Consider the following 47,601-nt stretch of genomic DNA (forward strand, 5'->3'; position numbering starts at 1 on the left):
GGCCGGGCGTGCCGGCGGGCCGGCGCGGGCGATGTCCGCACAGACGCCGCCGGGACGGCCCCTGATCGGCGCGGTGCCCGTCGCGCGCCAGTTGCCGATGCAGCGCATCGTGCGCGCCGATGCGCTCGACCTGCGCGACTGGCTGTATAGGCCACGCGTCGGGCAGGCACCGCCGGGCACGCTGTTGCCGCTGCGGCTGCGGCCGGTGTCGAGTCAGGGCCGCAGCAGCGCCTGCACGGGCTTCGCGCTGGCATCGGTCATCGAGTACCTGCTGGACCGCGCGGCACGACCGGTGGAGGCCATCTCGGGGCACATGCTCTACGACATGGCGCGGCGCTACGACGAATGGGCCGAGAACGACCAACAGGACCAGGGATCCTCGCTGCGGGGCGCGCTGCGAGGCTGGTTCCACCATGGCGCCAGCACGCATGCGTTGTGGGGGGATCCGTCGATGCCGGGCGCCAGCCTGGATGAGGGCGACTGGTGGCTGGATGCGGTCAAGCGGCCCCTCGGCGCGTACTTCCGGGTGCAGACCGACATGATTCCCGATATCCACAGCGCGCTGGCCGAGACCGGGGTGCTCTACGCGAGCGCCCTCACGCACGCCGGGTGGGATGCCCTGCACCACGCCGAGCCGACGCCGGCGCCGACCTCACCCGAGACCTACCCGGTGATCGAGACGCGGGAGGGCCTGCCGGATGCGGGCCACGCCTTCGCCATCGTCGGCTATACGGAGCGGGGCCTCGTCGTGCACAACTCGTGGGGGGACCGGTGGGGCGCCGGTGGCTTCGAGATCCTGCCGTACGCGGACTGGCGCCAGAACGCGATGGACTGCTGGGTCGCGCAACTCGGTGTGGTGACCGACGAGCACACGGCGGTGGCCGACGCCGCCACCCTGCGCATCGACGCCGCGACGCAGCGCGTGCAGCTCTCGAGCAATCCACAACTGGCGGCGCACGAGATCTCGCCGTTCGTCGTCACCGTCGATGGGGAAGGCCAGTTGTGCACGCGCGGGCGCTTCCGCACCAACGCCGACGACCTGGCCCTGCTGGTGGACGAACACCTGCCGCGCGCCTGCGAGCGCTGGGGCTGCGCCGACGGCATCGACGTGGCCATCGTCGTCCACGACGGGCTGGCGGGCGAGCAGGGGGCCCTCGACCGCGCCCTGCACTGGATTCCCCTGCTCTACTCGCATCAGGTGTTCCCGGTCTTCCTGCTGTGGGAGACCGACGCCGCCGGCGGCGTCCGCAAGCTGCTCGAGGCCAAGGTGGGCACCGAGGACGAACCCGCGACGCCGCTGCCGTGGCGGGCCGTCACGCCGACGGCGCTGCTGGCGTGGCACGACGAGCGCATCGAGGGGCATGTGCGTCGGCCGGGGCGCGCGCTGTGGCGCGAGGTGAAGGCGCATGCCACCGAGGTCGCGACCGCAGAGGGGGCAGGGCTGCTGCAGTTGCTGTCGCTGCTGAAGGCGCGCGGCCGACGCGCGTCGTTTCCCGCCATCCGTCTGCACCTGGTCAGTCACTCGGCGGGCGGACTGGTCGTGACGCACGCCATTCCCCGCGTCGTGCGTCTCGGCCTCGCGCTCACGAGCGTGAACCTGCTGGCGCCGGCGGTGGCCGTCGAGGAGTTCACCGAGGCCGCCGGTCTGGCGCTCGAGGCCAGCGAGGCGAGACTACTGGTGGCCTACCTGTCCGATGCCGCGGAGCGGAGCGACGCGACCTGCGCGCCATACGGGCATTCGCTGCTGTACATGATTTCGCGCGTGCTGGAGGAGGAACCCGACACGCCGATGCTCGGCCTCGAGCCGTACCTGGTGCCGGCGGTGGTGCAGCGCGACTGGGGCGCCAGGGTGACGCGACTGATGGCCCCCGGCGGGCGCACGCCCCAGGACCTGCGGTTCACCACCGCCACCACGCACGGCGGGTTGCCGGAAGATCCGGCCGTGCTGCAGGCGGTGCTGCAGCACATTCGGCAGGGCTGACGAGCCGGGCTAGTTGGCCAGCCGCGTGAAGGTGATTCCCGCCCCGCCCGGGACGCCCATCGGCGAGACGGCAAAGCGGTTGTCGCCGCGGCCAACCGTGACGGCGCGGCCCGAGATGATGCCGATGCCGGCCCCGAAGATCACGTCGCTGGCGAAGTGGCGTCGTTCCTGGAGGCGAGACGCCGCGACGTAGGCGGCAACCGCGTACGCCGGGGCGCCGACCTTCCAGCCGAAGTGTCGGTGGAGGACCGAGGCGTTGGCAAACGTCCCCGACGAGTGCCCCGACGGAAAGGACCACGTATCGCCGTCCGGCCGGGTGCGATTGATCGACAGCTTCAGGCCCTGCGTGAAGATCGTGTTCACCAACTGGGCGCGCACGAGATCCGCGCCGACCTGCGCCACCCGCTCCGACTTGACGACGCGGCCGATGCCGTAGGCCGCCCAGGCACCACCGAACTGGACGGCGAAACCGCCGACGACCTTGCCCGGGCCCAGGAGGCGATCGAGCGTTGGCGATGACGAGAAGGTGTCGGTCAGACGAAAGTCGTACGGGTGGATCAGGGAGGCCGACGCGCCGGCGGTGACCATGATGACGGCGTTGGTCGTGTCGGCCGTGTTGCGCAGGTCGCCGCGCAGGTCCGTGAACAGTGACGCGACCGACGGCATCGCGCCCCGGCCGCGGGTCGTCAGCGGCACGATCGCCTCAGTCGGGGCGTCAGCCGCCGTCGGCGCAGGAGGATCGGCGATTGCGGCGGCGGCCGTCGGTGCCGCGAGGTCGGCGGACACGCGGGTGTCCTGCGCGCAGACCGGTGCGGCGCTGACGCAGAGCAGCGTGGTGACGAGAAGAGCGGAACAGTGACGCATGCGGCTGATCCCCGAGACCGGGCCTCGGGGCCGGGTCACACATGGACAGAGTCTCGCATCCGTGGATGAAGGCCACATGAGGACGCGCACTCGCCTCCCCTTGTATCGACAGTTCCCGGAGCGCCGTTACTCTACCTCAGCCTCGGAGGGTGTGCCACCCTGTGGCGTCCTTGTCGCAACGGAGAATCCGGATGATTGACCGACGCGCATTCCTGATGATGGCCGTGGCCGCGGGAGCCAGAGCGGGCGCGCGACAGCCTGAGGGACCCCGACGCGGGACGTCCATGTACCTCGCGTACACGTCGTTCGCGGTCAGGCTCGCGCAGGGCCGCGATCTCGTGCGGACCAGCGCGGCGGGGTTCGGCCCAGGCGTCTTCCGTGACCTGTGTACCCGGTTCGGTGCGGCGGGCGCGCAGATCGACCTGTCGCAGATTCCGGCCGACCCCGAGGCCCTGACCGCCATCCGCGACGCCTTCGCGCGCGCCGGCGTCGCTATCGAACTCTCCCTGCCCGCCCGTGTCCTCGAGTCGCCGGCCGCCTATGCGCAGGCGGTGTCGGTGGCGCGTGCGCTCGGCGCCCGCTGCGCACGCGTCGCGTTGCTGTCGGGCCGACGCTACGAGACATTTGCCACCGCCGAGGCCTGGAGCGCGTTCTCGGCCCGCTGGCAGGAGACGCTGGTGCGCATGCGCCCCGAGTTCGAGCGCCACCAGTTGGCCATCGGCATCGAGAATCACAAGGACTGGTGTGCCTCCGAACTCGTGACCGTGCTGCGCGCCGTCGACAGTCGCTACGTCGGCGCCTGCGTCGACTTCGGCAACAACCTCGCGCTCCTCGAGCCTCCCGACGAGACGATCGCGCTGCTGGCGCCCTTCGCCATCACCACGCACCTGAAGGACATGGCCGTGCGGCGCACCGCCGAGGGTTTCGACCTGTCCGAGGTGCCGCTCGGCCAGGGCATCCTGCCGCTCGGGCGCTACATCGAGCGCATCCGTGCCGCACGGCCCGAGGCGCGCCTCTGCCTCGAGATGATCACGCGCGATCCGCTGTCGGTCCCCTGTCGTACCGACCGCTACTGGACGACCTTCGGCCCGTCGCCGACCCGCGCCGAGCGCTTGGAACGGTTCGAGGCCGCGGTACGCTCGCAGGCGCGTGCAGACCTGCCGCGCGTGTCCGGGTTGTCGCCCGAGGCGCAGCGCGCGGCCGAAGACGACAACGTGCGCGCGTGTGTGACCCATGCCCGCGACGTGCTGCACCTGGAGAGCAACTGACCATGGCCGACGGACGTCCTCACGCGATTGACCTGTTTCGTCTGCAGGGGCGCACCGCGCTCGTCACGGGTGGCACGCGCGGCCTCGGCCTGATCATGGCCGAGGCCCTCGCGGAAGCCGGCGCCGCGGTGTGCGTGTCGAGCCGGTCGGCAGACGCGGCGCAGCGCGCGGCGGCCGACCTCGCCGCCACCACGGGCGCACGCGTGGTCGGTGTGACCGGCGACGTGTCGACCAGCGCCGGGGTCGATCAACTCCTGGCGCAGACCGCGGCCGACTTCGGCCCGGTGGACATCCTCGTGAACAACGCCGGCGTCAACATCCGGGGCCATGCCGACGCCCTGTCGGAACAGGACTGGGACACCGTCATCGACACGAACCTCAAGGGCCCGTTCCTCGTGGCGCGCGCGCTCGGGCCGCAGATGTGCGCGCGTGGGTGGGGACGCGTGATCATGCTGTCGTCGATGCTGGCGTCGATCGCCCTGCCCGGTCGCGCCCCCTACGCGTCCTCGAAGGCCGGGGTCACGGCGCTGACCCGCGTGCTCGCCCTCGAGTGGGCGGCCGCGGGCGTGACCGTCAATGCCATCTGCCCAGGGCCGTTCGGCACCGAGATGAACCGGCCGCTCATGACCGACCCGGAGAAGTACCAGGCCTTCCTGCAGAAGCTGCCCGTCGGCCGCTGGGGCGACCTGCACGAGATCAAGGGCGTGGTCGTGTTCCTCGCCTCGGAGGCCTCCTCGTTCATGACCGGCGCCTCACTCGTTCTCGATGGCGGCTGGACCGCCCAGTGAGCCGTCGCCGACCCATCCCTCGAGTTCACCGCCGACGCGAACGAGTCTGAACGTGCCGAACGTGCCGAGCACGTCGGCCTGGCGGGGTTCGTCGAGTGTCTCGATCACCGGTGCGGTCGCCGACGGACGCTCGCGCAGGAGCGCACCCGCCTGCAGTCGCTCACGTCGCCAGGGCGTGTCGCCGGGCGTGACCGCGCGCTGATTCACGTAGCCAGCCGATCCATCCGGCAGATGCAGCCGATAGGCCGTGGCGGTCTGGCCGACGACCTGCGCGATCGTCCCCTGCGGCAGCACCGTCTCCGACGCCGGCGTGCGTGTGAGGCCTGGCCGCAGGGGCACCCGCGCCTGGGCCGTCCGCACCGTGGTCCCGAGCCGCGACGTGTTGGTGGGCGCCGGATCGGGCGGGGCGTCGTCGGGCGCCAGGAACGGCAGGGGATCGATCGCGCTGCCCTCGTAGATCCCGAAGTGCAGGTGCGGCGCCGTCGTTCGCGCATTGCCGGTGTTGCCGACGTAGCCGAGCACGGTGCCGGCGGCGATGGTCCGCACGCCCTCGGTCTCCCAGCGATCGAGGTGCGCGTAGTAGTACGAGCGGCGCGCATCGCGGACCCACACCACGTTGCCGCCGAGCCCGTTGGTCCCGGTGCGCGCGATGCCGGCGCTGACGGCGACGACGGGGGTGCCACGGGGCGCGAAGATGTCGAGGCCTTCGTGCTCGCGGCGTCCGGCATCGCGCTGCGCGCCGAACTGGCTCTGCACGGCTCTGGCGGTGAGTCCCTGCACCGGGAAGGCGAGACTCGCCAGCGTGCGTTCCGTGATCGTGTAGCGACCGCCGCGCAGCAGTTCGGGCTGCACGCGCACGACGTAGGAGCCGTCGCGCGGCACGTCGTAGACGAGCGTGGTCGCGTCCGCGGCCAGCGACGCCACGCGCTCGGGCGGCGCCTCGCCTCGCAGTGCGAAGAGATCGACGAACAGCTGTGTCGGTGCACTGGCCTCCATGGTGACCTCGATGGACAGCCGACGGCCCCGTGGCAGGTCCAGCCGGTACGCGGTGGCGCTCGGGATGGCGGGAGGGAAGTAGCCGGTCTCCTGGAAGGGAGAGGCGGCCGACACCGGGCGTTGCACGGCGAGGGCGCCTGCCGCGAGCCAGTCGCGGCCGAGCGCCGTCTCACTGAGGCCCGATGCCGTCAGCGTGGCGAGGTAGCCGTCGTGCGGCGACGCCGGCGTGGTGAAGCGCGAGAGCGGACCACTCGTGGCGCACCCGGCGATCAGGGCAGCGGCAGCCAGCAGGGCCGCGACGGAGAGGCGAGCGACGGACACGCGAGGCACTCCTCAGTGTGGCCGGTCCCTCGGCGCAGGCCAAGCTGGGCCGAACGACGCTCGAGTCAGTGACGACGGGGGATCAGCGTGGCGAGGTAGCCGCGGAACACCACGTCCCGTGTGGTGGAGCCGAAGACCGGCGTCAGCGTCTCGGTGACCCAGGCGCGCACGTCCTCGAGCGGCGTGCCACGCCGGACGGCATCGCGCACGCTCGTCTCGGTGAGCATGTAGGCGATGTGGAAGTCGAGGGCATGGGGGAGGGGCAGCTCGAACGGCTCGCCGCGCTCGACCGTGAAGCCGGTGGCGACGTCCCGCAGGATCGCAGGCGAGAGTGGGCGGGCCTGACTGGCCGGGAACGGGTAACGGGCGAGGAACGCCTCGAACCACCTGTCGAGCGCGTCGGAGTCCGCGAAGGACCGCCCTGGCGAGAAGTCGTAGACCGCCAGCACGCCGCCCGGCGCCAGCACACGAGCGGCCTCGCGGAGCGTCGCGTCCAGGTCGCTGGCGTAGTTGAGTGATCCGGCGGCCGTGAGCAGGTCGACCGAGGCGTCGGCAAACGGCATGGCCTCGCCGGCGGCGGCGACGAAACCAACCCCAGGCACCGTGCGCCGGGCGACGCGCACCATCGACTCGGCCGGGTCGAAGCCGACCACCTGCGATGCGAGGCTCGTCAGCGGTCGCGACGACAGGCCGGCACCGCACCCCACGTCGACGGCGAGGCCGACCGGGGAGCCCTCACGCCAGGCGCGGAGTCGATCGACGATGAGCGGATGAAGGGCGGGGCGGCTGGCCGCATAGCCTGCGGCCAGCCCCAGGTCACCGAAGGGGTTCGCCATCACGAGCGCAATTCTAGCCTCGTGAAGCGGACGTTCGGTGGTCGCGCTAGCGCTTGCGGGCGCCGGTGGTCGCCTTGCGGGCGGGACCGCGCGAGGATGCCGACCTGGCCGTCGCCTTCGCGGCGGCACCGGTCTGCTTGCGACGCGCCGGCGTCGGTGCCATCGGCTCGTCGTCCTCGTCCTGGTCGCCGCCGTGCGCCAGGTCCGCGGCTTCCTGGTTGATGCCTCCCTCGGCGAGCGTGGTCAGCTTCTCGTCCGTGGCCTTCTCCTCGTCGAGCGTCTCCTGGAGGAGCTGCGCGGCCTCGGTGTGCCCCATGGCGGTGGCCCAGGAGACCAGCGTGCCGTACGCCGCCATCTCGTAATGCTCGGCGCGCTGGGCCGAGGCGATCAGCAGGGCGTCCATCGTGGCCTCGTCCGCGTCCTCCTCGAGGGCACTCTTGCCCTCCTCGATGATGCCGGCCATGCCGTCGCAGTGCTTGCCGCGGGGCTTCTCGCCGAGGCTCTCGAACACCTGGGCCAGACGCTCGATCTGGGCCCTGGTCTCCTGAAGGTGCTGCTCGAAGGCGGCGCGCAGGTCCGTCGAGGTCGCGGCTTTCGCCAGCTTGGGCAGCGCCTTGGTGAGTTGCTTCTCGGCGTCGTACGTGTCGCGCAGTTCGTCGATGAACATGTCGTGCAGTGATCCCTGGGCCATGAGCGGTATGTCTCCTTGAATGCGCGCCAGAGGGCGCGCCGTGTGCGATACACGAGATGCGCAGCACCAGTGCAAGCGAGAGGCCAGGCCTGTGCGCGTGCCACACGCGGTTCTCCCACGGGTGGTGGTAGCGTTCCGCGTCACCGTTGTAGCAATCCGTGCCACGCATGCCGATCCACACCCTTCGATGGGGCAAGGCCGACGTCGGTGGTGAGGCTCACGAGGGCCCTCGGGCACGCCGATTCTCGACACAGGCGACTCGCGTCGAGCCGCCCACACGTCTTCGGCATGTCGCCTGCCTCGCTGGTTCCTCCGCTCGCGTCCGTCGACGTCGCGCACGCACTGTGCATGCTGGGCCTGGCGGGAGCGCTCGGGCTTGCACTGCTGGCGATCGTGGCGTCGCGCCGGGCGCAGCAGCGCGAACGCGAGGCTCGCTTGCGCGTGGGCGCGGCACACGAGGAGATCGGACAGGCCCAGGCGACCCGTCCCGAGCGCACCGAAGAACGGTGGCGCCTCGTGCTCAGCGGCGCCGCGCCGGGCATCTGGAACAGGCCCGCATCACCCAGCTCGCCTCGTCGTACGCCACGCTCAGCGAACTGACCCACGCGATCGTGCCTGCGTCCCGCGAACAGGAAGTTGCTGCGCCATCTCTGCCAGTCCGCGGTCGTCTCGGGCGGCTTCTCGATGGCCTTCGTGGCGATGATCGACGAGACCACCGGGGCCGTGGAGCCCGGCGCCTGCTACGGCGACATGCGCGGCAATCTCGAGGGCATCCACGTCTCGGCGTCCGCCGACACCCCGTGCGGACACGGTCCCACCGGCACGGCCATCGGCGAGAACCGCCCGTGCTGGTGTCAGGCGTCCATGGAGGACCCAGGGACGCAGCCGTGGCGCGGCGCGACCGCTGTCCCGAGGGCCCCCCGGGGGCTCGGCGGCGGCGCTGCCGCTCCGTCGCCACGAGCAGGCGGTCGGCGCCATGCCGGATCTGATCTTCGAGCTGGGTCTGGACGGGCGCTTCTCCAGCTACCATACGGACTGGCCCACGACCTCAACAACATCCTGACGCCGATCATCATCGGCACCTCCCTGATCAAGGATCACGTCCGCGACGCGCAGGCGCACGAGATCCTCGACACCACCGAGCAGTGCACCCGGCGCGGCGCCGACATCATCCGTCGCCTGCGCACCGTCGCGCGCGGCACACTCGGCGACCGCAAGCCCGTCGCCGTCGGCGACCTCTTTCGCGACATGGCCCGGATCATCTGCGAGACCGTCGCCCGCAACATCCCGCTCGAGCACGACGCCGCCGACAGCACCTGGGCGTCCACGGCGACAGCACGCAACTCCAGCAGGTGCCGATGAACTTCTGCGTCGTCGCGCGCTCGTCCGCTCAGGCAGCGGTGCGCGTCACGCAGCGCTGGCAGCGCGCGCGCCGGATCGTCGCCGTCGCAGAGGGCCACGCGCAGCACCTGGGGGTGATGGGCACTGGCGTGAGCCAGCACGTCGCCGGCGCCGCCGTGGGGCACCCGGCACACGACCACGTCGACCGCCCTGGCCTCCAGCGGATAGACCGCCTCGTCGACGGTACCGCGATCTGGTCGTCGCGCTGCACCGTTTCCACCAGGATGCGGCCGGCCCCCACCGCTCGGCCGCCTTCGCGCTCGGCCAGGCTGCGGGCCGCCGCGAGCATGAGGCGGACGCAGCCCGGACTCACCGCCCGCGTGCTGCCGCGGACCCGTGGCGGGTCCGGCTGGTACACCGTGTCGCAGACGCGGGTCGCTGCAGCCAGACCGTCCTCGACGTATCGAAGGTGTTATGGAGGGGGGCTGCCTCGCCGTGGGTTCCTTCGCGGGCGCGCGGGAAATCCCGCGCTGCCGGCCAGGAGACTCAGTCGGCGGTGCCGGAAACCCGGCACTTCGAGCGTGGCCCGTGCCTTGCACTCCTGTGCGTCGTGCCTGTCTCGTCGCCGCACGATGTCCCTGTCTCCCTGCTCACGCCGGGCGCGCCCCCCGCGTCCGGCGACCTCGCTGAGCAGGCCGTCACCCTCCAGTTGTTGCGCACGTACGACCGACCCGGTCCGCGCTACACGTCGTATCCGACAGCCGTCGAGTTCCACGACGGCTTCGGCCCGGACGCCTATGCCCGGCACCTGGCCGCGGCGGCCCGGCACACGGACGCGCCGCTCTCGCTCTACCTGCACCTGCCGTTCTGCGAGTCGCGCTGCGCGTTCTGCGGCTGCTCGGTGATCGTCACCAAGAAGCGGCACGTGGCCGCGCAGTACCTGACCTACCTCGCGCGCGAGATCGGCATGGTCGCGCAGGCGCTGGGCCGCCGGCGACGGGTGGTGCAGTACCACTGGGGCGGCGGCACCCCCAGCTATCTCTCGCCGGAGCAGATGCGTGACCTGCACGCCGAGGTCTTGCGCCACTTCACCATCGACCCCGACGCGGAGGTCGCGCTCGAAGTCGACCCGCGCGTGACCTCGGTCGCGCAACTCGAGACCCTGCGGGCCCTCGGCTTCAACCGTCTCTCCCTGGGCGTCCAGGACTTCGACGACGAGGTGCAGCGCGCCGTCAATCGGGTGCAGGGCGTCGAGGAGACGGGCGCCCTGGTGGCGCATGCCCGCGCCCTCGGCTTCGCGTCGGTCAACGTCGATCTGATCTACGGCCTGCCGCGGCAGACGGTCGAGTCCTTCGCGCGCACCATCGACACCGTGGTGGCGCTGCGTCCCGATCGCGTCGCCGCCTACTCGTTCGCCCATGTGCCGTGGATTCGCGCCCACCAGAAGCTGCTCAAGGTCGAGGAACTGCCGTCTGCCGATCGCAAGCTGCAGCTGTTCGCGGAGGCGCGCACCCGCTTCCTCGCCGCCGGGTATCGCGCCATCGGCATGGACCACTTCGCGCTGCCGGACGACGACCTGGCCCGTGCGGCAGACGCCGGCACGCTGCATCGCAACTTCATGGGCTACACGACCCGGCCCGCTCCCGATGTCATCGGGTTCGGCGTCTCGGCGATTGGCGATGTCGCCGGGGCCTTCGCCCAGAACACCAAGAAGCTGAGCACCTACTATCAGGCCATCGACGCGGGTCGCGCGCCGGTCGAGCGCGGCTACGCACTCGATGCCGACGATCAGCTGCGCCGTCACGTCATCTCGCAGCTGATGTGCAACCTGCGGCTGGACACGCAGGCCACGGCGGGACGCTTCGCCATCGACTTCGAGGCGTACTTCGCCCGCGAGCTGAGCGAGCTGGCCGAGGGCCCCGTCGCCGATGGCTTCCTCGAGATCGAGCCCGGCGCGTTGCGGGTGACGACGCGCGGCCGTCTGTTCGTCCGCAACATCTGCATGATTTTCGACCGGCACCTGCGCGAGAAGCGCGCGGCGACCCCGGTGTTCTCCCGGACCATCTAGCCATGCCCCTCTCTGCTCCAGCCTGCGCCCCGGTGGCGCCCGAGATCCCCGTGATCGATCGCGCCTTCGCTGCCCCTCCGGTCGGTGTGCTGCTGTTCAACATGGGCGGGCCGGGGACGCTGGCCGACGTCGAGCCCTTCCTCGTCAATCTCTTCTCCGATCGCGACATCATCGAGCTGCCGATGGGCGCCCTGCTCCAGCCGGTCGTGGCCCGCATCATCGCCAAGGCGCGTGGCAACGGCGTCCGCCGCAACTACGCCTCCATCGGCGGCGGGTCGCCGCAACTGCGCCTGACCCGGGCCCAGGCGATGGCCCTGAACGATCACCTCGATCGCCAGACGGGACGCCGGCACGTCGTCGAGGTCGCGATGCGCTACTGGCAGCCCGACACCGAGACGGCCCTGCAGCGGCTCGCCTCTGAGGGCGTCTCGCGGCTCGTCACGCTGACGCTCTACCCGCACTACTCGCGGGCGACCACCGGGTCGTCCCGCCGCGAGTTCGAGCGCGTCGTCGCGCAGCCGAAGTGGCGGGGGCGGTTCGAGGTGGACCACGTCGAGGCCTATCCCGACCACCCGCTCTATCTCGAGGCGATGGCCGACAACGTGCGCCGGGCTCTGGCGGGCTTTCCCTCGCACCGGCGCGACAAGGTGACCATCCTGTTCAGTGCGCACGGCCTGCCGAAGAAGTTCATCGACGAGGGCGACCCCTACGTCGAGCACACGCACCGCACCGTGCAGGGGATTCTCGATCGCATCGCGGTGCCCAATCCTCACACCATCGCCTTCCAGTCGCGCACCGGTCCGGTCACCTGGATCGGCCCCGGCACCGAGGACGTCCTGCGTGACCTCGGCCGGCAGGGCGTCAAGGAAGTGCTCATGGTGCCGGTGTCCTTCGTCTCGGATCACATCGAGACCCTCTACGAAGTGGATCAGCTCTTCAGAGAGGATGCGATCAGGTCCGGCATCGTCGACTATCGACGCAGCGAGGCCCTCAACACGCATCCGCTCTACATCGAGGCGCTGGCCGAACTCGTCAGCCGTCAGCTCGTGACGACATGAGCGACAGGGCTGCGGCGCGATCGTCCCGTCAGCATGTCGTCGTCATCGGCGGCGGGGTCGCCGGGCTGTCGGTGGCGCACGCGCTGCGCGCCCAGGACGCGGCGCGCGAGATCGACGTCACGGTGCTCGAGCGGAGTGCCCGCCCTGGCGGCAACATCCGCACGGAACACCTCGACGGGTACGTCTGCGAATGGGGGCCGAACGGGTTCCTCGACAACGCGCCAGACACCCTGGCGCTCGTCCGTGATCTCGGTCTGGACGCCCGTCTGCAGCCGAGTGACGACCGCGCGCGCCGTCGCTTCATCTTCAGGGCCGGCCGGTTGCACCCGCTGCCGGGCGGGCCGCTCGACTTCATCGGCAGTGGCCTGCTGTCGTGGTCTGGCAAGGTTCGTCTCGCGATGGAGCCCTTCGCGCGTGCGCGCCCCGAGGGCGACGAGACGATTCATGCGTTCGCGACGCGGCGCATCGGCCGGGAGGCCGCCGACGTCCTCGTCGACTCGATGGTGTCGGGGGTCTTCGGCGGCAATGCGCACGACCTGTCGCTGCGGGCCTGCTTTCCGAAGATGTGGCATCTCGAGACCGACCACGGCGGCCTGGTCCGCGCCCTGATCGCCAGACGTCGGCAGCACCCCCGCCGGCACGGGGAGGCGATGGGCGCGCCGCTCGGACGACTGACGTCCTTCCGCGACGGCGCCGAGGAACTGATTCGTGGGCTCGTCGCGCGCCTCGGCGACGTGGTCCGCACCGGAGTGGACGTGCAGGGCCTCACCGCCGAGCACGGCCGCTTCCGGGTGGGCATCGCCGGCGACCGGCCGATCGATGCCGATGCCGTGGTCCTCGCGAGTGGCTCGGCGACGACGGCCCGTATCGTGCGGGCGCTGGACGCGCCGCTGGCCGCGACGCTCGACGCCATCCCCACTGCCGGCATGGTGGTGGCGTGCGTCGGCTATGGCGCGCATCGCCTCCCGTCACCGCTCGACGGCTTCGGGTATCTCGTGCCGCGCAGCGAGGGCCTGCGCACGCTCGGCGTGCTCTGGGACTCGTCGGTGTACCCCGGGCGCGCGCCGCACGGCCACGTGCTGCTGCGCGCGATGCTCGGCGGCGCGACCGACCCCGAGGCGCTCGCGCTGGACGATGCGCAGGTGGTGAGTGTGGTGCGTGCGGAGCTGCAGCGTGCGATGGGGATCGACGTGACGCCGGATTTCGTGCGGATCTTCCGGCATCCCACCGGCATCCCGCAGTACACCGTCGGTCACCTCGATCGCGTGGCGCACGCCGAGGCGCGCCTCGCACAGTGGCCGGGTCTGGCTCTGGCAGGCAACGCCTATCGCGGTGTCGCCATCAACGCCTGCATCGCGGATGCCTCGCCGGTGGCGGCGCGGGTCCTGGCGCACTGCGCCTCACGCGCGTCGCGTGCGGCGGTCGCGGCAGGCGAGGGTCAGGCGAGCGGGGCGAAGGCGTCGCGATCCGCTCGACCGGTTCTGCGGTAGAGTCCCGCCATGCAGCGACGCGACTTCCTCTCCCGGGCCGTGGCCCTCGGTGCGGCGACCCTCCCCTCGGCTGCGCACGCGCAGGCCCCGGCACCGCCTCCGGTGCGCCGTGCCGAGCCCAGTCCCGCCCCTGCCGGCCTGCCCCTTGCCGTCCGCGTGGGCATGACCGACTGGAATCTCGGCAAGCGCGGCGACATCACGAAGATCGCGCTGGCCCGCGAACTGGGGCTCGATGGCATTCAGGTCAGCCTGACGTTTCCCACCGATGGCAGCCCGCATCTGCGTCAGCCCGCGACGCAAGTGGCGTTCAAGCAGCAGGCCCTCGAGCACGGCGTGCAGATCTGCTCGCTCGCCATCGGCAATCCGGGCAAGACGCGTCTGCCGTTCCACACCAATCCGGCCTCGGCGATTCTGCTGGTGGAAGCCGTGGAGGTGGCGCGCAACCTCGGGACGACCAACATCCTGCTGCCGATTCTCGGCGACAGCCACATCGACATGGCGAGCCAGGCGCAGGTCGACACCTTCGTCGCGATGATGAAGGAGGTGGCGCGGTACGCCGAGCAGGCGGGTGTGGTCATCGCGCTCGAGGACTGGATCTCGGCCGAGGACAATCTGCGGCTGCTCGACGCGATTGGGTCGCCCGCGATCGGGGTGTACTACGACGCGCGCAACATCAAGGCGAAGGTGCACGACCCCTACGGCGAGCCGGCGAAACTGGGCGCGCGCATCGATCAGATTCGTCAAGAACGGCCAGCAGTTGATGCGGGATCCCGAGCAACTCGACTGGCCGCGCCTGGCGCAGGAGTACGAGGCCATCGGCTATCGGGGGTGGTACGTCCTCGAGACCGGGTCGCCCACCGGCGACTTCGAGGCCGACACGAAGGCCAACATCGCGTACGTGCGCCAGACGTTCCGCATGCCGGCACCGCGACGCTAGGTTTGGCCCCATCTGGGGCAATTCTTCGCAATTGACAGGCGTCGAGCGCGCCTCTACCGTGAGCGCATCATCACAGCGATGACCCGTCGCCGCGGCGTGCTGCCGTCGCGACGGTACCCCTTCCGAACGCCATGTCGCTGGAGGCGCACATGTTTTCTGTTGCTCGATGGCCGAGGCCCGTCGCGGGTCTCCTGCTGTGGACCCTGCTCTGCTTCCTCCCGTCCGAGGTGGCCGCGCAAGCCATCTACGGCACGGTCACCGGGCAAGTGGCTGACGATTCCGGTGCGAGCGTGCCCGGGGCCTCGGTGGCGCTCGTCAACGAAGCCACCGGTCTCAAGCTCGAGGCCGTCAGCGACGAGAACGGCGACTACACGATTCGCAACGTCACGGCCGGTCCGTACACGCTGCGTGCGTCGCTCCAGGGCTTCAAGGAGTACGTGCAGACGGGCATTCCGGTCACGCCGGGGGCCATCGTGCGCGTCGCGGCCAAGCTCGAGGTGGGCGCCCTGACCGAGTCGGTCACCGTCACCACCGAGGCGGCGCTGCTCAAGACCGACAAGGCCGATGTCAGCGTCGACCTGCGGCCCGAGGACGTCGTCAACCTGCCGCTCAATCAGTACCGCAACTATCAGGCGCTGATGAACCTGGTGCCGGGGGCGACGCCGCCGGCGCTGCAGAACGCGCAGACCGACACCCCGGGCCGGGCGCTGACGACCAACGTCAACGGCACCGCCCGCAACACCAACACCACGCGCATCGACGGCGCCGCCAGCATCAACGTGTGGCTGCCCCATCACGCCGGCTACATCGCGCCGGTCGAGACCATCGAGAACGTCAACATCTCGACCAACAGCTTCGATGCCGCGTCGGGGATGACCGGCGGTGCGGCGATGTCGGTGGCGACCAAGTCGGGCACCAACAACCTGCGCGGGTCGGCGTTCTACTTCCGCAACCAGGACGAGTTCAACGCACGACAGGGCTACTTCGACCCGGTCAAGCTCGACGCCAGCACCAGCGTCATGGGTGGCACCGTGGGCGGCCCGATCGTGAAGAACCGCCTGTTCTACTTCGGTGGCTGGGAGCGCAACCTCCAGAACCAGAGCCGCTTCGATCAGTTCACGGTGCCGACCGAGAAGATGCGCAACGGGGACTTCAGCGAGGTGCTGGCGTTCAACCCGAACTTCCGCATCTACGACCCGACGACCGGCAACCTGGCGACGGGCGCCGGCCGCACGGCGTTCCCCGGTGCCGTCATCCCGGCCGACCGGATCAACGGGATCGCCAGGCAGATCCAGGCCCTCTACCCGGCGCCCAACAACGCGGGCACCAACAACGGCTTGCAGAACAACTACTTCGCCGCCCGCTCGCCGGAGGCGACCCGTGACAACTACGACCTGAAGGTGAACTGGAACCGCACGTCGGCGCACCAGATCTGGGCCAAGTACTCGATGATGGACGCCTCGGTGCAGGACCTGTTCTACCTGCCGTTCGAGGAGGCCGGCGGTGGCGACACGAAGGTGTACCTCGGCACGATCGGCAACACCTGGACGCTGAGCCCCACGCTCATCGTCGACGGCAATGCCGGCTTCAACATCATGAAGCACCAGTCGCAGGGCCCCGATTTCGGCGTCAACTACGGCACCGACGTCTTCGGCATCCCCGGACTGAACCAGCAGGGGCTGACCGGCAACAGTGCCACCGTGCCCGAGCGGCACAGCGGCATGCCGGTGTTCGAGACCGGGCTCGGCATCCTGGGCAACAACGCGACGTGGACGCCGGTCGTCCGTGACGAGCGCAGCTACACCGCGTCGATCAACCTGACCAAGGTCGCGGGACGGCACGAGATCCGGACCGGCTTCGACTTCGTGCGTCTCGAGCTGACGCACTGGCAGCCCGAGATCGGCAATCCGCGCGGCGCCCTGACGTTCGCCGGCGGCATCACGGGCACGCCCGGCTACGCCAGCGTCGGCGGCTGGAACTCCTACGCCACCTTCCTGCTCGGCCAGATCGGCAGCTACAGCAAGAGCGTGCAGTTCGAGGAGATGACCGGCCGCGAGAACCAGTTCGGGCTCTACATCTCGGATCGGTGGCAGGTCAACGAGAAGCTGACGGTCAATCTCGGGCTGCGCTACGAGAACTACCCGCTGTTCCATCGTGCCGACCGCGGCATCGAACTGCTCGACTTCAACACGTTCAACGTCGCCCTCGGCGGGTTGGGCGGCAATCCCGAGAGCCTGAACCTCAAGACGAGCAACACGCTGTTCGCCCCGCGCCTCGGTGTGGCCTACCGCATCAACGACGACACGGTCGTCCGGGGCGGCTTTGGCCGGACCTTCAACCCGATGCCCTGGTCGCGGCCGATTCGCGACCCGTACCCGCTCGTCATCGCCTACAGCGGCGCCGGCCTCAACGGGTTCGTCCCGAGCGGCAGTCTCGCCGCCGGCATTCCCGGCGCGCCCAACCCGGACATCGCGAGCGGCAACGTCCTGCTGCCGCGCGGCGTGGCGATGCGTTCGCCCAACCCGAACGACATCGACCGCGGCACCATCGACTCGTGGAACGTCTTCGTCGAACGGCGGCTCCCGCTCGATCTGGCCGTCAGCGCCGGCTACGTCGGCACGGCCACGCGGGGCGGGTATGCCGACATCAACCAGAACTACGCCGAGTCCGGCGGCAACGGCGCTCGCCGCTTCTTCGCCCAGGCCGGCAACGCCAACATCCTCGACTGGGGCTCGTTTGCGATTGCCAACTACCACTCGCTGCAGATGGCGCTGAACCGCCCGTTCAAGAACGGGCTGCTGCTCAAGGGCGCCTACACCTTCAGCAAGGCGCTCAATCAGGTGGACGATGACGGCCGTGCCGTCGTCTCCTGGAGCCAGCCGTCGCAGTTCGACCGCAACTACGCCTATGCCGGCTACGACCGCCCGCACATGGTGCAGCTCGGCTTCGTCTACGAACTGCCGTTCGCCCGCGAGGCCTCCGGCGTGCTCCCGATGCTGATCAAGAACTGGCAGATCAACGGCATCGGCTCATGGCTCTCGGGTACGCCATTCTCGGTCGGCGGCGACAACGGTCTGCTGCAGCAGCAGGGTGGTCTCCAGACGGCGAACGTCAGTGGGGAGATCTCCGGCGGCTTCGGGGAAGCCGGCCCCGACGATCGGTGGTACGACCCGTCAGCCTTCAGCCAGCCTGGCAACGCCTGGGGCAACAGCGGCCGCAACGCCTTCCGCGGCCCGTCGAACTGGAACCTCGATTTCTCGCTGTTCCGTGCCTTCCCGATCGGCCGCTATCGCGTCGAACTGCGCGCCGAGTCGTCCAACGTGTTCAACCACGCGCAGTGGGGGAACCCGATTACCGGCCTGACCGACCCGAACTTCATGCGCATTCGCGCCCTGGCGCGCAACCCACGCACGGTGCAGCTCGGGCTGCGGTTCCAGTTCTAGAAGGCTCAGGGCTCTGGGCTCAGGGCTCACCACTCAAGGCCCAGGGCCCAAGGCCCACGGCCCAGTCCTTCAGGTCTCGAGTCTCAGATCCGTCTCTGAGACTCGGGACCCGTCTCGCACCGCCTATGTCCACGCGTCGTCTTGCCCTCTTCGCCACCGTGTCCCTGACGCTGGCACTCGCGTCACCGTCTGCCCAGGCGCCGGCGCCGCCGCCCGACGTGCCCGGCTTCGAGGCGATGCGCAAGATCGATGTGCACTCGCACGTCTACGAGGACATCCCCGCCGTCGTGGCGATGCTGCGCCGCACCAACACCCGCATCGTCAACATCAGCAATCCCGGCACGGACGGCTTCCTCGAGTTCATGCACCGCGTCAACGTGGGGCTGATCACGGCGCACCCGGATCAGTTCTCGTTCGCCTCGACCTTCGATCTCACCACCCGTCTGCAGCCGAACTACGGCGCGCGGATGGCGGCCGCGCTCGACGAGACCTTCGCGAAGGGCGCCGTGATGGTGAAGATCTGGAAGGAGGTCGGCCTCGAGCTGACGCGGCCCGACGGCACGTTCCTGCTTCCCGACGATGCCAGCCTCGATCCGATCTATGCGCATCTGGCGGCCAGGAAGAAGCCGCTGCTCGCCCACCTCGCGGAGCCGCTGGAGGCGTGGCTGCCACTGAATCCCGATGGGCTGCACTACGGCTACTACTCGCAGAATCCTGAGTGGCATCTGTACGGCAAGGGCGGGTTCCCGAGCCATCAGCAGCTGATGGATGCGCGGGATCACATCCTGGTGAAGCACCCGACCCTGATCGTCATCGGGGCTCACCTCGGCAGCATGGAACATGATGTCGACAAGGTCGCACGACGGCTGGACCGCTACCCGAACTTTCACGTCGAGGTGTCGGCCCGCACCCGCAACCTCACCCGGCAGTCCTCGGCGAAGGTGCGGGCGTTCTTCCTGAAGTATCAGGACCGCATCATGTATGGCACCGACTCGGCGTGGCGGCCGTTCCGCACGCCGGCCACCGTGCCCACCGACGCGCAGCGCGAGGCCTTCGCGGCACGGCTCGAGGCCCAGTACCGCCTCGACTGGGCGTACTACGCCGGCACCGCGCCCCTGGAGTACAACCGCGTGCGCGTGGACGCCCTGGGGCTCCCACGCGACGTGCTGGAGAAGTTCTACTGGAAGAACGCCGAGCGACTGATCGGCGTCAAGTAGCCGCCGGGTCGGCCTCCGACATTCCAGCATTCCGGCATTCCTGTGTCCACCTACGACCCCACCGCCCAGGCGGGCGGGTTGGCGAGGCGGTAGAGCATCTCGCCGGCCTTGCGCACCAGCAGCACCCCCTCGTCCTCACGATTGGCGAACGCCTCGACGTCGATGGTCGCCGGGTCGCGATACCCGAGGTTGATCTGGTGGCAGATGTGTTCCGGGATCTGGCTGGCCACGGTCACCTGGATGCGGCACCGCTCGACGCCGCCCTCGTAGGTGCCGACGCCACGCACGTGTGTCGAGTGCGCGAGCACCCCCCACGGCAGGTGACCGAAGCGGTCCCACTGGCCACGGAAGTAGTCGCGGCAGTGGTAGCCCACCTCCAGCAACAGGGTGCCGTGCGTCACCGAGACCTCGGAGATGTGCGGCGCGTAGATGATCAGTTCGCCGCCGTCGGCCACGACGGGCTCGAGCTTGTACATGCCCTTGCCGCCGGTCCACAGGTCGTCGTACATCGGCGGTACGCACGACAGGACGGTGTGGTACGGCCGGTCCTTGTAGACGATGTGCGTCTGGCGCGAGAGTTCGCTCGCCTCGGTCCACGCGGCTTCCGGTGTGCCGCCGACGATGCCGGCCAGTGAGCCGTCGGGGCGGACCACGAGGCAGAAGCACGTCTTGGGGACAGTCACCAGCGCGCCCGCCGCATCGACCACCTTGCGGACCGGCGTCCACTTGCTGCCGATGATCATCGGGTTGGTGACGACCGCGCCCAGCCAGTGGAAGAAGTTGAGGATGTCCGGGCCACTGACGCCGGGGAACAGGTACTTGTTGCCGCCGGAGAAGCCGACCACCTCGTGCGGGAAGACCGGGCCGATGATGACGATGCGGTCGTAGTCGAGCACACGGCGGTTGATCTCCACCGGGACGTCGATCGAGAAGGCCCCGTCCGTCAGGTCATGGATGCGGTCGGCAGACAGCACTCCCACGCGGCGCAGGGCCGCCGGGTTGTCCCATTCGTGGTTGTAGAACGCCACGTCCCGGTAGGTGCTCTGCCGCTCCGCCAGCGTCATGTCGAGGCGCCGGCAGATGGCCTCCTCCGACATCGGCTGGTGAGTGCCGAGGGCAATCATCACGTCCAGCGAGGCCACGGCACCGGCCAGGTGGTCGTGCAGCAGGCGGAAGACGAGCCCCACCGGCGCCGTGCGTGTGCCGTCGGGCACGATGGCCAGGATGCGCTGCCCGCGACAGGTGTCGGCCGGGCAGGTCCGAGCGAGGACGTCGGCCACCGCGTCGTTCGAGACGGCGGTATCCGGGCGGGCGATGGCAGACAGACTTTGCGAGGCGTCGGTCACGGTAATCGCATGATAGTCGGCCGAGCTGTGTCCAGGGGTAGGGCCGGTTCCCGACGACTCAGCCGAACTCCGGGCCGATGCTGGCGCACAGGCACGTGGCGTCGCCGGACGGACGCCACGGACCGCGATACATCCGGGTGAACGGACGCTCGGCGACGAACCCCAGCGCCTCGACGCCCTGCCGCCAGTCGGGCCGGGCCTCGGCCACGTCGAGCAGGAACGTGTGCGTGGGATGGCGGACCACGCAGGCCTCGACCAGCGCGAGCGCCGCGGGCGTCGACACGGCGTGCAGGGGGCCGAGATGACTCGCCGTGTGGCCAGGCCGACCGAGTACGACGCCGTCGATGCCTCGGGGGCCCTCCGAGACCCAGGCGTACTCCGGGGCGCCTTCGAGCAGCCACGCCAGCATGGCTCGGCGGTCGAGGCCCGTCGCGTGGGCATCGAGCGTCGCGATGGCGTCGAGGTCGCTCGCCTGCGCCGTCCGTACCGACGCCCCCTGCCCGAGCCCGCACGGTGCCGCCGGAGGGCGTCGCATGCGCGTGAGCGCGATATCGGCGGTGAACCCGAGCTTCTGGTACAGCGGTTGCCCGAGCGGGGTCGCATCGAGGCCGACGGTCGCGACGTCACGCACGGAGGCGAGTCCGGCTTCGAGCAGCGCCGTCCCGATGCCGCCGCCACGGCAGGCGGGATCCACGAGGACCATCGCGACCCACGCCAGGGCGTCGGTCGTCGACTGACCGGCGTAGCGCAGCGTGGCCACCGTGCCCACGACGTCACCGGTCGGATCCACGGCGACCGTCGCTCCCCCGGGTGCGAGGCGGAGGAACTGGTCCCAGTCGCGTGCCACCTGATTCCAGTGGCTGAGACGGCACAGCCGCAGGCCGGCCTGCACGTCGTCTCGTGTCATCGCGCGGAGCGAGATCGGCAGGGGGATGCCCACGCCGACAGGCTACTGCCGAAGCCACCCGCGCAGCCAGCCACCGCGCCACGCGGGCCTCGCATAGAATGCGCGCACATGCCCGCGCAGACGCCTCCGTGGCCCTCCTCCATTGCCGACGACGCCCAGCTCGACGACCTGCTCAGCACACCCAGCTCCGAAGCCATCGAGACGATGCGGCACCTCGACGGCGATCTCGTCGTCCTCGGTGTCGCCGGCAAGATGGGCCCGACCCTTGCGCGCATGGCCAGGCGTGCGTCCGATGCTGCGGGCGTGACGCGCCGTGTCATCGGCGTGTCGCGTTTCTCGGAGCCGGCTCACGAGGAGGCCCTGCGGGCGCACGGCGTGGAGACGATCCGCTGCGATCTGCTCGACGAGGCCGCCGTGGCGCAGTTGCCGGACGCGCCGCTCGTGGTCTACATGGCCGGCCGCAAGTTCGGATCCACGGGCCTCGAGTCGCTCACCTGGGCGATGAACACCTGGTTGCCCGCCGTCGTGTGCCGCCGCTACGCCGGCAGCCGGATCGCCGCGTTCTCCACCGGCAACGTCTATGGTCTCTCGCCGGTCGGTCGCGGTGGGTCCACGGAGACGGATGCCGTGGCGCCGGTCGGCGAGTATGCGATGAGCTGCCTTGGCCGCGAACGCATGTTCGAGTACGTCAGCCGCAGCGCGGGGACGCGCGTCAGCCTGCTGCGCCTGAACTACGCCACCGAGATGCGGTACGGCCTGCTGGTCGACCTCGCGCGCAAGATCGCGGCGGGCACGCCCATCGATCTCTCGATGGGGCACGCCAACGTCATCTGGCAGGGCGACGCCAATGCGATGTCGCTCGTCGCCCTGGCGCACGCGGCCTCGCCCCCCTACGTCGTCAACATCGCCGGGCCCGACGAACTGTCGGTCCGGGAGGTGTGCGTGGCACTCGGGGCACGTCTCGGGCGCCCGGTGACCTTTACCGGCACCGAGGCCGGCGACGCGTTGCTCAGCAACGGGGCGCGTGGCTGGTCCGACCTCGGGCAGCCGCAGGTGGGCCTCGCGCAGTTGATCGACTGGACGGCCGACTGGGTCTCGCGCGGCGGCGCCAGCCTCGGCAAGCCGACCCACTTCGAATCGCGAGACGGGAGATTCTGACGTGAACGCTGCGGTACGCACTGCCCTCGACCGTGGGCTCGTGATTCCGGCTCACCCCCTGGCCCTGACGCCGGATGGACGCTTCGACGAACGTCGGCAGCGCGCCCTGACGCGGTACTACGTCGCGGCCGGTGCCGGTGGCCTGGCCGTCGGCGTGCACACGACGCAGTTCGCCATCCGGCGGCCGGAGGTGGGACTCTTCGCGCCCGTGCTGACCCTGGCACGGGAGGAACTCGATCGGGCCGATGCGGCGCGCGCGACGCCGCTGGTCCGCATCGGCGGCGTGTGTGGCGACACCGCGCAGGCCTGCGCCGAAGCCGACCTGCTCGTGTCGCTCGGCTACCACGCGGGGCTCCTCAGCCTCGCCGCCCTGGCCGACGCGACCGACGACGTGCTCGTGGCGCATTGCGAGGCGGTGGCCGCCCGCATCCCGGTGATCGGCTTCTACCTGCAGCCCTCGGTCGGCGGGCGCCGCCTGTCGTACACCTTCTGGCGTCGCTTCGCCGAGATCCCCGGCATCATCGCCATCAAGATCGCGCCCTTCAATCGCTACCAGACGCTCGACGTGGTGCGGGCGGTGATGGACGCCGGCCGCGACGACATCACGCTCTACACCGGCAACGACGACAACATCGTGGCCGACCTCGTGACGGCATTCCCCGATGGCACGGGTCGCGTGCGGCGGATTGCCGGAGGACTGCTCGGGCACTGGGCCGTGTGGACCTCAGGCGCCGTGGACCTGCTGGCGCAGTGTCAGGCGGCGTCCCGGGCCGCGTCGGTGCCGGCGAGCCTGCTGACCGCCGGCGTCGAGGTCACCGATGCCAACGCGGCCTTCTTCGATGCCGCCAACGGCTTTGCCGGCTGCATCGCCGGCCTTCACGAGGTGCTGCGCCGGCAGGGCCTGCTCGAGACCACGCGGTGCCTCGATGCGCACGAAGTCCTGAGCCCGGGCCAGGCCGACGAGATCGATCGCGTGTACCGCACGTATCCCCATCTCGCCGACGACGCCTTCGTCGCGGCCCATCTGGACGAGTGGCTCGGGGCGTGACGTCGGTCGTCCTGGCGTGGCTGGCCGCCGGGACGATCGTGATCGGCGGCGCGGCGGTGCGTGCCGGGCAGCAGGTTGCCGCGGCGGAACCCGCCGACCTGATCGTGCTGAACGGGAAGGTCGTCACCGTCGATGCGCGCGCGTCGGTCGCCGAGGCCGTCGCCATTCGTGGGGGGCGCATCATCGCGGTTGGTGACGCCGCGTCGGTCCGTGCGCGGACCGGCCCGGCGACGCGGGTCATCGACGCCCGCGGCCGCACCGTCATCCCGGGGCTGATCGACAGCCACGTCCACGCGCTGGGCGCGGCCCCGGTCGAGGCCGTGCGTCCGTTCCGCACGCTGTCGTCGGTCGGTGACCTGCAGGCGTGGCTGCGCGACGAGGCACGGCGGGCGCCGGGGACGGGCTGGATCTGGAGCCCACGCGTCTATCCGACGCGCCTCGCGGAAGGGCGCTTTCCGACCCGCGCGGAACTCGACGCCGCCGTGCCAGACCGACCGGTGGTGGCCGATGGCGCCTATGCCTTCGTGCTGAACACGGCCGCCCTGCGCACGGCCGGTATCACGGCGACATCAGCCGATCCCGCGGGTGCGCAGGTCGTGCGCGATCCCGGCGGCGAACCGACCGGGCTCGTGCGCAACGCGCGCAGCGTCCTGGCGCGGTACCTGCCCCCGGCCACGGACGCCCTCCCGCTGGATCAGATCGAGGCGCTGCACCGCGTGTACCTGCAGTCGGGCATCACCAGCGTGGTCGAGCGCGGCGGCACCGTGGAGGGCTATCGCGCGTACGAGGCGTTGAAGACGACCGGGCGTCTGCACGTCCGCGCGACCGTCACCCTGATGCTGCCCGCCGGTCTGCAGCCCGCCGACGCGGACCGCGTCATCGCGTCGCTGCCGCTGCAGCCGGGCCAGGGTGACGACCGATTGAAGGTGGGGCCGCTGAAGCTCACGGTCGACGGCGGCATCCTGCTGGGCACCTCGTTCATGCGGGAGCCGTACGGGCAGTCGTCTCGTGCGCTCTACGGCGTCCAGGACGCGCGGTACCGCGGGTTCCTCTCGACCACGCCCGACGTCATCCATGCGGGGATCAAGGCTGGCCACGCGCGCGGCTGGCAGATGACGGCGCACGTCACTGGTGATGCCGGGGTCGATGTGGTCCTCGACGCCTTCGAGGCCGCCCAGCGCGCGCACCCGCGCGCCGACCCGAGGCACACGCTCATTCACGCCTACTTTCCGACACCCGAGGTGGCGCACCGCGTCGCGACCCTCGGCGTGCTCGTGGACACCCAGCCGGCGTGGCTGTTCAAGGATGGCGACGCCCTGAGGGCCGCGCTCGGGCCCCAGCGCCTGGCGCGCTTCATCGGCGTGCGGACGTGGCGCGACGCCGGGGCACGCGTCGCCATCAACACCGATCACATGTTCGGGGCCGATCGCGACACCGCGATGAATCCGTTCAATCCGTTCCTGACGATGGCGACGGCGGTGAGTCGCCGCACGGAGTCGGGGCAGGTCGTCGGGGCAGGGGAGCGCGTGACGCGCGACGAGGCCCTGCGCATGATGACCATCGACGCGGCTGCGCTGAGTTTCGACGAGGCCGACCGCGGTTCGATCGAGGTCGGCAAGCTTGGCGATCTCGTCATCCTCTCCGACGACCTGCTGACCGTGCCCGAGGCGCGGCTTCGCACGATCACGGCCGACATGACCATCGTCGGCGGCGTCGTCGTCTTCGAAAAGTAGGCCCGCATGGGAGGGCCCGCATGGGAGGGCCCGCATGGGAGGGCCCGCATGGGAGGGCCCGCATGGGAGGGCCCGCTCGCCGAGCGGGCCGCATGCGCGGACGCCTCGGCGAAGCCTCCCTCCCAGGTGACCCGTGGTGCGCGTCAGGCGGGCTGGACGTTGGCGTTGAGCCGGAACAGGTTGTTCGGGTCGTACTGCGACTTCACGGCGACCATGCGCGGGAAGTTCTCGCGGTAGTTCGCGTTGAGCACGGCTCGCGACTCGTCGTTGACCTCGTTGATGTAGAAGCCGCTCGTGAGGGGCTCGATGGTCGCCCAGTACTTGCGCGCCCACCCCATGTGCGGGGCGCCATCGTCGCCAACCTTCCAGGACACGGCGGCCATCAGCGCATGCTGCGCGTGCCGGTGCGGGAAGGCGCAGGAGCCGACCGGCTGGCGGCCAATCGCGCCGCCGGCGTGCTGCGTTAAGACGGCGGTGGATCTGGCCGCATGGCCCTCGAAACCGTCCACGATGCCGGCAATCAGGCGCTCGTCGATGCCGGTCGTGAAGCCGCTCTTCATGTACTCGCCCATCGTCCGGACGTCGGAGTAGTCGCCCGAGCGCTGGAAGTCGACGTAGCGCTGTGCCTTGATGGTGTTGGCCGTGGGCGTGCCCAGCGTGCGCAGCGGGGCGAGGTCCCGGTCGGCGTGGTCGCCGCAGTAGCACACGTGCAGCAGTGCGACGCCGTCCTTGCCCCCCGGCGGCTGCGCCATCACGAAATCGACGTACAGGGCGTCTGGCGCCCGCTGCGACCACTCCGCGTAGAAGCGGAGGACCTCACGCGCCCGGGCGATCGGGAAGACGACTTCGCCGGCCGTGACCGTGCCGGCGAAGGGGTGCAACTGGAACTCGAAGCTGGTCACCACGCCGAAGTTGCCGCCGCCACCCCGCACCCCCCAGTACAGGTCGGCGTGTTCCTGCGCGTCAGCGTGACGCACGCGGCCATCGGCCGTCACGACATCGACGCCGACGACGTTGTCGACGGCGAGGCCGTAGGTCCGTGCCAGTCGGCCGAAGCCGCCGCCGGTCGTCAGTCCGCCGACGCCCGTGTGCGACACGGTGCCGAGTGGCGTCACCATGCCGTGCGCCGCGGCTTCGTGGTCGACGAGCCCAAGCAGCGTGCCCCCTTCGACGTAGGCCCGCCTGGCCCTGGCATCGACGCGCACGCTGCGCATGCCGGACAGGTCGATCTGCATCCCCTTGTCGCAGGTGGACATGCCCGAGAAGCTGTGGCCGCCGCACTTGACCGCGACCAGCAGGCCGTGCGCGGCGGCGAAGTGCACCGCGCGGCTCACGTCGGCCGCACCCGTCGGCTGCACGATGAGTGCCGGTCGTCGGTCGATGGCCGGATTGAGCACGCGTCGGGCGCTGTCGTAGCCGGCCGAGTCCGCGAGCAGCACCGGGCCGCGCAGGCTCGCCGCCAGGTCCTTGATGGCCGAGGCGGGCAGCGTGACGGCGCGGCCGTCGCCACGGATGGCCTCCAGATCGCCGGCGGCCTTCGCGGCCGTCTGGTACAGCGTGGCCAGCGCGGGCCGCGCCGCCAGGGGCATGAGGCCCGCGGCGGCAGCAGCCGACCGCAGGAAGTGTCGTCGATGCATGGAGTGCCTCCAGACGACCTAACGACGAGGGGGACCGGTGCGAACGCCGCGCTACTCGAGCGCGGGCAGGTGCGCGAGATGGCCCTGACTGGCGGCCCACACCACCGCCGCGCCCAGCACCAGCAGCACGAGGCCGAAGAGCGCCACGGCGATGGCCGAACTCGGCAGGGCGGTGTTGCGGCGCAGCAGGGGCGCGGGCCCGCCGGTCACCATCGTCAGCGGCGACCCGCCGAGGCCGCCGGGGTCGGGACCGAGCACGCGACGGTCGGGCAGCCAGTGTCCGGCCGCAGACACGGTGGCGCCCACGGGAAGCACGTGTTCCTCGAACCGGAGCGTTGCGGCATCAGGCGACGTGTTGGCCCGGTGCCAGTCGCGGCGCAGGCCTGCCTGCGCGTTGCCGACACGATCGCCGACCATCGTGCCGAAGAGCGAGACGACCTCGGCGCCGGCGACCTCGTCGAACGGCGTGGCGGCGAGGTAGGTCCGCGTGCGCTCGATGGTCGCGCTCGACCGGTCGCGGTTGGGCTCGTCGACGAAGTCCGGCATCCCCACGACGCGGACGGCGCGCGCGTCGGTGTCGATGGTGAAGGGCTGACAGGCATAGCCTCCCCAGTAGACCGTCGTGCGCCGGCGGTCACCCACCGCCACGCGGGCGCGTTTGTAGAGGCGGTACTGGTAGGCGACGCACTCGGTGCCGGAGAGCGGGGCACGCAGCGCGGCGCCCTCCGCACGCACGGTGCCGGTGACCAGCATCGGACCGCCCTCGGCGGGCGGTTCACCCGTGGCCGCCCGTGCCAGCAGGGCGCCGCGCGAGCTGTCGCCCTGTCCATACCCGCGCAGCAGGTGGAAGACGTTCGAGGCGCCGAGCACCAGCAGGGTGGCCGCGACCAGGCCGACCCACGGCCGCAACGCGGCCGCGACGTGCGCGCCGGTGGCCTGGTCGATGCCAATCGTGAGCCCCACGATGAGGACCAGGTGCGCCAGGCAGCCGAGTGCCTTCGTCATGCGGTCCACTCCGGCGTGCGACGATCCTGTGGGCAGAACATCAGGGCCTCAGTCCTTCTGGTGAACGACGCGGCATCACTGCGGGTCGAGGGTGCGGTGACCGTAGGGGGGCGGACCGACCGGCGCAATCGTCCACGTGCCGGCCTCGAAGCGCTCGCCCTGCATCAACTCCGAGCCGAGCCGCAGCCGCGGTGTGCCCGTGCCCCCGCTGACGCGGTACAGCCAGTTGGGCTCGACCACGAACCACTCCGGGAACTCGTTCAGGCGCACGTAGTTCTTCGCGAGATTGATCACACGGCGGTGCCGCGCGACATCGAACTGCAGGCGCACGGCCGCGACGCCGCCCACGTGCAGGCGCACACCGTCGCCTTCTCGCACCGCACCGAGCTGCAGGCCAGGGGCCTTCTCGGCCGGCATCACCCCCTGGCTCTTCATCAGCGCGTAGAGCAGGAGCGTGCGATTGAAGTTGCCCTCGCCGTACCAGTCCTCGAGGTGCCCGTCGGCCCGCTGCATGTCGAGCATCACCGCGATCTCGGACTCGATCCACGCGAGGGCTTCGGGCACCGGCTCGCGATTCACCAGATAGATGGCGCTCTCGATGGCGTCGGCATATCCGTCGAAGGAGCCGAGCGGCAGGTTGGCCGACGGCGGGCGCGGTTCCCAGACGTGGCGACGATACGTCGGCAACTGTCCCAGCACGCGGCGCACCGCGTCCCGATACGTCGCCTCGCCGGTCACCTGGTAGAAGGTGTACATCGCGCCGTAGACGTAGCCCCAGTTGTCGGACAGGCCGTCGTTGCTGGGGGCGAGCGTGCGGGCGTCCACCTGGTTGTACAGCATGCCGTCGGCATTGGCCGAGGCGAGGATGCGGTCGAGCATGGTCCTGACGGCCGCGCCGTAGCGAGCGGCGCGATCGGAGGCCAGGTCGGACTCGAGGGCGTACAACAGCGTCAGGCCGACCACCAGTTCGTTGCCGTGGTCGCGCAGTCGCAACTGGGCCTCGCCGGTATGCGTGGTGAAGTCCCACTTCGTCGAGGGCACGCCGAAGTTGCCCGGCAGCACCTCCTCGACGTAGGCATCGGCGATGCCGCGGGCCCAGGTCAGATAGCGGGGATCGCCGGTCATCGTCGACAGGCGCACGAGCACCTGGAGGAAGTCGCCGTTCAGTTCGCCGTCGGCCGCCGGGAGCCTGCCCCAGCGAGTGGCGATCGGCGCACGGTCCATCGCGTCGGCGATCATGTCGGCCATGCGGTAGAACCACGGAGTGCGGCCGAGCAACTCGGTCACCGTGATGAGGCCGTCCTTGGCGTACTCGCCAGCGCCGAACAAGCTGGCAGGCCCCAGCGTCCGTGTGGCGAGGTCGTAGTTGCCCGGCACCGATCCGGACGCCGTCGTGTAGCGGACCTCGTTGCGCAACATCTCCAGCATCTTCCCGTCGTAGAGCGGCGGGTCGGTCAGCTTCGCCGTGAGGATCAGATACGGATAGAGGTCGGCGGCGAAGTTGTGCGGCGTCGCGACGCGGGCCTCGCCGGTCACCCGGTCCGGCATCAGCGTGGTGGTCGGGTCGGCCGCGCGCAGCCACGCGTGCAAGGTGCGCTCGGCGGCGGCCATCGCGCGGGCATACGCCGCGCCATGCTGCTCCGGCGTCTGCGCGCGGCACGGCGTGGCAGCAAGCACGCTACTGGCAAGCAGGCAGCAGATCACCACACGCATCTCGTCTCTCCTCGAAGTGCGGCCCCAGTTGTAGCACGGGTTCGCGCGGCCCGTGGGTCTAGCGGATGGCGGCGATCACCCTCCGGACGACCTCGGCCTCGTTGCCCTGCTGCCACCGCAGCACGACGACGAGGTCGTGCTCGGGCGAGACCGTGATCGTGTTGCCGCCGGCGCCGCGGGCCGAGTAGGCAGTGCGGGGCAGGCCGGGGAGGTTCGAGCCCTTCGTGTTCAGCCACCACAGATAGCCGTAGTCGGGGCCGTGCGCGCTCGGCGTCAGCGCCTCCTTCACGAAGGCGCTCGGGACGATCTGCCGGTCGCCCCATCGTCCCTCACGCAGCCACAGGTAGCCGACGCGTGCCAGGTCCCAGGCGTCGATCCACATGCCGCCGCCCCAGCGCGTTCCCCCACTGACCGAGGCCATGCGCACCCCATCGACGTCCACGTAGCTGTTCACGTACGGGACCCACTTCCAGGACGACGAGGCGCCGATCGGATCCATGACGTCGGTGCGGAACACGTCGGGGACGGGGCGCCCGAACGTGCGCAGCAGCGACAGGGCGAAGCGATTGATCCGCACGTCGTTGTACTCGTAGAACGTCCCCGGCGGCTGCAGGGACCGCGGCGCTCGCGCGCCTTCGCCGAAGGCGGCGCGGCCGATGAAGTCGTGGGACTTGCCCCAGAGCTCGCCTTCCCACTCGCTCTCCTGCTGCAGGTGCATCTTCCAGGTGACCTGCGCATTGCGTGGCGAGTCGTAGCCGCCGTCCCTGACCGTCCGGCCCACCGGCGCGTCGACCATGAGTCGTCCCTCACGCACGGCCACGCCCGCGACGGTGGCGAGCAGGCTCTTGGCGACCGAGTACGTGGGGTCCACGCTCGTGGGATCGCCGAACGTCGCCACGACGTAGCCCTTGTAGATGACCAGCCCGTTGGTCGCGGCTCGACGCGTCGGCACCGAGCCGAGCAACGTGCCGAAGATGCGCTCCTGATCAGAGAAGTCCATCGCGCGTGTGGAGTCGCGTCCCTGTGCGAAGCGGATGGCCTCGGCCAGCGCCATGGGGTCCATGCCGAGTGCGGCCGGCGATTGGGGCTCCCACGCACCAGCGGGTGGGAAGTACGGCGACGGCGGGGCTTGCGCATCCAGGCGCGACGTGAGACTGACGACGGCCGCAAGGACGGCACAGACGACGAGGCGTGTGATCACCATGTGGCGACATCCTACCCGTCTTCGTGCGACCTTTTCGCCACACTGTGAAGGCTGCGCACCGCTGGCGTGTGACCAGGACGCCCCACCTCGTCACGACTTGTACGGTTCGTGTATCGATGCCGTTGTAGTGAGTGGTCCCTGCAGCGCATCGTCAGTCAGGCCGACCCGGAAGTCAGCCTGTGCCGCCCTGCTCAGACAAAAGGCATCAGGGGCGGCGACTCGCAGTGGACACCGATCAGCGGCCTGTCTGGCTGTCCCGAAAGTAGATACGTCATGCGTCGTGGTGTCTTGCTGTTCACCCTTGCTGCCGACCAGCGTGCGCTGCTCGAGCACTGGGTGCGTTCCGGCACGATGGCGCAGCGCATCGTGCGTCGCAGCCGCGTGGTGCTGGCCCTGGAGGGGCACGGCGTGCGCGAGACCGCGGCGATCGTCGGCGTGAGCCCGCGGACGGTGACGCTGTGGCGGCGCCGCTTCCTCGAGGGCGGTCCTCCGGCGCTCGCGCACGATGCGCCCGGCCGCGGCCGGAAGTCCCGACTGGCGGGCGCGGGGCGGGCGCAGTTGTGGGAGGCGCAGGCGCAGGCGATGGCGGCCGGCCATTGCAGCGTGCGGGCCCTCGCGGCGGCGCTCGGGGTGAGTCGGTCGGCCGTGCACCGCGCCCTGCACAAGGCCGACGCGGATGGTGGGACACGGGACGCGTAAGCCATGTAGAACCTTATTTCGGGACGGGGCACGCGACGGACGCCGTCGTGTCATGGCGTCCGGTTTGCACTCGAAGCACCGGACCTGTCCAACGGTCCGTTCATGTCACAGCAGGTCGTCCGATCGTCGAGGGAAGGAGTAGCGCTCCATGGGTCTTGTCCGAGCTCTTGCGAGGAAGTGCACTGCCGGGGTCGTCCTTGGCATGTCCGCCACCGTGGCCCTGGGGGTGGCGCTGCTGTCGCCGACGCTGGGCGCCGCCGGGTTCATCGGGGCCAACAAGCTCTATACGACGGATGCCGATTTCGACCGGGGCACCCTGTTCAACGTGAACTACGACGCACCGGGGTCGAACCAGCTTCAGATCAGCGCCCAGCGGACCACGCTGCCGACGATGTGGATTGCCAATGCCGGCGAGGACACGGTCTCGAAGATCGACACCGCGACGGGGCGCGAGCTCGCGCGCTATCGCACCGGGTTCGGGCCCGCCGGCCAGACCGGCCACGTCAATCACCTCGGGAACGCCTATGCCGGGGCGGCGCCATCGCGGACCGCGGTCGACACGGACGGCAACGTCTACATCGCCAATCGTCGCTTCGACGGGCGCCGGGTCGAGGTCTTCAAGATCCTGGCGTCGGGCGGCATCGACCGCAATCTGAACGGCGTCATCGACACCTCGTCCGATCTCGACAACAACGGGGTGATCAGCGTGGCCGAGACACGGCCGCTCGGCGATCTCGACGGTGACAACCAGGTGGATGTGGCGGAACTCACCGACGAGCGCATCGAGTGGGTGGTGCAGGTCGGCCCGGCCAACGGGCTCGGTCGGTCGCTCTGCCGCGACGGCGACGGCAACATCTGGGTGGGGATGTTCAACAGCCTGCAGTACTACAAGTTGGCGCCTGACGACGGTGCCCTGCTCGCGGGGCCGATCTCCTCGGGCTCGAACTCCCCCTACGGCTGCCTGGTCGACGGCAACGGGACGCTGTGGGGCGCGTCGCTCGGCTCGACGCTGCTCGAGCTGAACACCTCGACCAACGCGCTGGTCAACGTCTGGAGCCACGCGGCGTTCGGCAGTGACTACGGCATCGCCATCGGCAACAACCGGGTGTACCAGGCCCTCAGCTCGGGCTGCTCGTTCGTCACCTTCAATCCGGCCACCGACACGTTCAGCTCGATTGCCTCCGCCTGCTTCGCGGCGCTGGGCATTGCCGTCGATTCTGGCGGCAACATCGTGGCCGGGAACTGGGGATCGGGCGGCGTGACGAAGTTCTCGCCCGCGGGAGCCGTCCTGTGGTCGGCGCCGGCGCAGCCGGGTACGGGCGAGGTGCGCGGCGTGCAGGTGGATGCGGCTGGTGACGTGTGGTTGATTCATCGCACGTCGGCCAATCTGTCGAAGTATCGCGGCACCAACGGCGCGGCGCTCGGGGTGTTCCCCATCGGCAACCAGCCCTACACCTACTCCGACGCGACGGGCATCTCGGCGTTCTCGACCACCAATCCCCTCGGACGCTGGACGGTGGTGCAGGACAGCGGCACCGCCGGCAACGTGTGGGATCGCATCGCGTGGAACAGCGAAGCGCAAGGCAGCGAGCCGGCCGGCACCAGCATCCAGGTCGAGGCCAGGACGGCCGACCTCGAGGCCAATCTGGCCAGTGCCACCTTCGCGCCCGTGACCAACGGCGCCGCGCTCACCCAGGTCGGGCGCTTCATCGAGGTGCGCGCCACCCTGCGCACCGACGATGCCGCCGTCACGCCGGTGTTGTCCGACCTGCTCGTGGCCACGCGCGTCACCGTCACGGCCTGTGACGTCGACCGCGACAGCGACATCGACAGCGCCGACCTGCTGCTGATTCGCCAGGGCGCCGGGCAGACGCCGACGGCGAGTGATCCGCGCGACGCCAACAACGATGGTCGCATCAACGTGGCCGACACCCGGTACTGCACGCTGCGTTGCACCCGCGCCAGCTGCGCCCAGTAACGCCCATCACCGCTGGCCGGCGTCGCGAGGCGCCGGCCCTTTCAGAGGGTTCAGATGACCATGACACGCATGTGGAGCATTGCCGCCGGAATGGTGGTCGCTTGTGGCCTTGCCGGGAGCCCGGTGATGGCGGCACCTATCGTCTACGTTTCCCCCACCCAGCAGGATGCGACGGCCGGCGATCCCGTGTTCGTCGACATCGAAGTGGCCGGCCTCACCGAGGCCACGGGCGGATTCAGCTTCTTCGTCAGCTTCAACAGCGCGTACCTGCAGGCCGTGAACTACACCGTCGGCGCAGGCCTCGGTGCGGTGACGGACTTCAGCGGGCCGGTGGTCCCGGCGGGGCCCTTCGACCTGTACGTGTTCTCGATCGAGGATCCCGCCGACCTGCCAGCCCTGCAGGGCGCGTCGTTCACGCTCGCCCGCCTCGAATTCCTGGCCGTGGCCAACGGCCTGAGCCCGGTGACGCTCTCTGATGTCGTCCTCTCGAACGCCGACGGCTCCGCCACGCTGGACCTCGGCGGCGTGCGCAACGGCAGCGTGTGTGTCGGCGGCAACTGCGTGGTGCCCGAGCCGGGCTCGATGATGCTGCTCGCGGTCGGTGCCGTCGCGGCGGCGTACCGTGCCCGCGCCACGGCGCGTCGGCGCACGACCGACGGGAGCCGCCGCCCATGAGAGGCGGGTGGGCCCTCGCGCTCGCGGCGCTGCTCGTCGCCCTTCCGGCGACGACGTCGGTGTCGGGTACGGACGTCGAGGCGCGCTATCGCATCGAGGTCTCGGGGCGCGTCGGGTTCATCGATCGGGCGGGGCAGGTCCGCGTGCCGCCGACCTACACCGCCGCCAGTCCGTTTGCCGACGGCCTCGCGGCGGTGCGGGTCGGAGCGAAGTGGGGCTACATCGATCCGCAGGGGCGCGAGGTGCTGCCGCCGCAGTTCGATGTCGCTGGCGACTTCATGGAGGGACGGGCGGCGGTTCGCGTCGATGGTCGCTCGTCGATCATCGACCGGCAGGGCCGCGTGGTCCTGGCGTCGCCGTCCTTTGGTGAAATCTCGGTCCTCCGGGAAGGTCGGCTGCCGGTCAAGATCGGCCGTGTCTGGGGCTTCATCGATGCCGATGGCACCACCGTCGTGTCCGAGAAGTACTCGGCGGCCCTGCCGTTCTCCGAGGGACTTGCGGCGGTGGCGGAGTCGGGCCGGTGGGGCTTCATCGACCGGGCCGGGCAGATGGTGGTGCCGCCCACGTACGACCGCGCGGGCCGGTTCAGCGGCGGCCTCGCCCCGGTGATGACCGAGGCGGGCTGGGGCTACGCCGATCGGTCGGGCGCGGTGGTCATCGCCCCGGTCTATCGCGGCGCCGAGCCGTTCTCCGAGGGACGTGGTCGTGTCGCGATCTTCGACGCGGAGGGTGTGCCGCGTCACGGGTTCGTCGATCGGACCGGCGCGCTGGTGATTCCGACCAGCCTGACCTACGCCGGCGATTTCCACGACGGGCGTGCGGTCACCCGCGTCGGCGATCGCTTCGGCTACCTCGACGCGGCCGGCCGCGTCGTCATCGCGGCCCGGTTCGACTGGGCGGCCGACTTCTCGAACGGACTCGCCCTGGTCAAGTGGACCGAGGGCGGCACCGTACGACAGGGGTACATCGATGTGGATGGCGCGTTCTCCTGGAAGACGCCCTGACGCGATCCTGATCCTGCTCGCGCTGCTGGCCGGTGTCACACCGGCCAGCAGCGCGCCGATCGCCATCAAGGGCGACGTGCGGGACGGCTCTGGTGCCGCGATCGTCGGCGCCGACGTCGTGATTCTCACGGGGGCCGACATCGAGGTCGCGCGCGTGACCAGCGATGCCGCTGGCGCGTTCGAGGCGGAGTGCCCCGAGGCCACCGGCTGCGTGGTGGTGGTGCAGGCACGCGGTTTCGCCGGGCGTCGCACGCTGGTGCGGCCGTCGGACCTGGGCGCCTCCGCCGTCGTCGTGCTCGAGCCGCAGGGCGTCACGGAGCGCGTCACCGTGACGCCGATGCCGGGCGCCTCGCAGACGACGCTCGAAACGCCGCGGCACGTGACGACACTCGAGAGCGGCGAATTGGCGTCGCGCCTGTTCGTCACGCTGCCCGAGGCCATGCGGGGGCTGGTCGGCGTCAGCGTCCAGCAGACCTCCACCAGCCAGGGCTCGCCGTTCGTGCGGGGCATGACCGGGCAGCACGTCGTGACGCTGCTCGATGGCGTGCGCTTCAACACTGGCACCTTTCGTCCCGGGGCCAACCAGTACCTCGCATTCATCGACCCGAACACCGTGGATCGCATCGAGGTGATGCATGGCCCGAGCTCGGTGGAGTACGGGTCCGACGCCCTCGGCGGGACGATTCAGGTGGTGTCGCGCCGGGCGGGCGGAGGCGGCGACCACTTCGGTGTGCAGGGCGGTGGTGCGGTGACCGGTTCGTCGGCCGATCGGTTGGCGAGCGCGACGAGCTTCGTCACCGGGGGCGTCCGCGGCTGGAGTTTCCTCCTCGACGCGAGCGCATCGTCGGCGGGCGATCGACGGGCGGGCGGCGGCGACGACTCCAGGTCGGTCGCCACTCGCCTGCTCGGCCTGCCCTCGTCGGTGCTCGGGTCGCGCCTGAACCAGACCGGGTTTCGGCAGACCGGCACCACGGCCAAGGTCGCGATTCGCCCCACCACCTCGGACGCCTTCTCGGCGCAGTACATCCGTGGCGAGCAGCGTGGCGCCAGCCGCTACGACCAGCTGGACGGCGGGCTCGGCAATCTCGTCCACTTCTTCGATCCGCAGACGCTCGATTTCGCCGTGGTGCGTTACGACCGCGTCGGCCTCGGCGTGATCGACACGCTGTCGGCGCGGGTGTCGATGAATCAGCAGCGGGACGACCGTGCGTTCCAGAACGTCAACAACAACCGGGCGGGCCTGTTGTCGGCGCGAACCGACGAGCGCAACCGCACGCGCGTCTTCGGCTATCAGGTGACCACGGCGTCCATCTGGGCGCGACACGCCGTCAGCCTCGGCGCCGAAGTCTACGACGAGCGCGTCGATGCCCAGCGCCTCGAGCGCCGCTACGATCCGCTGTCGGGCGGTTTCGACGCCGGTGTGCCAGTGCGCGCCCGCTTCCCCGATGGCGCGGGGTACCGCACCGTCGGCCTGTTCGTCCAGGATGGGTTCGCGCTCCTTCCCGATCGTCTGCATGTCTCGCTCGGTGGGCGATACAGCGGCTACGCCTACAGTCAGCCGGCGTCGGGGACCACCCCGGCCGCGATGGTGCCGGCGTTCGAGACGGCCGCGGGCCAGTGGACCGGCGCGGCGAGTGTGGTGCTCCGTCTGCGCGAGGGACTCGTGGCCACGGCTGGCGTCAACCGCGGCTTCCGCGCCCCGAACGTCAACGACTTCGGCAGCATCGGCGTGTCCGGGGCCGGGTTCGAGGTGTCACCCGAGGAAGGCGTGCGGCTCGGCGGGCGATCGATCGAGTTCGGCGCGGTCGGTCTCGACGGCGCCCGGCGCGTCGAGACGCTGCGGCCCGAATCCCTGACCAGCTACGAGGTCGGCCTCAGGGCGCAGGGACGACGCGTGAGCGGCACGGTGTCGGCCTTCCATGCCGACGTCACCGACTTCATCACCCGCAGCGTGCTGGTGCTCGATCCCGCGCCGCTCGGCACGCTGATCGGCGGCCAGCCGATGACGCGGCAGGATGCGCTCGGAGCGACCTACACCTCGCTGGCCAGCACGCCGGTCTTCGTGCGGACCAACGGCGGGCATCTGCGCATGAGGGGCGTCGAGGGCACGGTGGACGTGTCGGTCACGTCCACGCTCTCGGCACACGCCAACGTGGCCGCGGTGCGCGGCACCGATGTCGCCACAGGACGGGCGCCGGGCCTCGAGAACGGCATTCCGCCCCTGCACGGGTACGCCAGCCTGCGGTGGCAGCCCCGCAAGGGACGCGCCTCCCTCGAGGCGTACACCATGTTTGCCGCGTCGCAGGGCCGCCTGTCGGGCAACGACCTGGCACAGGCTCGCATCGGCGGCATGCGCACGGCCGACGAGATCCGCAACTTCTTCAACAACGGCGCGGTGGCGCGCGGACTCGTCAGTCAGGGTGTGCTCTCGGCGACCGGCGAAACGGCGGACCAGGTGATCGTGCGTGTCCTGGGACCGTCTCGCCTGCCGTCGCCGATGTACACCGCGCATCCGGGGTTCTCGACGCTCAACCTCCGAGCCGGCTGGCGAGCGGCCTCGTGGTCCACGGTGCTGTTTGCCGAGAATCTGCTCGATCGCAACTACCGCATCATGGGCTCGGGCGTGGACGCACAGGGCTTCAACGTCGGCATCAGGCAGAGCGTCACGTTCTGAGGCGTCGAACCGCCGGCAGGCGCGCTACGGCTCCCAGATGGTCGCGCCGATGAACCGCTCGGTGTTGCCGACGTTGTAGTAGTACGCCGTCACCAGCTTGCCGTCCGGACGCTGCACCGTGCGCGGGTAGCCGAGGTCCCAGGTGCCGCCGTCGCTGCGCAGGACGACCTCGTCGTTCCAGGTCGCGCCCTCGTCGCTGCTGATGCGGGCACGGATGCCGTACGGCTCCGCCCGGTAGCCGTAGGTCACGACGAGACGCCCGTCCTTCAGCTTCACCAGGCTCGGCGGATTGCCGCGACCCGTGTCGGGCACCGCACGCGTGACGTGCCGCCACGTGCTGCCGTTGTCATCCGACCGGTAGGCCTCGATCCAGCGGCGAAATCGCACGGTGGTCAGCAGGCTGGTCGGTGAGAGTCGCACCGACGAAGGCATGATGCCGTAGTCGGTGTCGGCCGGTTCGTCGTGCACGTAGCCGAGACGCGTCCAGGTCTTGCCCCCATCGGTCGTCCGCGCGGCCACGACCCGCCCCTCCTTCTTGTTGGTCTTGCCAGCCGTCAGGAAGATCGTCATCGTCTGCGGCCCGTCGACGACGTAGTCCGTGCGGGCGGCGAGACCGGGCGTGCCGAGATCGGGCAGCGCGAAGGGACCCTGCCACTGCCGGCCGCGATCGGTCGAGTAGTAGAAGCGCGACGGCCCGACGTGGATGCTCGCCATCCGCGCCGTGAAGACGAAGTCCGGGTGCGTGAACGGGATGTTGCCCGGGCTCTCGGTGACGGGGCGGCCGGCTTCGACGGGGACGCCCGCCTGCTGGACGCCCGGCGGCGGCTTCAGTCCCTCGGGATGCTCGAGGGACCACGTGACGCCGCCGTCGAGGCTGCGCGCGAGCAGGTGCTCGGCCGGGCGGGTGTAGTCGATCGAGTGCCCGCCCTGGTTGTCCTTGAAGTAGCCGGCCTCGAATCCGAGGAGGATCTCGTTGCCCCACGCCCAGATGCCATGATTGGCGGGCCAGCCACCGTAGCGGCCGGTGACCTTGTACACGTCCACGTGCTGAGCGTTGCGGGCGGGCCGCGACGTCGGCTGTGGGGGCTGGCCGAGGGTGCCGGCCGACGGAGACGAGATGTGGGAGGGCCGGCTCGCCGAGCCGGCCGTGAGGGATGGCTGAACCGCGACACCGACGACCAGCGCGCATACGCTCAGCGGCAGCACCATCTGGGCAAGGAGTGATTGGGGCATGCGAGAGTCTCGCACCATTCGAAATACGTTTCAAAAAATTGCTGCACCGTTGACGGTCGGCATGGCTGGGCTGGTGCTGGGCGGCGCGGCCGCATGGACCGTCGCGCAGGAACGTGAACCGGAGCCGCCGATGGGGCAGGCCCTCTTCGTCGGCGAGTCGGTGCTCAAGCCGTACGACCCCACGCCGGCACTCGTCCTGCGCGAGACGCGCGTCGATCGCCCGAAGTACCCGGCCACCGACATCCATGCCCACTGGTCGGCCTCGCTGGACCCGTCCGTGCTGCTGAAGGCGATGGACGACCTCGGCGTCGAGCGGGCCGTCAATCTCAGTGGGGGATTCGGGCCGCAGCTCGAGCGCATGCTGGCGCGCTATCACGACGCCGCGCCGGGGCGGCTCGTCATCTTTGCCAACGTCGACTTCAGCCGGATCGACGAGCCGACGTTCGCGGCCGACCACGTCTCGATGCTCGAACGTGCGGTGGCTCGGGGCGCCGCCGGCCTCAAGATCTTCAAGAACCTCGGCCTGACGATCAAGGACCGCAGCGGCGCCGTCGTCGCCATCGACGACCCGCGCATCGACCCGATCTGGGCGGCCTGCGGGCGCCTGAAGATTCCGGTGCTGATCCACTCGGCCGATCCGGTCGCGTTCTTCGATCCCATCGACGAGAAGAACGAGCGCTGGCTGCAGCTCAAGCGCCATCCCGACTGGAGCTTCCACGGCGCGGCCTTCCCGAAGCGGGAGGAGGTGTTGCGGCAGCGCGACCGCGTCGTGGCCCGCCACCCGACGACGACGTTCATCGGGGCGCATCTCGGGGACAACGGCGAGGATCTCGCCGCGCTGGAGCGACGCCTGGCGCGCCTGCCCAACTTCGTCGTCGACCTGTCGGCGCGCGAAGCCGAACTCGGCCGGCAGCCCTACACGGCGCGGGCCTTCCTGATCCGCTGGCAGGACCGGGTGCTGTTCGGCACCGACCGGTATCCGGGCCGCGTCGACCAGCCACGCCATCGCCTGTACTACCGGCTGCTCGAGACGGCCGACGAGTACTTCAAGTACTACGACCATCCGTTTCCGCCGACGGGCGAATGGCGCGTCTACGGCCTGCACCTGCCGGATGGGGTCCTGCGGAAGATCTACCAGTCCAACGCCGATCGCGTCCTCGGCTGGCGCGTGCGCGATCGTGCGCAGGCGCGCCCCCGTCCGTGACGAGAAGCCAGGTGGTCTTGTCAGGGATTCTGGACGACGTTAGGATGGATTCATGAAGACGTCGGTGGATATTCCCGAGCGGGAGCTGGAAGATGCCATGCGCTTCACGAAGGCACGGACCAAGCGCGACGCCATCGTCACGGCCATCGTCGAGTTCAACGCGCGTCGGCGCGTGGCGGAACTGACCAGATTTGCGGGGACCTGTGATCAGTTGCTGACGGTGGCGCAACTGCAGGCGCATCGTCAGCAGGGCTGACCATGGTGCTGGTCGACAGCTCGGCGTGGATTCACTTCCTGCGGCCCGACGGGGACGTCGAGGTGCGGCAGCGCGTCGACGCGGCGCTGCGGGCCGGGCTCGCGTGCTGGTGCGCGCCGGTGCGTCTCGAGCTGTGGAATGGCGCCGGCGGCGACCGCGAGGTGCGCACGCTGAAGGAGTTCGAGCGCGTCCTGCCCGACCTGGCCATCACCGCGGAGGTGTGGGACCTCGCGTACCAGCTCGCTCGGTCGAGTCGGCGCACTGGTGCGTCGGTGCCGGCAACCGACCTGCTGATCATGGCGTGTGCCCATCACCATGGGGCCGATCTCATCCACGGGGACGCGCACTTGGACCACATCGTCGACACGGCCAGCGGCGAGGAGCGGCCGGTCGCACGGGGCGGCGAGCGGCGTCGCCCGCGGCGCCCGTGAGGCCGCGCCTCACAATTTTCATCGTTCTGCCTCGTCTGCGCCGCATCGCCGACCGTCAATAGTCGGCGAGGGGCCGACGCCACGCGCACCGCGTGGCCCGTGCGTCTTCCCAGAGGTCGATGTGAGACACGGCAGGCACTGGATGACGGCGGGCATCGCGACGTGCGCGATCGTCGTGGCGGCAGCAGGCACCCTGATGGCGCGCCCGGCGCAGGAGGTGCCGGCGCATCCCGACCTCGGCGGGGTGTGGCAGTTGAATCGCGACCTCTCGACGCGTGCGGGCGGTGGCTCGGGAGAGATGCGGCCTCCCGCGGCGGGGCAGAGCGGCCGTGGTGGCGGCGCCTCTGGCATGGGGGGACGCGGGCGTCCCGGGGGGATGGGCGGTGGCCGTGGCGGTGGTCGCGGAGGGGGACGTCCCGATGAGGCCGACATGGCGCAGATGCGAGACACCCTCCGCGAGCTGCTGCAGCCTGCCGTGCGCCTGACCATCGTGCAGGGTGGCGACACCTTCAGCGTCACCGACGACCAGGGGCGGGTCCGGAAGTTCGTCGCCAACGGCAAGGACGAGAAGCACCAGCTCGCGGCGGCGACGGTCGAGACCCGCACGCAGTGGAAGGACGGCGGGCTGGTGACCGAGTGGAAGACGGGACGCGGCCCGACGGTCGTGCGCACGTACCGTCTCGACGCGTCGCGCCGTCAGCTGACGGTCGAGACGACGATGAAGGGCGGTCGCGCGGGCGCGCCGGACCGCGCACCGGTGCGTCATGTCTACGACGCGGCCGTCGACCCGCCGCAGGGCTGACTGGCCGGCGGGTCCGGTCAGTCGCGTCAGATCTCGAAGATCTTGCCGGGATTCATGATCCCCAGCGGATCGAGGGCCTGCTTGATGGCGCGCATCATCGCGATGGCGCCGTCGCCGGCTTCCTCGACGAGAAAGCGCATCTTGTGCAGGCCGATGCCGTGCTCGCCCGAGCAGGTGCCGCCCAGGGCCAGCGCCCGTCGCACCAGCGTCTGGTTCAGCGCTTCGGCGACGCGCCAGTCGTCGGTGTTCTCGGGGTCGATGACGTAGCCGAAGTGGAAGTTGCCATCCCCCACGTGTCCGAGCAGGTAGTGGGGCAGTCCCGTCGCCTCGGCCTCTGCCGCCGAGCCCAGCAGGCAGTCGGCCAGCCGCGAGATGGGCACACATGTGTCCGTCGAGATGATGCGTCGACCGGGATAGGCATGGACCGCGGCGAAGTACGCATTGTGCCGCGCCGTCCACAACCGCGTCCGCTCCTCGGGCGTCGTCGTCCACGCGAACGCCTCGCCGCCCTGCTCCAGTGCCAGCGCCTCGGTGAGGCGGGCCTGGTCGGCAACGTCGGTGGCCGACCCATGGAACTCCATCAGCAGCATCGGCTGTTCGGGCAGTGTCAGCCTCGAGTGGGCGTTGACCATCCGCACGGTGTGCGTGTCGATCAACTCGCAGCGCGCGATGGGGATCCCCGCCTGGATGATCGCCATCGCCGTGCGGACCGCCGGGGCGATGCCGGCGAACGAGCACGTCGCGGCGGCCACCGACTCCGGCAGCGGATGGAGTCGGAGGGTGATCTCGGTGATCACGCCCAGCGTGCCTTCGCTGCCGATCATCAGGCGCGTCAGGTCGTAGCCGGCGCTGCTCTTCCTCGCCCGCGTGCCGGTGCGAATCACGTCGCCGCCAGCCGTCACCACCTCCAGCGCGAGGACGTTGTCGCGCATCGTCCCGTATCGCACGGCGTTGGTGCCGCTGGCGCGGGTGGCGCACATGCCGCCGAGGGAGGCATCGGCACCAGGGTCCACCGGGAAGAAGAGTCCCTTGCCCTCCAGCGCCCGGTTCACGGCAGTGCGGGTGACCCCGGGCTGCACGGTGATGGTCATGTCCTCGGCATGGGTGGCGACGATGCGGGCCATGCGACTGACGTCGAGGCTGAGGCCACCGTGGACGGCGAGGAGGTGACCTTCGAGGGAGGATCCGGCGCCATACGGGATCACGGGCACTCGGGACGCCGAGGCGAGGCGCACGGCGTCGGCCACGTCCTGTGTCGACTCCGCGAAGACGACGGCCGCCGGCGGTGGTACGTGCGTGAAGGGCGACTCGTCGCGGCCGTGCTGCTCGCGCACGGACAGCACGGTGGAGCAGCGATCGCCGAACCGCGCCCGGAGTGCGGCCAGGCACTCGTCGGGCATGTCGCGCTGGCTCACGGCGTGGCGGCGGCCGACGGCGCGGCCAGGAGGGCCTGGACGCGCGGCTCGAGAGCGTCGCGGGTCATCTGTCCAGGGTGATAGAGCCGGATCAGGCCCTCGCGATCGACGAGGACGATGGTTGGCGTCGAGCTGACGCCGTAGCGGAGGTGGTTGGCGGTGTCGAGCGGGACCCCGGCCTCGGCGAGCATCGGGTAGGCCGCACGGCGCACCTGATCGATGTAGGGCGTTTCGACGTCCGGCGTCGCGTCGGTGCCGGCTTGCACGTAGCCATAGCGCTGCGTCGGCGCGAGCACGACCAGGCCCTGATCCCGGTAGGCCTGCTCCAGGGCGGCGATCACGGGGCCCATCTGTTTGCAGTCCGAGCACCAGTGCGCCCAGAAGAACAGCAGCACGACCTTCCCGCGCAGCGCATCGAGCGAAGGCGGGGTCGGACCGAGATGTTCCACGGCCGTGATCGACGGCGCTGGCGTGCCTTCGAGGCTCAGCAGGTTGATGTTCTTCTGGATGCGCTTCTCGATGGACGTGCCGGCGTGCGCGGTGCGCTCCCGTTCGAGGAACACCACGGCGTCGCTGCGCGCTCCGCGACGCGCCTCGACCTGTGCGAGCACTTCGACCGCGGCACCATAGGCGATCGGCAGCCGGGTCTCGGCATCCATGGGCCTGGTCTTCAGCATCGCCGTCGCCATGTCGTACACCGCCGTCGCGTGCCGTTCCGCCTCGTCGAGGCGGGCGGCGGCGAGGTGTCCGCGCCCGATCCACGAGTAGGCTTCCAGCCACTCCGGCGTTTCGCCCTGTGTCGCCTTGAACGCGTCCAGGGTGGCACTGGCCTCGGCGAAATCCTGCGCCGTGATCGCGGCCCGGACCTGCTGCACGAGCGGTGTCGTCGGCGCGGGCGGCTGGCAGGCCGCGCTCAGCAGCACGAGCACGAGGACGACAGTGGCGCGGGTCATCGCGCGCCGTTCGTGGTCGCCGCGGCGGTGCCCGGTCGCAGGACGACATAGGTCGGGAGGCCGACGGACTTGAAGCGGGCGAGCAGCGAGCGGGCGGGTTCGGCGTCCGGGTCCTCGGCCTGCACCTTCACCTTGACGTAGCCCTCGAGCGCCGTCTTGACGGAGGCATCCTCGAACGTCGTGGCGTCCATGGTCAGGCAGTTCTTGCACCACGTCGCCCAGAAGTCGATCAGCACCGGCTTGCCCTCGCGCTCGGCCTGCGCGAGGCCCGCGGCCAGCGACGACGTCCAGCCCTCCTGCAGTTTGTCCTGCACGCTGCGGCTGACGGCGCCGGCGTCCACGCGCCGATTCTCGAAGAGGGTGTAGGCGAGATAGCCGTAGTAGACGGCGGTGGCGAGGATGAGCAGACCCATGGCCTGCTTGACGCGGACCATCCACGCCCCGGGCTTGGGCAGCCACGCCATGCCCGCGCCGGCCAGCGGCCAGGGCAGGGCCATGCCGAGGCCCAGCACGAAGGGCAGGGCCAGCGCGATGGTCGTGCCGCCCGCGTAGAGGCTGCTCGAGAACAGAATCACCTGGATGACGACGGGGGCCACACAGGCGCCGGCGAGCAGCGCGGCCACGGCGCCCATCGTGAACGCCAGCGGCAGCGACCCGCGCTTGCCCTGCGTGTCGGGCCCGCGGGCGAGCGTCGAGAAGTCGATGAGGATGACGTCGAACATCGCCAGCGCCAGCACCACGAAGAGGATGGCGATGCCCAGGTTGAACCACGGCGAGGCGTTCAGCGTGCCGAACGTGCCGGCGGTCAGGATGACCACGAGCCCGAGCAGGCCGTAGACCAGCGCCATGGCCGCGCCGTAGGCCGTACCCAGCAGGAAGCCGCGCTGCTTCGAGCCGGCCTTGGCGCCGGCGCCGATGATGGCGAGGTTGATCGGCACCATCGGCAGCACGCACGGCGTCAGGTTCAGGGCGAGACCGCCGAGCAGCACGATGAGGAGAATGGCGAGCGGCCCGCGTCCGTCGAGCAGGCCCTTCTGCGCCACCCCGGACTCGGCGTCGCGGACGAACTGCAGGAAGTCGTCGGCCGCCAGATAGCCGCCCGTGGTGCCGCCGACCGTGAAGCGATCGAGCGTGGTCAGGACGTCCGCGTCACTACCCGACGTCCCCGTCGTCGCCGGTGGCGCGGCCTGGCTGGGGCCAATCGACCGTGTGGTCGGGGCCGCACCCGGCTGCGTCATCCGCCCCTGCGACAGGCGGGCGAAGACGTCCCCGTGGGCGCCGGCGCTCGCGGCGGTGCCGGCCGCGGCCACCCGGACCTTCCACTCGAAGCTGGCGGTCTGCGGGGCGAAGCACAGGCGGTCGTCGCACGCCTGATAGCGAAGGCGCCCGGGAATCACGAGGTCCCCGACCGGGGCGTCGCCAGCGATGGCCAGCTCCGCGCCGGTGACGAACTCATGATCGAATACCGCCAGCGGCTGCGGCTGCCCTTCCTGCTCGAAGTCCGACGGCGTGGGATAGATCAGATGGCGGACCACGACGCCCGCCGGCGCATCGACCGACAGCACCGTCGGGATGAGCGAGGGGTCGCGTGGTGCATCCGACTGGACGTGCAGACCGTCCGGCAGCTTGACCGTCAGCGCCACGCGTGTGGTCGACCCGGCCGCCACCACCGTGGCCGCGGCGTAGGGGGCCACCTCCGCCTTGGGGCGGCGCATCTGCGCCGACAGCCCGGAGACGACGCACAGCACGCCCACGAGCGACAGCAAGGCGGCGTGCGGCGACCACCTGAGAGACGGCCGAGCTGCAGAGGGTGGCGGCGCGGAGAAGATCTTCACCTCAGCATCGTACCAACTCGGGAGCGGCGTCTACTGCGTCACGGCGACGTGGTCCACCGCGACGGCGGTCGGCGACACGTCCAGACGGGTGCCTTCGCGCTCCACGGCGAGCCGGAGCGGCTCCCCTTCGCGCAGCGTGGAGAGGGCGAGAGAGAGCCGGCTCAGTCGTGGTCGCTGAACTTGTACCCGACGCCCCACGCCGTGAGGATCAGGGTCGGCTGCCGGGGATCGGTCTCGAGCTTCTTGCGCAAGCGGCTCACGACCGTGTCCACCGTCCGCTCGGTGACGTACGTGTCGCCGTTCCAGACCGTCTGCAGCAGGCGGGCCCGTGTGAAGACGATGCCACGCCGCGCCACGAGCTGATGGAGGAGGTCGAATTCCTGGCGCGTCAGGTCGGCCTCCGCGCCGTGCACCACCACGCGCCGCTTCTCGACGTCCATCGTGATGCCGGGCGCGAGGTCGAGCGTCGTGGACGGCGCGGCGTCGACGACATCGGTGTCGAGATGCAGGTGCCGCCGCATCACGGCACCGACGCGGGCCTGCAACTCCCGCACACCGAACGGCTTGGTCAGGTAGTCATCGGCGCCGCTGTCGAGGCCGACCACGATGTCGGCCTCCGAGTCCCGCGCCGTCAGCATCAGCACCGGCGTGCTCGTGTTGGGACCCGCGGTGCGCACGGCCCGGCAGAGGGAGATGCCGTCCAGGCCCGGCAGCATCACATCGAGGACGATGAGGTCGAACGGGGTCGCCCGCGCCACATCGAGGGCGTCGCGGCCGTTGGCCAGGTCCTCCACGGTGAAGCCCGCGAGTCCCAGATGGAGCTGCAGCAGCTCGCGGATGGACGCATCGTCCTCCACGACGAGCACACGTCGGTTGTCGACCACCGTCATCGGATGCGGCCATGGTACCTCAGCGGGTGACAGGCTTCACGAGGCGACCGTCCTCGATGGACCAGGACGTTGTCCGGCGGGACGTCGTGGTAGTGTCCCGGGCACCATGTCCGAGCTGAAACGCACGTGGGTCTCCACCGGGGTCATCCTCGCGCTGACGTGCGTGGCCGCCCCCGATCTGTCGGCGCAGGACCTCTCGATCGCGGCCCGGCTGTCGCAACAGATCGTGCGCATCTTCAGCACGGACACGTACACGCCTCCGCGCTTCGGGCCAGCCCGATGGCTGCCGGGTGGCGAGGCCTACACGCTGCTCGAGGCGTCTGCCGCGCCATCGGCGGGCACCGACATCGTGCGCTACGAGGCCGTCTCGGGGCAGCGGGCCGTGCTGGTGCCGGCCAGCCGGCTCACGCCGACCGGGGCGACCACCGGACTGGCCATCGACGACTACGTCTGGTCGTCCGACGGTCGCCGGCTCCTGATCTTCACCAACACCCGCAAGGTC

The 47,601-nt window shown here is 70.3% G+C and carries 38 protein-coding genes and 1 pseudogene; 24 read left to right on the forward strand and 15 right to left on the reverse strand.

Annotated elements, in window-relative coordinates:
• A partial coding sequence (locus Q0C41_RS08450; RefSeq protein WP_291982788.1) for a C1 family peptidase occupies positions 1–1,981 on the forward strand: 1,981 nt, incomplete at its 5' end.
• A gap of 9 nt (positions 1,982–1,990) precedes the next feature.
• On the opposite strand, the gene Q0C41_RS08455 is transcribed toward Q0C41_RS08450, so the two are convergent.
• Positions 1,991–2,845, reverse strand: coding sequence for a phosphatase PAP2 family protein (locus Q0C41_RS08455; protein ID WP_291982790.1), 855 nt, complete (start codon positions 2,843–2,845; stop codon positions 1,991–1,993).
• Positions 2,846–3,129: 284 nt separating this feature from the next.
• On the opposite strand from Q0C41_RS08455, the gene Q0C41_RS08460 reads away from it, so the two are divergent.
• Both Q0C41_RS08460 and Q0C41_RS08465 read left to right on the forward strand, forming a co-directional pair.
• Positions 3,130–4,113, forward strand: coding sequence for a TIM barrel protein (locus tag Q0C41_RS08460; RefSeq protein ID WP_291982792.1), 984 nt, complete (start codon positions 3,130–3,132; stop codon positions 4,111–4,113).
• Between the two features lie 2 nt (positions 4,114–4,115).
• Positions 4,116–4,901 carry an SDR family oxidoreductase gene (locus tag Q0C41_RS08465; protein ID WP_291982794.1) on the forward strand — a complete coding sequence of 262 codons (786 nt, stop codon included), beginning with the start codon at positions 4,116–4,118 and terminating at the stop codon, positions 4,899–4,901.
• On the opposite strand, the gene Q0C41_RS08470 is transcribed toward Q0C41_RS08465, so the two are convergent.
• From Q0C41_RS08470 to Q0C41_RS08480, 3 genes are all read right to left on the reverse strand, one after another.
• A complete protein-coding gene (locus Q0C41_RS08470; RefSeq protein ID WP_291982796.1) occupies positions 4,866–6,218 on the reverse strand; it encodes a peptidoglycan DD-metalloendopeptidase family protein in 1,353 nt (450 codons plus the stop codon). The genes Q0C41_RS08465 and Q0C41_RS08470 overlap by 36 nt on opposite strands.
• Positions 6,219–6,283: 65 nt before the next feature.
• Positions 6,284–7,054 carry a class I SAM-dependent methyltransferase gene (locus Q0C41_RS08475; protein WP_291982862.1) on the reverse strand — a complete coding sequence of 257 codons (771 nt, stop codon included), beginning with the start codon at positions 7,052–7,054 and terminating at the stop codon, positions 6,284–6,286.
• Between the two features lie 46 nt (positions 7,055–7,100).
• Entirely contained in the window at positions 7,101–7,745 is a 645-nt protein-coding gene (locus tag Q0C41_RS08480) for a ferritin-like domain-containing protein (RefSeq protein ID WP_291982798.1), read from the reverse strand.
• A gap of 288 nt (positions 7,746–8,033) precedes the next feature.
• Between Q0C41_RS08480 and Q0C41_RS08485 the strand changes: the two genes are divergently transcribed.
• From Q0C41_RS08485 to Q0C41_RS08520, 8 genes are all read left to right on the forward strand, one after another.
• Positions 8,034–8,345 carry a hypothetical protein gene (locus Q0C41_RS08485; RefSeq protein ID WP_291982801.1) on the forward strand — a complete coding sequence of 104 codons (312 nt, stop codon included), beginning with the start codon at positions 8,034–8,036 and terminating at the stop codon, positions 8,343–8,345.
• 36 nt (positions 8,346–8,381) lie between these two features.
• Complete coding sequence (locus Q0C41_RS08490; RefSeq protein ID WP_291982802.1) at positions 8,382–9,107, forward strand: histidine kinase dimerization/phospho-acceptor domain-containing protein; 726 nt, start codon at positions 8,382–8,384, stop codon at positions 9,105–9,107.
• A gap of 589 nt (positions 9,108–9,696) precedes the next feature.
• Positions 9,697–11,154, forward strand: coding sequence for an oxygen-independent coproporphyrinogen III oxidase (gene hemN / locus Q0C41_RS08495; protein ID WP_291982804.1), 1,458 nt, complete (start codon positions 9,697–9,699; stop codon positions 11,152–11,154).
• A gap of 2 nt (positions 11,155–11,156) precedes the next feature.
• Positions 11,157–12,212: a ferrochelatase gene (gene hemH / locus Q0C41_RS08500; RefSeq protein WP_291982806.1), complete on the forward strand. Its 1,056-nt coding sequence runs from the start codon at positions 11,157–11,159 to the stop codon at positions 12,210–12,212.
• Entirely contained in the window at positions 12,209–13,702 is a 1,494-nt protein-coding gene (hemG, locus tag Q0C41_RS08505) for a protoporphyrinogen oxidase (protein ID WP_291982808.1), read from the forward strand. Before hemH ends, hemG begins: the two co-directional genes overlap by 4 nt.
• Positions 13,703–13,711: 9 nt before the next feature.
• On the forward strand, positions 13,712–14,674 hold the full coding sequence (locus Q0C41_RS08510) for a TIM barrel protein (protein WP_291982810.1): 963 nt from the start codon (positions 13,712–13,714) through the stop codon (positions 14,672–14,674).
• 114 nt (positions 14,675–14,788) lie between these two features.
• On the forward strand, positions 14,789–18,082 hold the full coding sequence (locus tag Q0C41_RS08515; protein WP_291982812.1) for a TonB-dependent receptor: 3,294 nt from the start codon (positions 14,789–14,791) through the stop codon (positions 18,080–18,082).
• A 125-nt stretch (positions 18,083–18,207) separates the two neighbouring features.
• Complete coding sequence (locus tag Q0C41_RS08520; RefSeq protein WP_291982814.1) at positions 18,208–19,299, forward strand: amidohydrolase family protein; 1,092 nt, start codon at positions 18,208–18,210, stop codon at positions 19,297–19,299.
• A 50-nt stretch (positions 19,300–19,349) separates the two neighbouring features.
• On the opposite strand, the gene Q0C41_RS08525 is transcribed toward Q0C41_RS08520, so the two are convergent.
• Positions 19,350–20,645 carry a lactate racemase domain-containing protein gene (locus tag Q0C41_RS08525; RefSeq protein ID WP_291982816.1) on the reverse strand — a complete coding sequence of 432 codons (1,296 nt, stop codon included), beginning with the start codon at positions 20,643–20,645 and terminating at the stop codon, positions 19,350–19,352.
• 58 nt (positions 20,646–20,703) lie between these two features.
• Positions 20,704–21,585, reverse strand: a complete 882-nt coding sequence (locus tag Q0C41_RS08530; protein WP_291982818.1) for a GNAT family N-acetyltransferase — start codon at positions 21,583–21,585, stop codon at positions 20,704–20,706.
• A gap of 75 nt (positions 21,586–21,660) precedes the next feature.
• Between Q0C41_RS08530 and Q0C41_RS08535 the strand changes: the two genes are divergently transcribed.
• Genes Q0C41_RS08535 through Q0C41_RS08545 form a run of 3 tightly spaced genes read left to right on the forward strand, consistent with a single transcriptional unit; the run spans position 21,661 to position 25,491 of the window.
• Entirely contained in the window at positions 21,661–22,710 is a 1,050-nt protein-coding gene (locus Q0C41_RS08535) for an NAD(P)-dependent oxidoreductase (protein WP_291982820.1), read from the forward strand.
• Between the two features lies 1 nt (position 22,711).
• Entirely contained in the window at positions 22,712–23,758 is a 1,047-nt protein-coding gene (locus Q0C41_RS08540) for a hypothetical protein (protein ID WP_291982822.1), read from the forward strand.
• Complete coding sequence (locus Q0C41_RS08545; RefSeq protein ID WP_291982824.1) at positions 23,755–25,491, forward strand: amidohydrolase; 1,737 nt, start codon at positions 23,755–23,757, stop codon at positions 25,489–25,491. The genes Q0C41_RS08540 and Q0C41_RS08545 overlap by 4 nt, the downstream gene beginning before the upstream one ends.
• A 143-nt stretch (positions 25,492–25,634) precedes the next feature.
• Here the strand turns inward: Q0C41_RS08545 and Q0C41_RS08550 are convergent, their stop codons facing one another.
• The 4 genes from Q0C41_RS08550 to Q0C41_RS08565 all read right to left on the reverse strand — a co-directional run bounded on the left by Q0C41_RS08550 (position 25,635) and on the right by Q0C41_RS08565 (position 31,050).
• Entirely contained in the window at positions 25,635–27,128 is a 1,494-nt protein-coding gene (locus Q0C41_RS08550; protein ID WP_291982826.1) for an FAD-binding protein, read from the reverse strand.
• A 51-nt stretch (positions 27,129–27,179) separates the two neighbouring features.
• Complete coding sequence (locus tag Q0C41_RS08555) at positions 27,180–28,133, reverse strand: hypothetical protein (protein WP_291982828.1); 954 nt, start codon at positions 28,131–28,133, stop codon at positions 27,180–27,182.
• 75 nt (positions 28,134–28,208) lie between these two features.
• Positions 28,209–29,846, reverse strand: coding sequence for a hypothetical protein (locus Q0C41_RS08560; protein WP_291982830.1), 1,638 nt, complete (start codon positions 29,844–29,846; stop codon positions 28,209–28,211).
• Positions 29,847–29,904: 58 nt separating this feature from the next.
• Entirely contained in the window at positions 29,905–31,050 is a 1,146-nt protein-coding gene (locus tag Q0C41_RS08565) for a serine hydrolase (RefSeq protein ID WP_291982832.1), read from the reverse strand.
• A gap of 273 nt (positions 31,051–31,323) precedes the next feature.
• On the opposite strand from Q0C41_RS08565, the gene Q0C41_RS08570 reads away from it, so the two are divergent.
• The 5 genes from Q0C41_RS08570 to Q0C41_RS08590 all read left to right on the forward strand — a co-directional run bounded on the left by Q0C41_RS08570 (position 31,324) and on the right by Q0C41_RS08590 (position 38,080).
• Positions 31,324–31,749: a helix-turn-helix domain-containing protein gene (locus Q0C41_RS08570; protein WP_291982834.1), complete on the forward strand. Its 426-nt coding sequence runs from the start codon at positions 31,324–31,326 to the stop codon at positions 31,747–31,749.
• 202 nt (positions 31,750–31,951) lie between these two features.
• Positions 31,952–33,727, forward strand: coding sequence for a hypothetical protein (locus Q0C41_RS08575; protein WP_291982836.1), 1,776 nt, complete (start codon positions 31,952–31,954; stop codon positions 33,725–33,727).
• A 126-nt stretch (positions 33,728–33,853) separates the two neighbouring features.
• Positions 33,854–34,402 (forward strand): cohesin domain-containing protein, encoded by a 549-nt coding sequence (locus tag Q0C41_RS08580; protein ID WP_291982837.1) that lies wholly within the window; start codon positions 33,854–33,856, stop codon positions 34,400–34,402.
• Entirely contained in the window at positions 34,399–35,406 is a 1,008-nt protein-coding gene (locus Q0C41_RS08585) for a WG repeat-containing protein (protein WP_291982839.1), read from the forward strand. The genes Q0C41_RS08580 and Q0C41_RS08585 overlap by 4 nt, the downstream gene beginning before the upstream one ends.
• Positions 35,372–38,080 (forward strand): TonB-dependent receptor, encoded by a 2,709-nt coding sequence (locus Q0C41_RS08590; protein ID WP_291982841.1) that lies wholly within the window; start codon positions 35,372–35,374, stop codon positions 38,078–38,080. Before Q0C41_RS08585 ends, Q0C41_RS08590 begins: the two co-directional genes overlap by 35 nt.
• Before the next feature lie 24 nt (positions 38,081–38,104).
• Here Q0C41_RS08590 and Q0C41_RS08595 read toward each other — a convergent pair whose 3' ends face one another.
• The gene (locus tag Q0C41_RS08595; RefSeq protein ID WP_291982843.1) at positions 38,105–39,313 is read right to left on the reverse strand and encodes a sialidase family protein; all 1,209 of its coding nucleotides are present in this window, start codon (positions 39,311–39,313) and stop codon (positions 38,105–38,107) included.
• A gap of 61 nt (positions 39,314–39,374) precedes the next feature.
• Between Q0C41_RS08595 and Q0C41_RS08600 the strand changes: the two genes are divergently transcribed.
• The 4 genes from Q0C41_RS08600 (at position 39,375) to Q0C41_RS08615 (ending at position 42,006) form a co-directional block, all read left to right on the forward strand.
• The gene (locus tag Q0C41_RS08600; protein WP_291982845.1) at positions 39,375–40,517 is read left to right on the forward strand and encodes an amidohydrolase family protein; all 1,143 of its coding nucleotides are present in this window, start codon (positions 39,375–39,377) and stop codon (positions 40,515–40,517) included.
• Positions 40,518–40,569: 52 nt separating this feature from the next.
• Positions 40,570–40,773 carry a type II toxin-antitoxin system VapB family antitoxin gene (locus tag Q0C41_RS08605; RefSeq protein WP_291982847.1) on the forward strand — a complete coding sequence of 68 codons (204 nt, stop codon included), beginning with the start codon at positions 40,570–40,572 and terminating at the stop codon, positions 40,771–40,773.
• 2 nt (positions 40,774–40,775) lie between these two features.
• A complete protein-coding gene (locus tag Q0C41_RS08610) occupies positions 40,776–41,204 on the forward strand; it encodes a PIN domain-containing protein (protein ID WP_291982849.1) in 429 nt (142 codons plus the stop codon).
• Positions 41,205–41,325: 121 nt separating this feature from the next.
• On the forward strand, positions 41,326–42,006 hold the full coding sequence (locus Q0C41_RS08615; protein WP_291982851.1) for a hypothetical protein: 681 nt from the start codon (positions 41,326–41,328) through the stop codon (positions 42,004–42,006).
• 26 nt (positions 42,007–42,032) lie between these two features.
• Here Q0C41_RS08615 and Q0C41_RS08620 read toward each other — a convergent pair whose 3' ends face one another.
• From Q0C41_RS08620 to Q0C41_RS08635, 4 genes are all read right to left on the reverse strand, one after another.
• A complete protein-coding gene (locus Q0C41_RS08620; protein ID WP_367079184.1) occupies positions 42,033–43,406 on the reverse strand; it encodes an FAD-linked oxidase C-terminal domain-containing protein in 1,374 nt (457 codons plus the stop codon).
• 11 nt (positions 43,407–43,417) lie between these two features.
• Positions 43,418–44,374, reverse strand: coding sequence for a TlpA disulfide reductase family protein (locus Q0C41_RS08625; RefSeq protein WP_291982855.1), 957 nt, complete (start codon positions 44,372–44,374; stop codon positions 43,418–43,420).
• A complete protein-coding gene (locus Q0C41_RS08630; protein WP_291982857.1) occupies positions 44,371–46,209 on the reverse strand; it encodes a thioredoxin family protein in 1,839 nt (612 codons plus the stop codon). Before Q0C41_RS08630 ends, Q0C41_RS08625 begins: the two co-directional genes overlap by 4 nt.
• Before the next feature lie 161 nt (positions 46,210–46,370).
• The gene (locus tag Q0C41_RS08635) at positions 46,371–47,099 is read right to left on the reverse strand and encodes a response regulator transcription factor (protein ID WP_291982859.1); all 729 of its coding nucleotides are present in this window, start codon (positions 47,097–47,099) and stop codon (positions 46,371–46,373) included.
• A gap of 106 nt (positions 47,100–47,205) precedes the next feature.
• Here Q0C41_RS08635 and Q0C41_RS08640 point away from each other — a divergent pair.
• Positions 47,206–47,601: pseudogene (locus Q0C41_RS08640) on the forward strand (S9 family peptidase); the annotation flags it as partial.

The organism is Luteitalea sp. (assembly GCF_022842525.1).
GTDB lineage: Bacteria > Acidobacteriota > Vicinamibacteria > Vicinamibacterales > Vicinamibacteraceae > Luteitalea.

Bases quoted from the DNA above. Each gene is read 5' to 3' on its own strand.
- Q0C41_RS08455 (WP_291982790.1), bottom strand. From the start codon at position 2,845: ATGCGTCACTGTTCCGCTCTTCTCGTCACCACGCTGCTCTGCGTCAGC.
- Q0C41_RS08460 (WP_291982792.1), top strand. From the start codon at position 3,130: ATGTACCTCGCGTACACGTCGTTCGCGGTCAGGCTCGCGCAGGGCCGC.
- Q0C41_RS08465 (WP_291982794.1), top strand. From the start codon at position 4,116: ATGGCCGACGGACGTCCTCACGCGATTGACCTGTTTCGTCTGCAGGGG.
- Q0C41_RS08475 (WP_291982862.1), bottom strand. From the start codon at position 7,054: ATGGCGAACCCCTTCGGTGACCTGGGGCTGGCCGCAGGCTATGCGGCC.
- Q0C41_RS08480 (WP_291982798.1), bottom strand. From the start codon at position 7,745: ATGGCCCAGGGATCACTGCACGACATGTTCATCGACGAACTGCGCGAC.
- Q0C41_RS08485 (WP_291982801.1), top strand. From the start codon at position 8,034: ATGTCGCCTGCCTCGCTGGTTCCTCCGCTCGCGTCCGTCGACGTCGCG.
- hemH (WP_291982806.1), top strand. From the start codon at position 11,157: ATGCCCCTCTCTGCTCCAGCCTGCGCCCCGGTGGCGCCCGAGATCCCC.
- hemG (WP_291982808.1), top strand. From the start codon at position 12,209: ATGAGCGACAGGGCTGCGGCGCGATCGTCCCGTCAGCATGTCGTCGTC.
- Q0C41_RS08510 (WP_291982810.1), top strand. From the start codon at position 13,712: ATGCAGCGACGCGACTTCCTCTCCCGGGCCGTGGCCCTCGGTGCGGCG.
- Q0C41_RS08515 (WP_291982812.1), top strand. From the start codon at position 14,789: ATGTTTTCTGTTGCTCGATGGCCGAGGCCCGTCGCGGGTCTCCTGCTG.
- Q0C41_RS08520 (WP_291982814.1), top strand. From the start codon at position 18,208: ATGTCCACGCGTCGTCTTGCCCTCTTCGCCACCGTGTCCCTGACGCTG.
- Q0C41_RS08535 (WP_291982820.1), top strand. From the start codon at position 21,661: ATGCCCGCGCAGACGCCTCCGTGGCCCTCCTCCATTGCCGACGACGCC.
- Q0C41_RS08550 (WP_291982826.1), bottom strand. From the start codon at position 27,128: ATGCATCGACGACACTTCCTGCGGTCGGCTGCTGCCGCCGCGGGCCTC.
- Q0C41_RS08555 (WP_291982828.1), bottom strand. From the start codon at position 28,133: ATGACGAAGGCACTCGGCTGCCTGGCGCACCTGGTCCTCATCGTGGGG.
- Q0C41_RS08560 (WP_291982830.1), bottom strand. From the start codon at position 29,846: ATGCGTGTGGTGATCTGCTGCCTGCTTGCCAGTAGCGTGCTTGCTGCC.
- Q0C41_RS08565 (WP_291982832.1), bottom strand. From the start codon at position 31,050: ATGGTGATCACACGCCTCGTCGTCTGTGCCGTCCTTGCGGCCGTCGTC.
- Q0C41_RS08570 (WP_291982834.1), top strand. From the start codon at position 31,324: ATGCGTCGTGGTGTCTTGCTGTTCACCCTTGCTGCCGACCAGCGTGCG.
- Q0C41_RS08575 (WP_291982836.1), top strand. From the start codon at position 31,952: ATGTCCGCCACCGTGGCCCTGGGGGTGGCGCTGCTGTCGCCGACGCTG.
- Q0C41_RS08580 (WP_291982837.1), top strand. From the start codon at position 33,854: ATGGCGGCACCTATCGTCTACGTTTCCCCCACCCAGCAGGATGCGACG.
- Q0C41_RS08585 (WP_291982839.1), top strand. From the start codon at position 34,399: ATGAGAGGCGGGTGGGCCCTCGCGCTCGCGGCGCTGCTCGTCGCCCTT.
- Q0C41_RS08590 (WP_291982841.1), top strand. From the start codon at position 35,372: ATGTGGATGGCGCGTTCTCCTGGAAGACGCCCTGACGCGATCCTGATC.
- Q0C41_RS08595 (WP_291982843.1), bottom strand. From the start codon at position 39,313: ATGCCCCAATCACTCCTTGCCCAGATGGTGCTGCCGCTGAGCGTATGC.
- Q0C41_RS08600 (WP_291982845.1), top strand. From the start codon at position 39,375: ATGGCTGGGCTGGTGCTGGGCGGCGCGGCCGCATGGACCGTCGCGCAG.
- Q0C41_RS08605 (WP_291982847.1), top strand. From the start codon at position 40,570: ATGAAGACGTCGGTGGATATTCCCGAGCGGGAGCTGGAAGATGCCATG.
- Q0C41_RS08610 (WP_291982849.1), top strand. From the start codon at position 40,776: ATGGTGCTGGTCGACAGCTCGGCGTGGATTCACTTCCTGCGGCCCGAC.
- Q0C41_RS08620 (WP_367079184.1), bottom strand. From the start codon at position 43,406: ATGCCCGACGAGTGCCTGGCCGCACTCCGGGCGCGGTTCGGCGATCGC.
- Q0C41_RS08625 (WP_291982855.1), bottom strand. From the start codon at position 44,374: ATGACCCGCGCCACTGTCGTCCTCGTGCTCGTGCTGCTGAGCGCGGCC.
- Q0C41_RS08635 (WP_291982859.1), bottom strand. From the start codon at position 47,099: ATGACGGTGGTCGACAACCGACGTGTGCTCGTCGTGGAGGACGATGCG.